44 protein-coding genes and 2 pseudogenes are annotated in these 49045 nt (G+C 72.0%); 31 read left to right on the forward strand and 15 right to left on the reverse strand.

The genetic code is table 11. From position 1 onward, the window contains the following. Positions 1 to 294: 294 nt before the first annotated feature. Positions 295 to 975 (forward strand): CDP-alcohol phosphatidyltransferase family protein, encoded by a 681-nt coding sequence (locus M3Q23_12200; GenBank protein MDP9342827.1) that lies wholly within the window; start codon positions 295 to 297, stop codon positions 973 to 975. Here M3Q23_12200 and M3Q23_12205 read toward each other — a convergent pair. Together M3Q23_12205 and M3Q23_12210 are read right to left on the reverse strand one after the other, a co-directional pair. Then, positions 936 to 1730, reverse strand: a complete 795-nt coding sequence (locus tag M3Q23_12205; protein ID MDP9342828.1) for an Fpg/Nei family DNA glycosylase — start codon at positions 1728 to 1730, stop codon at positions 936 to 938. The genes M3Q23_12200 and M3Q23_12205 overlap by 40 nt on opposite strands. 7 nt (positions 1731 to 1737) lie before the next feature. Beyond that, the gene (locus tag M3Q23_12210; protein MDP9342829.1) at positions 1738 to 2520 is read right to left on the reverse strand and encodes a lysophospholipase; all 783 of its coding nucleotides are present in this window, start codon (positions 2518 to 2520) and stop codon (positions 1738 to 1740) included. Positions 2521 to 2578: 58 nt separating this feature from the next. On the opposite strand from M3Q23_12210, the gene M3Q23_12215 reads away from it, so the two are divergent. Genes M3Q23_12215 through M3Q23_12230 form a run of 4 tightly spaced genes read left to right on the forward strand, consistent with a single transcriptional unit; the run spans position 2579 to position 5556 of the window. Further along, positions 2579 to 2923, forward strand: coding sequence for a non-heme iron oxygenase ferredoxin subunit (locus tag M3Q23_12215; protein ID MDP9342830.1), 345 nt, complete (start codon positions 2579 to 2581; stop codon positions 2921 to 2923). A gap of 39 nt (positions 2924 to 2962) precedes the next feature. Next, positions 2963 to 3868: a decarboxylating 6-phosphogluconate dehydrogenase gene (gnd, locus tag M3Q23_12220; GenBank protein ID MDP9342831.1), complete on the forward strand. Its 906-nt coding sequence runs from the start codon at positions 2963 to 2965 to the stop codon at positions 3866 to 3868. Positions 3869 to 3871: 3 nt separating this feature from the next. Further along, the gene (gene zwf, locus M3Q23_12225; GenBank protein MDP9342832.1) at positions 3872 to 5326 is read left to right on the forward strand and encodes a glucose-6-phosphate dehydrogenase; all 1455 of its coding nucleotides are present in this window, start codon (positions 3872 to 3874) and stop codon (positions 5324 to 5326) included. A gap of 41 nt (positions 5327 to 5367) precedes the next feature. After that, entirely contained in the window at positions 5368 to 5556 is a 189-nt protein-coding gene (locus M3Q23_12230) for a hypothetical protein (protein ID MDP9342833.1), read from the forward strand. A gap of 5 nt (positions 5557 to 5561) precedes the next feature. Here M3Q23_12230 and M3Q23_12235 read toward each other — a convergent pair whose 3' ends face one another. After that, positions 5562 to 5933: a CBS domain-containing protein gene (locus M3Q23_12235; GenBank protein MDP9342834.1), complete on the reverse strand. Its 372-nt coding sequence runs from the start codon at positions 5931 to 5933 to the stop codon at positions 5562 to 5564. A gap of 86 nt (positions 5934 to 6019) precedes the next feature. Between M3Q23_12235 and M3Q23_12240 the strand changes: the two are divergent. After that, a pseudogene (locus M3Q23_12240) lies at positions 6020 to 6430 on the forward strand (A/G-specific adenine glycosylase). 487 nt (positions 6431 to 6917) lie between these two features. On the opposite strand, the gene M3Q23_12245 reads toward M3Q23_12240, so the two are convergent. Next, complete coding sequence (locus M3Q23_12245; GenBank protein MDP9342835.1) at positions 6918 to 7301, reverse strand: hypothetical protein; 384 nt, start codon at positions 7299 to 7301, stop codon at positions 6918 to 6920. A 90-nt stretch (positions 7302 to 7391) separates the two neighbouring features. Here M3Q23_12245 and M3Q23_12250 point away from each other — a divergent pair, with 90 nt between their 5' ends. Beyond that, positions 7392 to 8291: a DUF4349 domain-containing protein gene (locus M3Q23_12250; GenBank protein MDP9342836.1), complete on the forward strand. Its 900-nt coding sequence runs from the start codon at positions 7392 to 7394 to the stop codon at positions 8289 to 8291. Further along, positions 8288 to 8830 carry a DinB family protein gene (locus M3Q23_12255; protein MDP9342837.1) on the forward strand — a complete coding sequence of 181 codons (543 nt, stop codon included), beginning with the start codon at positions 8288 to 8290 and terminating at the stop codon, positions 8828 to 8830. The genes M3Q23_12250 and M3Q23_12255 overlap by 4 nt, the downstream gene beginning before the upstream one ends. A 24-nt stretch (positions 8831 to 8854) precedes the next feature. Here the strand turns inward: M3Q23_12255 and M3Q23_12260 are convergent, their stop codons facing one another. The 3 genes from M3Q23_12260 to M3Q23_12270 are packed head-to-tail and all read right to left on the reverse strand — an operon-like array spanning position 8855 to position 11843. Then, on the reverse strand, positions 8855 to 9892 hold the full coding sequence (locus M3Q23_12260; GenBank protein MDP9342838.1) for an LLM class flavin-dependent oxidoreductase: 1038 nt from the start codon (positions 9890 to 9892) through the stop codon (positions 8855 to 8857). 38 nt (positions 9893 to 9930) lie between these two features. After that, on the reverse strand, positions 9931 to 11160 hold the full coding sequence (locus tag M3Q23_12265) for a HAMP domain-containing histidine kinase (protein MDP9342839.1): 1230 nt from the start codon (positions 11158 to 11160) through the stop codon (positions 9931 to 9933). Further along, the gene (locus tag M3Q23_12270; protein ID MDP9342840.1) at positions 11157 to 11843 is read right to left on the reverse strand and encodes a response regulator transcription factor; all 687 of its coding nucleotides are present in this window, start codon (positions 11841 to 11843) and stop codon (positions 11157 to 11159) included. Before M3Q23_12270 ends, M3Q23_12265 begins: the two co-directional genes overlap by 4 nt. Positions 11844 to 11968: 125 nt before the next feature. Here M3Q23_12270 and M3Q23_12275 point away from each other — a divergent pair, with 125 nt between their 5' ends. Then, a complete protein-coding gene (locus M3Q23_12275) occupies positions 11969 to 12871 on the forward strand; it encodes a hypothetical protein (protein ID MDP9342841.1) in 903 nt (300 codons plus the stop codon). A gap of 48 nt (positions 12872 to 12919) precedes the next feature. On the opposite strand, the gene M3Q23_12280 is transcribed toward M3Q23_12275, so the two are convergent. Next, the gene (locus tag M3Q23_12280) at positions 12920 to 16423 is read right to left on the reverse strand and encodes an ABC transporter substrate-binding protein (protein ID MDP9342842.1); all 3504 of its coding nucleotides are present in this window, start codon (positions 16421 to 16423) and stop codon (positions 12920 to 12922) included. A gap of 56 nt (positions 16424 to 16479) precedes the next feature. On the opposite strand from M3Q23_12280, the gene M3Q23_12285 reads away from it, so the two are divergent. The 5 genes from M3Q23_12285 (at position 16480) to M3Q23_12305 (ending at position 25281) form a co-directional block, all read left to right on the forward strand. Then, complete coding sequence (locus M3Q23_12285; GenBank protein ID MDP9342843.1) at positions 16480 to 17979, forward strand: AMP-binding protein; 1500 nt, start codon at positions 16480 to 16482, stop codon at positions 17977 to 17979. A 50-nt stretch (positions 17980 to 18029) separates the two neighbouring features. Further along, positions 18030 to 19607: a calcium-binding protein gene (locus M3Q23_12290; protein MDP9342844.1), complete on the forward strand. Its 1578-nt coding sequence runs from the start codon at positions 18030 to 18032 to the stop codon at positions 19605 to 19607. Between the two features lie 2209 nt (positions 19608 to 21816). Then, positions 21817 to 23070 (forward strand): MFS transporter, encoded by a 1254-nt coding sequence (locus M3Q23_12295; protein ID MDP9342845.1) that lies wholly within the window; start codon positions 21817 to 21819, stop codon positions 23068 to 23070. 38 nt (positions 23071 to 23108) lie between these two features. After that, positions 23109 to 23894: an alpha/beta hydrolase gene (locus M3Q23_12300; GenBank protein MDP9342846.1), complete on the forward strand. Its 786-nt coding sequence runs from the start codon at positions 23109 to 23111 to the stop codon at positions 23892 to 23894. 13 nt (positions 23895 to 23907) lie between these two features. Next, on the forward strand, positions 23908 to 25281 hold the full coding sequence (locus M3Q23_12305; GenBank protein ID MDP9342847.1) for an amidase: 1374 nt from the start codon (positions 23908 to 23910) through the stop codon (positions 25279 to 25281). 10 nt (positions 25282 to 25291) lie between these two features. Here the strand turns inward: M3Q23_12305 and M3Q23_12310 are convergent, their stop codons facing one another. Continuing rightward, the gene (locus M3Q23_12310; GenBank protein MDP9342848.1) at positions 25292 to 25531 is read right to left on the reverse strand and encodes an NrdH-redoxin; all 240 of its coding nucleotides are present in this window, start codon (positions 25529 to 25531) and stop codon (positions 25292 to 25294) included. A 76-nt stretch (positions 25532 to 25607) separates the two neighbouring features. On the opposite strand from M3Q23_12310, the gene M3Q23_12315 reads away from it, so the two are divergent. The 6 genes from M3Q23_12315 to M3Q23_12340 all read left to right on the forward strand — a co-directional run bounded on the left by M3Q23_12315 (position 25608) and on the right by M3Q23_12340 (position 31095). Then, complete coding sequence (locus tag M3Q23_12315) at positions 25608 to 26540, forward strand: DMT family transporter (GenBank protein ID MDP9342849.1); 933 nt, start codon at positions 25608 to 25610, stop codon at positions 26538 to 26540. Between the two features lie 31 nt (positions 26541 to 26571). Continuing rightward, on the forward strand, positions 26572 to 26730 hold the full coding sequence (locus M3Q23_12320) for a hypothetical protein (protein ID MDP9342850.1): 159 nt from the start codon (positions 26572 to 26574) through the stop codon (positions 26728 to 26730). A gap of 69 nt (positions 26731 to 26799) precedes the next feature. Then, entirely contained in the window at positions 26800 to 28194 is a 1395-nt protein-coding gene (locus tag M3Q23_12325) for a wax ester/triacylglycerol synthase family O-acyltransferase (GenBank protein MDP9342851.1), read from the forward strand. Between the two features lie 79 nt (positions 28195 to 28273). After that, positions 28274 to 28876 (forward strand): RNA polymerase sigma factor, encoded by a 603-nt coding sequence (locus M3Q23_12330; protein MDP9342852.1) that lies wholly within the window; start codon positions 28274 to 28276, stop codon positions 28874 to 28876. Continuing rightward, on the forward strand, positions 28873 to 29553 hold the full coding sequence (locus tag M3Q23_12335; GenBank protein MDP9342853.1) for a hypothetical protein: 681 nt from the start codon (positions 28873 to 28875) through the stop codon (positions 29551 to 29553). The genes M3Q23_12330 and M3Q23_12335 overlap by 4 nt, the downstream gene beginning before the upstream one ends. Before the next feature lie 201 nt (positions 29554 to 29754). Beyond that, the gene (locus M3Q23_12340; GenBank protein MDP9342854.1) at positions 29755 to 31095 is read left to right on the forward strand and encodes a MoaD/ThiS family protein; all 1341 of its coding nucleotides are present in this window, start codon (positions 29755 to 29757) and stop codon (positions 31093 to 31095) included. A 29-nt stretch (positions 31096 to 31124) separates the two neighbouring features. On the opposite strand, the gene M3Q23_12345 is transcribed toward M3Q23_12340, so the two are convergent. Both M3Q23_12345 and M3Q23_12350 read right to left on the reverse strand, forming a co-directional pair. Next, positions 31125 to 32798 carry a thiamine pyrophosphate-binding protein gene (locus M3Q23_12345; protein ID MDP9342855.1) on the reverse strand — a complete coding sequence of 558 codons (1674 nt, stop codon included), beginning with the start codon at positions 32796 to 32798 and terminating at the stop codon, positions 31125 to 31127. A gap of 35 nt (positions 32799 to 32833) precedes the next feature. Next, positions 32834 to 33277 carry a GNAT family N-acetyltransferase gene (locus M3Q23_12350; protein ID MDP9342856.1) on the reverse strand — a complete coding sequence of 148 codons (444 nt, stop codon included), beginning with the start codon at positions 33275 to 33277 and terminating at the stop codon, positions 32834 to 32836. 43 nt (positions 33278 to 33320) lie between these two features. Here M3Q23_12350 and M3Q23_12355 point away from each other — a divergent pair, with 43 nt between their 5' ends. The 5 genes from M3Q23_12355 (at position 33321) to M3Q23_12375 (ending at position 39167) form a co-directional block, all read left to right on the forward strand. Continuing rightward, complete coding sequence (locus M3Q23_12355; protein MDP9342857.1) at positions 33321 to 34313, forward strand: alcohol dehydrogenase catalytic domain-containing protein; 993 nt, start codon at positions 33321 to 33323, stop codon at positions 34311 to 34313. Between the two features lie 13 nt (positions 34314 to 34326). Then, positions 34327 to 35562, forward strand: coding sequence for an MFS transporter (locus tag M3Q23_12360; protein ID MDP9342858.1), 1236 nt, complete (start codon positions 34327 to 34329; stop codon positions 35560 to 35562). 69 nt (positions 35563 to 35631) lie between these two features. Then, positions 35632 to 36492 (forward strand): DUF2236 domain-containing protein, encoded by an 861-nt coding sequence (locus M3Q23_12365; protein ID MDP9342859.1) that lies wholly within the window; start codon positions 35632 to 35634, stop codon positions 36490 to 36492. Between the two features lie 179 nt (positions 36493 to 36671). Beyond that, the gene (locus M3Q23_12370) at positions 36672 to 37604 is read left to right on the forward strand and encodes a sigma-70 family RNA polymerase sigma factor (protein ID MDP9342860.1); all 933 of its coding nucleotides are present in this window, start codon (positions 36672 to 36674) and stop codon (positions 37602 to 37604) included. A 75-nt stretch (positions 37605 to 37679) separates the two neighbouring features. Further along, the gene (locus M3Q23_12375; GenBank protein MDP9342861.1) at positions 37680 to 39167 is read left to right on the forward strand and encodes an oligosaccharide flippase family protein; all 1488 of its coding nucleotides are present in this window, start codon (positions 37680 to 37682) and stop codon (positions 39165 to 39167) included. A 6-nt stretch (positions 39168 to 39173) separates the two neighbouring features. Here the strand turns inward: M3Q23_12375 and M3Q23_12380 are convergent, their stop codons facing one another. Continuing rightward, positions 39174 to 40406, reverse strand: a complete 1233-nt coding sequence (locus M3Q23_12380) for an ATP-grasp domain-containing protein (GenBank protein MDP9342862.1) — start codon at positions 40404 to 40406, stop codon at positions 39174 to 39176. A 207-nt stretch (positions 40407 to 40613) separates the two neighbouring features. Here M3Q23_12380 and M3Q23_12385 point away from each other — a divergent pair, with 207 nt between their 5' ends. Further along, positions 40614 to 42422 carry a DNRLRE domain-containing protein gene (locus tag M3Q23_12385; protein ID MDP9342863.1) on the forward strand — a complete coding sequence of 603 codons (1809 nt, stop codon included), beginning with the start codon at positions 40614 to 40616 and terminating at the stop codon, positions 42420 to 42422. Here M3Q23_12385 and M3Q23_12390 read toward each other — a convergent pair. Further along, the gene (locus tag M3Q23_12390) at positions 42419 to 43660 is read right to left on the reverse strand and encodes an HAD-IIA family hydrolase (protein ID MDP9342864.1); all 1242 of its coding nucleotides are present in this window, start codon (positions 43658 to 43660) and stop codon (positions 42419 to 42421) included. The two genes, M3Q23_12385 and M3Q23_12390, sit on opposite strands and share 4 nt — an antisense overlap. Before the next feature lie 111 nt (positions 43661 to 43771). Then, on the reverse strand, positions 43772 to 45079 hold the full coding sequence (locus tag M3Q23_12395) for an aminotransferase class I/II-fold pyridoxal phosphate-dependent enzyme (GenBank protein MDP9342865.1): 1308 nt from the start codon (positions 45077 to 45079) through the stop codon (positions 43772 to 43774). Positions 45080 to 45170: 91 nt separating this feature from the next. Between M3Q23_12395 and M3Q23_12400 the strand changes: the two genes are divergently transcribed. Further along, on the forward strand, positions 45171 to 45530 hold the full coding sequence (locus M3Q23_12400) for an MmcQ/YjbR family DNA-binding protein (protein MDP9342866.1): 360 nt from the start codon (positions 45171 to 45173) through the stop codon (positions 45528 to 45530). A gap of 152 nt (positions 45531 to 45682) precedes the next feature. Next, on the forward strand, positions 45683 to 46570 hold the full coding sequence (locus M3Q23_12405) for a hypothetical protein (protein MDP9342867.1): 888 nt from the start codon (positions 45683 to 45685) through the stop codon (positions 46568 to 46570). On the opposite strand, the pseudogene M3Q23_12410 reads toward M3Q23_12405, so the two are convergent. Further along, positions 46516 to 46975: pseudogene (locus M3Q23_12410) on the reverse strand (hypothetical protein). The gene M3Q23_12405 and the pseudogene M3Q23_12410 overlap by 55 nt on opposite strands. 106 nt (positions 46976 to 47081) lie before the next feature. On the opposite strand from M3Q23_12410, the gene M3Q23_12415 reads away from it, so the two are divergent. From M3Q23_12415 to M3Q23_12425, 3 genes are all read left to right on the forward strand, one after another. Continuing rightward, the gene (locus M3Q23_12415) at positions 47082 to 47615 is read left to right on the forward strand and encodes a SigE family RNA polymerase sigma factor (GenBank protein ID MDP9342868.1); all 534 of its coding nucleotides are present in this window, start codon (positions 47082 to 47084) and stop codon (positions 47613 to 47615) included. Then, the gene (locus tag M3Q23_12420) at positions 47608 to 48351 is read left to right on the forward strand and encodes a DUF4232 domain-containing protein (GenBank protein ID MDP9342869.1); all 744 of its coding nucleotides are present in this window, start codon (positions 47608 to 47610) and stop codon (positions 48349 to 48351) included. Before M3Q23_12415 ends, M3Q23_12420 begins: the two co-directional genes overlap by 8 nt. Positions 48352 to 48538: 187 nt before the next feature. Then, complete coding sequence (locus M3Q23_12425) at positions 48539 to 49003, forward strand: hypothetical protein (protein MDP9342870.1); 465 nt, start codon at positions 48539 to 48541, stop codon at positions 49001 to 49003. Positions 49004 to 49045: the final 42 nt, after the last annotated feature.

Consider the following 49045-nt stretch of genomic DNA (forward strand, 5'->3'; position numbering starts at 1 on the left):
CTTCGGGTTCAAGAAGCCTGAGCATCTCGTCGCCCTCGCACTGCTCGACCGAGGCGGCTACTGCCCGCCCCTACCCGGACGGGGAGCTGCCCGATGAACCCACGGATGCGTCAGGAGAGCCAGAAAACGGTTACGAGAAGCTGAGGATCCGGCCAGCGACCGGCCGGTGCCGCCACCAGAGCCTGTTCGGCCCCCGGAGGATCCACGGCGCGTGGCTTCGCCCCCGCCGGGAAGCTAGCCTTCCTCTCGCCGATGACGGATCAGGATCGAGAAGGGAAGCAGCCGGCGCCGCGGGTGCGCGACCTGCCGGCGCCGCGGCGGAACCGGAGCATCATCGGGCCGCTGTTCCAGCGGATCTTCACGTGGCCCTACCGGATCACGCTGGCCGCGCTGTTCCGGTCCGGCGTCCGGCCGTGGCAGCTGACGCTCGGTTCCCTGGCCGTGAACGTGGTGGTGGGATGGCTGCTGCTGACCGGCCGGCGGTTCCTCCCGGGGATGCTGCTGATCCCGGCCGGCGTCCTGGACGTGTTCGACGGCGGCGTCGCGCGCATGCGGGGAGAGGACAGCCGCCTGGGGGCGTTCCTGGACTCCACCCTCGACCGGGTGTCCGACGGCATCCTGTTCGGGTGCCTGTTCTGGTCGCTGGCCGGCCAGGGCCACCACACCGCGGCGGCACTCGCCATGTCGACGCTCGCCATCTCGCTGGTGGTCAGCCAGATCCGGGCGGAGGGCGAGGCGCTCGGGATCACGCTGTCCGAGGGCGTGTTCCAGCGGCTGGAGCGGTACGTGGCCCTGATGGTCGGGCTGACGGCGCCGGGAGCGCTGCTTCCAGTGCTGGCCGTCCTCACCGGCCTGGGCGGATTGACCGTGGCCCAGCGAGGGTGGTCGGCGTGGCGGCGTCTGTCGCGGCCGGCGGAACCGGAACCCGCCGGGCCTCAGCCCGGGGGCGACGGCTGGCAGGACGGGCAGAAGTAGGTCGTCCTTCCGGCGGCGGTGATGCGGGACAGCGGCGTCCCGCACCGAGGGCACACGGCACCGACGCGGCCCCGGACGTGGTTCAGCCACCCTCGCTTGCGGGGCACGTAGTCGAACTTCGCCACCATCTCCTTCAGGACGGCGTGCATGGTGCGGTACAGGCGCACGCGTTCCTCGTCGTCGAGCGACTCGACCCTGCGCCGCGGGTGCAGCCTGGCCTGCCACAGGACCTCGTCGGCCACCAGGTTCCCCACGCCGGCCACGAACCGCTGGTCCATCAGCAGGGCCTTGACCCCGCCGCGGCGCCGGCCCAGCCGCTCCAGGAACTCCCGGCGCGAGACCGTGAGCGCGTCCGGCCCCAGCTCGCCCATGACCGCCCGGGCCTCGTCCCGGTCGTGCGCCAGCCACGCCCCGCCCAGCTTTCGCATGTTCCGGTACCGAAGCTCGCCCCGGTCCAGGACCAGGATCACCCGGTCGTGGCGGTGGCGCTCGGGCTCGTCACTGGACCAGATCAGGTCCCCGGTCATGCCGAAGTGCAGCAGCAGCCCCGGCCCGGCCTCGGTCCAGGCCAGCAGCCACTTCCCCAGGCGATCGGGGTCGGCGAACCGGTGGCCCCGCAGGGCGCCGTCCAGCGCTTCCGGCGTCGCGTTCCGGACGATGGTGGGGTCGGGGACGATGACCTCGCGAACCGTGCGACCGGTCGCGTGTTCCCGGAAGAACCGCCGGTACGCCTCGACGTCGGGGAGCTCGGGCACCGTCCCCTCAGGCCGTGTGGCGGTCCAGCCAGCCGACCACGTCGTCCAGGACCCGGTCCCGCTCCGGCTCGTTCATGACCTCGTGGTACAGGCCGTCGTAGACGATCAGCTGCTTGTCGGGCGACGCGATCGAGTCGAACAGGTCCCGCGCGCCCTCGACGTCGGCGATGGCGTCGTCGCTCCCGTGGACCATCAACACGGGCAGGGCCAGGCGGTCGCCGGACTGGTTGACCTCGATGGCCGACTCCAGGGCGGCCGCGTTCGCCTCCGGCGAGACCCTGTCCGCGAACACCAGTGGGTCGTCCACGTAGGCCTGTACGACCTCGGGGTCCCGGCTGATCGAGGAGGGCGGAATGCCCTGGCCCTCGGGGTCGGCCATCGCCGTCAGCAGGGCCGTCCCGGCCAGCACGGCGATTCCGGAAAGGACCAATCCCTCGACCGCGTCCGGATGCCGCATGACGTAGGAGGCGCCGATCAGGGCCCCCAGGCTGTGGCCGAAGAGGAACACCGGACGGCCCGCAGCCGCCTCGCGGGCCCGGGCCACGATGGCGGCCGCGTCCTCAAGCCAGTCGGTGAGGCCCGACACGTTCCCGGGCCACCCCTCGGACCGGCCGTGGCCCCGGAGGTCGGCCGTGTACACGGAGTACCCCGCGCCTGCCAGGCGGGCCCCCACGTGCTCGTAGCGCCCGGAATGCTCCGCCAGCCCGTGCGCCAGGGCGATGGCGGCTCTGGGGTCGGGAGCCTCCCACTCCCGGGTGAACGGCGTGGCCATGGGCCGGGATCGTTCCACGCCCACCGCGTTCGGGCAAGCCGCGCCGCCGGTCGCGCCGATGTGTGAGGATTTCGCCGTGGAGCCTCTGTTCGTGCGCGTGGGGAGCCTGGCGGAGGTCCCGGACGGCGAGGTCCGCGGCTACGAGCTCGACGGCATCCGGGTGGCCGTGGCGCACCTGGACGGCCAGGTCCACGCCCTGGGCGACGAGTGCACCCACCGGTCGTGCTCGCTGTCGGAGGGGGAGCTCGAGCCGGGTGGTTCGGTGGTCTGCCCCTGCCACGGGAGCCGGTTCGACCTGGAGTCGGGCGAGCCGCTGGACGGGCCCGCCGCCGAGCCGGTTCCCGTGTACCCGGCTCGGGTGGAGGACGGATGGGTGGAGGTGGCCGTCACGGCCTGGGACCACAATGGACGGGAGGCCTGAGGACGTGTCACCGTCGACGCTCGGAGGAGGAGGCTCGACATGAAGCTCGGCATGGTGGGGCTCGGACGGATGGGCGGGAACATGACCGTCCGACTGGTTCGGGATGGTCACGAGGTGGTCGCGTACGGGCGAAGCCCGCAGACGGTGGAGCGCGTGGTGGAGTCCGGAGCCATCGGGGCGTCCTCGCTGGAGGACCTCGTCGGCAAGCTCGAGGCTCCCAGGACGGTCTGGCTCATGATCCCCGCTGGTGCCCCCACCGAGCAGACGATCGAATCCCTTCGGAAGATGCTCCAGGCCGGGGACACCATCATCGACGGCGGCAACTCCTTCTGGCGGGACTCGGTACGGCGAGCCGACGAGCTGGCCGGGGACGGCATCCACTTCCTTGATTGCGGCACCTCCGGCGGGATCTGGGGCCTGGCCAACGGGTACTGCCTGATGGTGGGAGGCGCGAAGGAGGCGTTCGACCGCAACGAGCCGATCTTCGCGACCCTCGCGCCGGAAGGCGGGTACGCGTACATGGGGCGCCCCGGCTCGGGCCACTTCGTGAAGATGGTCCACAACGGGATCGAGTACGGGATGCTCGCGGCCTACGGCGAGGGCTTCGAGATCCTGCGTGCGTCCGACTTCGAGCTGGACCTTCCGGCGATCGCGGGAATCTGGCGCTACGGGAGCGTCGTCCGTTCCTGGCTCCTGGAGCTGCTGGTGGAGGCGTTCAGCAAGGACCCCGGCCTGGACGGCATCAAGGGCTACGTGGAGGACTCCGGCGAGGGCCGGTGGACGGTGTTCGCGGCCATGGACGAGAACGTGCCCGCGCCCATAACGGCGCTCTCGCTGTTCCTGCGGTTCGCCTCCCGGCAGGACGAGTCCTACGCGGCCAAGGTCATCGCGGCGCTTCGCAACGAGTTCGGCGGGCACGCGGTGAAGGCGGAGGGGAGCTCGTAGCCGATGACGTTGAAGCCTCCCGACCCGCAGGCCATCGTCATCTTCGGCGCGTCGGGCGACCTGACCCGCCGCAAGCTGCTCCCGGCGTTCTGGCACCTGTTCTCGGAGGGGCTCCTGCCCCAGGGCGTGGCCATCATCGGGTACGCCCGGACGGAGATGTCGGACGAGGAGTTCCAGGAGCAGGCTCGCCACTCCGTCGAGCAGTACGCCCGGAGCAAACCCAGCACCGACGTGTGGGGCGAGTTCCGCAAGCGCCTGACCTACGTGCCCGGCGAATTCGACAGCGAGCAGGCCATGGAGCACCTCCGGGAGCACCTGGAATGGACGGACAAGACGCAGGGCACCGAGGGCGGGCGGTTCTACTACTGCGCGACGCCGCCGGCCGCGTACCCGCTGATCGTCCAGCGCCTGGCCGAGAGCAACATGCACCCCGGCTCGAAGATCGTGATCGAGAAGCCGTTCGGGCGCGACCTCAGCAGCGCGCGCGAGCTGAACGACGCGCTCCACACCGTGTTCGACGAGTCGCAGATCTTCCGAATCGACCACTACCTGGGGAAGGAGACCATCCAGAACGTCCTGGCCTTCCGGTTCGCCAACGGGATGTTCGAGCCCATCTGGAATCGCCGGTACGTGGACAACGTGCAGATCACCGTGGCGGAGGACATCGGGATCGAGGGCCGGGGCTCGTTCTACGAGGAGACCGGCACGATCCGGGACATGGTGCAGACGCATCTGTTCCAGGTCATGACCATCCTGGCCATGGAGCCGCCGGTGTCGTTCGATCCCAACCGGCTGCGCGACGAGAAGGTGCGGGTGCTGCGGTCGATGGACATCGTGGACCCGAAGAAGGTCGTCCGCGGGCAGTACGTCGGCTACCGGAACGAGCCCGACGTGCACGCGCGTTCCCAGGCGGAGACGTTCGCCGCGCTCCAGGTCCAGATCGACAACTGGCGGTGGGCGGACGTCCCCTTCAACCTCCGGACCGGGAAGATGCTGGCGCGCAAGGTGACCGAGGCGTCGCTGTCGTTCCGGCACGTGCCGTACAACGTGTTCCGGGGGACCGACACCACGCCGCTCGGCCGGGACGCGCTGGCCATCCGGATCCAGCCCGACGAGGGGATCTCGCTGCACCTCAACATCAAGAAGCCCGGGCTCGGCTTCGAGCTGGACCGGGCCCAGCTCGACTTCGACTACGAGCGGACCTTCAACACGCCGCTCATCGAGGCCTACGAGACGCTGATCCTCGAGGCGATGGAGGGCGACCACACGCTGTTCACCCGGGAGGACGAGGTGGAGGAGGCCTGGCGGGTCCTGATGCCGGTGCTGGACTACCCGCCGCCGGTGGAGTTCTACGAGCCCGGCTCGTGGGGGCCGCCGGAGGCCGACGCGCTGGTCCTCCCGCGCCACTGGCACGTCACGCCGCCGCCGGAGGAACGACCCACGGCGCAGGGCCGGTAGGCTTGCACGCTCGACCGGGATCCGGGACCAGGAGGAGAGCCGTGGCACGCGAGATCGACTGGGCGTTGTTCGAGAAGGCCGTGGAGCTGACGGGCTCCGCGGTGCGGGGGGCGATGGGCGGGGAGAACAGCCAGCCGCCCAAGTACGTGGGCGACGTGTTCCGCGAGGTGTGGACGGCGCTGAAGGAGGCGCTGGCCGACCTGCCGGAGAAACCCCGGGCCGGCTTCTGAGGAGCTCAGCCCTCGGAGGCGCCGGCGACGTCGCGCATCGAGAGCATCCCGACCACCTGGTCGTTCTCGATCACCGGGAGGTGACGGAAGCCGCCCGCCAGCATCCGGCTGAGGGCCTCCTCCACGGAGGCGTCCGGGCTGATGCTCGTGGGGTTGCGGGTCATCCAGTTCGACACCGGGTGGCCGGCGGCGTCGAAGTGCTCGCCGAGCGCGCGCACGATGTCGCGCTCCGTGAAGATGCCGGCGATGCGGTCGCCGTCCATGATCAGCGCGGAGCCGACGCGCTTGCCGCCCATCACGGTGGCCGCTTCCGCCACGGTCGCATCGGGCTCGACCGTGATGACGCTGCCGCTCATGACCTCGCGAACGGTGGCCATGTCCTCCGTAGCCTAGCGCGGCGGGTCCCGCCAGTCGAAGCGTAGGCTGGGCGGCCGTGGGGACCCGTCCCGCCGCCGACGCCGCGCTGGCAGACTGGTTCGAGCCACGCCGCTCGCTGTATCCGTGGCGGGGCGAGCGCGACGCGTACCGCGTGCTGGTGAGCGAGGTGATGCTCCAGCAGACGCAGGCGGCTCGGGTGGCGGCGGCCTATCCACCGTTCCTGGAACGGTTCCCCGACGTCGCCGCGGTGGCGAGCGCGTCGCGGGCCGACGTCCTCCGGGCCTGGGCGGGGCTCGGCTACAACCGCCGGGCGGTGGCGCTGTGGGAAGCGGCCCGGGACGTGCTCCGCCTGCACGGCGGGGCGGTGCCCTCGGAGCCGGCCGAGCTGGAGCGGCTGCCGGGGATCGGCCCGTACACCGCGGCGGCGGTGGCCTCGATCGCGTTCGGCCGGCCGGTGCCGGCCATCGACACGAACGTGCGCCGGGTGGTGGCCCGGGCCCGCCTGGGGGCGGAGCCGCACGAGGTGGGCGCTCGGCGGATCCGCGACGCCGCGGGCTCGTGGCTGGATCGAACGGACCCGGGAGGATGGAACCAGGCGGTGATGGACGTGGGCCGTGAGGCCTGCCGCCCGGTGCCCTGGTGCGACGCCTGTCCGCTGTCGTCGGGCTGCCGGTTCCGGGCGGCGGGGCGGCCTCCATCGTCGCCCGCTCGCGGCGGTGCTCCGTTCGAGGGCTCGACGCGGCAGGCGCGCGGACGTGTGGTCGCGCACCTGCGGACGCGGCGGGCGGCCACGCTCCAATCGCTCGCCGGGGCGGCCGGGCTGCCGCTCGACCACACGGCCAGGCTGGTGCGGGGTCTGGTGGCAGACGGCCTGGTGGCCGCGGGTCCGGCAGCGACGGCCGGGCGCGGGAACGGCCGGGTCCGGCTCCCCTAGCCCTGGGGCCAGGCCGGGACCGGTTCGGGCTCCTGCCGAGCCTCTGCGGTCACCGCTCCGGCAGGCGCCGGATGGACTCCAGGGTGCGCAGCCACGCCTTCGATTCCTGAAGGTCCTCGGGAAGCAGATCGGGCGGGACGTCGACCTCCCTGCGGCGGCGAGCGCGACGCCGAGCCAGCGGGCCGCCCCGCCGCTCGCCCAGGTAGCTCCCGCTCCAGCCGGACTCCCAGCCGTTGCGGTCGTAGAGCTTCCGGGCCAGGTTGCTGGCGGACTGTGCGCCGACGCCTCCGGGGGACAGCACGGTGACGAGGACGCCGATGCCTCCGATGACCACGGCCAGGAGCACCACCAGGCCCAGCGGAGCGCCCAGGAGCCCGGCCATGAGCAACACCAGGGCAACGACCACGAACCCCGCCACCCGGGCGCCGTCCATGCCTCCATGGTAGGCCCCAAGTGGCGATCCCGCAGCGGCCCCGGATCCGTACACCAGGGTAGGTCCACACGGACGGGACGGGAGGCCGGGATGAGAGGGCGCCTGATCGCGGTGGTGGGCATCCTCGCGGTCTCCGGCTTGTTCGCGGCCGTGGCAACCTCGTGCGGCAACCACGCCAGCTCCACCGCCGCGGCCGGGGCCCCGGGGGCAGGGCCGGGTGCCACGGGCGCCACCGGGCCTCGCATCCCCGCCGGTCCGACGGGTGCGACGGCCGGCTCCGCAGGCGTCGAGCCGCTGGCCGATCTCCCTCAGGTCGGGCCCAACATCATCAAGACGGGGCACCTCTCCATCGAGGTCGAGCGGGGTGGCTTCGACGACGCGTTCGACCGGGCATCCGTCGTCGCCGGCACGTACGGCGGGTTCGTCGAGTCGTCGTCCTCCCAGGGCGTCAAGCACCGGTCGGGAAGCCTCACCATCCGGGTCCCGGCGGCCAGCTTCGAGGACGCCCTGCACGACCTCCGCGCCATCGGTACCGTGCAGCGGCAGTCCATCACCGGCCGCGACGTCACCTCGCAGTTCGTGGACATCGACGCGCGCCTGCGCAACTTCGAGACGCAGGAGAAGGTCCTGCTTCGCCTGCTGTCGAAGGCCACCACCATCGAGGGGACCCTGCGAGTCCAGCGGACCCTGTCCGACGTGCAGCTGCACATCGAGGAGCTGACCGGAGAGCGGCGCGTGCTTTCCAACCGGGCCGAGCTGTCGACGATCCAGGTCGAGCTGTTCGAAGCGGGGGCTCCACCGGTCGTGCACACGCAGACGGTTGCCATCGAGAAGCCGAAGCTCGGCGAGGCGCTGACCCGGGCGGAGGCGGTGTTCCTGGGGCTCGTCTACGGCATCGTGGTGGCCCTGGCCGTGCTGATCCCGCTCTCCCTGCTGGCGCTTTTGGTGTGGCTCCTGGTGCGGCGATACCGCGCTAGAGTCCCCGCATGACCGAATCACTGGCACAGGACCTCGATCCCGTGGCCCGTCCGTCGGAGTACGTGGCGTTCATGCTCTCGCTCCTCGGGGACGACGACCCGGCCGAGGTGCAGGCGGCGACGCCGGCGGCACTCCAGGACCTCGCGGCCCGGGCGGGCGCGAGCATCCGGACCAGGCCCGCCGAGGGCGAATGGTCCGTCGTGGAGCTCATCGGGCACTTCACCGACGCGGAGCTGGTCGGCGCAGCCCGGTACCGATGGGTCCTGTCCCACGACGCCCCCGAGCTCATCGCCTACGACCAGGACCTGTGGGTGGACCGGCTCGGCCATCGCGACCGGCCGGCGGAGGAGCTGCTGGAGTTCCACGGCGTGCTGCGCGGGGAGAACCTCCGGCTGTGGGAGCGGACGCCGGTCCAGGAGCGCGAACGCTACGGCATCCACGCCGAGCGGGGCCGCGAGAGCTTCGAGCAGCTGTTCCGCACCATCGCCGGCCACGACCGATTCCACCTGGAACAGATCCGCCGGACCCTGGAGGCGGTCCTGGGGACCTGAGCGCCCGATGCCCGGAGCTGAGCGCTACACGCCCTTCAGGGAGGGGATGACCCTCTCCCCGAACAGCTCCACGGTCCGGGACGCGATGTCGTAGTCCATGCCCGGGTAGTGCAGGCGGACGATCAGGTGGAACTCCCGGCGGCCCCCAAACGCCTCCACCATGGGCCGGAGCCGGTGCGCCACCTCGTGCGCCGTCCCCGTCACCACCGTCTGGCGGAGCACCTCGTCGGGGGGCGGCGTCACCCAGAACCCCTTGCCGGGCGTGTCGGCCCCCTCGGCCCACGCGGCGTAGATGCCGAGGTGGTGGCCGGCACCCTTGCGGACGACCTCCAGCGCGTCGCCGTCCTCCCAGGCGAACGCGCTCTGGAGCTGCGCGAACGGCATCGCGGCGGGGTCCTTGCCCGCTTCGGCGGCCCCTTCCTCGGCCAGGGCCAGGCTCTCGCGCATCTCGTCGATCCACCCCCCCCGGCTCCGGATGTAGCCGTCGCCGATGCGCCCGGCCCGGCGGACCGCCGCCTCCGCGTGTCCGCCCAGCCAGATGGGGACGCCGCCCTCCCGGGCCGGAGGGGGCGTGATCAGCACGTCGTTGTAGCGGTAGTGCCTCCCTTCGAAGGAGAAGCGCTTGCCCGTCCACGCCTTGCGCAGGACCTCGATCGTCTCGACCGTGCGGCGAAGTCGCTCCGCGGGCCGCTGCCCCCACATCCGGAACTCCTCCTCCCGCCACCCCAGCCCGAGCCCCAGGATCAGCCGGCCGTTCGACAGCTGGTCGACCACGGCGGCGTCCTCGGCCAGCCGGAGGGGATCGTGGAAGGGCGTCAGCAGGACCCCGGTGCCGAGCTTCATCCGCTCGGTGGCGGCGGCGAACGCCGCCAGCATGGGCAGCAACGACGGGAGATACCCATCCCCGGAGCCGTGGTGCTCGCTCACCCACGCCGAGTCGAACCCGAGCGTCTCGGCCAGCCGGACCAGGTCGATGATCTCACGGTACTCTTGGGCGAACGTGCGCCCGGAGTCCGGCGGGACCTGCCCCGTGAACAGCCCGAGCCCGATCTGGACGGTCATGACGTGCGCAGGCTACCGGAGCCAGACCGGTCCCGTTGCTACCCGGCTGGCCGGAGGTCGGGTGAGTCGGGAAGCGTTACGGCGAACCGGGCCCCCATTGGAGGTTCGCTGCCGGCGGTGATGTCGCCCCCCAGCGCCTGGACGATGCGCTTGGCCACGGCCAGCCCAAGCCCGGAGCCGGGCTCGGAACGGGCCGGGTCCGCCCGGTAGAAGGGATCGAACACGCGAGTGAGCGCGTCGGGCGGGATGCCTTCGCCGGTGTCCTCCACCACCAGCCGCAATCGCCCGCCCAGTCTCCGGGCCTGGATGGTGACCGTGCCGTCCGGCGGGGTGTGGCGGATCGAGTTCTGGACCAGGTTCTGGAGCACCCGGACCAGCCTTAGTGAGCAGGCCGCGTCGCCCGCGCCGTCGAGGTCCGTCCGCACCGAGACCCCCTTGCTCAGGGCGTCCCCCTTGCACGTGCCGATCGCGGAGCTGACCACGTCTCGAACCCGAGTTCGTGCGGTCTCCGCCTCGATGGCTCCGGCATCGAGCTGGACCAGCTCGAACAGGTCGTCTACGAGCGCGACCAGGGTGTCGACCGAGCGCCGCATCTCCCCGGCGTACCGGCGGAGGGTCGGAACGTCATCGACCACGCCCTCGTCGATGGCCTCCACCATGACCCGGAGGCGGGCCAGGGGCGTCCGGAGGTCGTGGGAGACCGCCGTGATGAGGTCGCGGCGCCGGGCCTCGACGTCCTGGACCCGGGCCATGGCCTGTCCGAGGCGCTCGGCCATTTGATCGAGCGTTGAGGCCAGGGCGTCGTACTCTGGCCCCCCGCCGACATCGCCCGCTCGTGCGGACAGGTCGCCCTCCGCCAGTGCCCGTGCTGCGGCGGAAAGCCGGCCGACGGCGCGGGCCGGACCGCGGGCCAGCACCAGCGCCGCTCCGGCCCCGGCACCCACTGCGTACGCCAGCACGACGACCACCGCCCTCATGTCGGGCCCGCTGACGAACATCAACCGGGCCACCACGGCCAGGTTCGCCAGTCCCACCAGGAGGGCCACGACCGCGATGGCGGTGAGGCGGGAGCGGAGCGAGATGCGGGCAAACAGGGACTGGGCCGCGGCCGCGGCGGCGACCGTGGCGAGCGCCGCCGGCAGGAGCAGCAACGCGAGGTGGCCGAGCTCGTGGCCGTGCATCCCGGCCCCCGCGCCCGCCAGGACGGTGACCCCCCCGCCGGCCGCCGCCGCGGCCGCCACCACGAGGAGCCCGCGCGCGCCCTTCATGGATCGAACCGGTATCCCACGCCCCACACCGTTACCAGGTGCCGGGGCGTGGACGGGTCGTACTCGATCTTCTCCCGGAGACGGCGGACATGGACGGTGACCGTGGAAGGATCACCCTCGAACGCGAAGTCCCACAGCTCCTCCAGGATGTCGAGACGCGTGCACACCTGGCCCGGACTCGAGGCCAGGAAGTGGAGCAGGTCGAACTCCTTCGGGGTCAGGCGGACGGGCGTCCCGGACAGGCGGACCTCGCGGCTGCGGCCGTCGATGTCGAGGTCGCCGAAGGACAGTGCCTCGCGGGCCTGCCCCCGATGCTCGGCCCGGCGGAGCACCGCACGGACCCTGGCCACGATCTCCCGTGGCGAGAAGGGCTTGGTCACGTAGTCGTCGGCCCCCAGCTCGAGCCCGACGACCCGGTCGGTCTCCTCGCCACGTGCCGTCAACATGATGACCGGGACGGTGTTCGCCTCTCGGATCCGGCGGAAAACCTCCAGGCCGTCGAGGCGTGGGAGCATCAGGTCGAGGAGGACCAGGTCGGGGCGGAACGAGCGAATGGACTCCACCGCTTCCTGGCCGTCCTGCGCCGTCGCCACCTCGAAGCCCTCACGGGTCAAGTAGCGGGTCAGCACGTCCACGACGATGGGCTCGTCGTCCACGACCAGCACTCGATGCGCTTGGTCCATCGGGTCGATTGTAGGAGGGGCAGCCCTTTCGGAATCCTTACGGAGACGGAAAGCGGTACGTAATGGGGCCGCGTCTACGGTCGAGACGTGCGGCAGGTAAGGACCTGTCGGAAAGGAGGCACGACATGAGACGCGGACTGTTCGCCATCGCGGGTCTGGCCCTCGTCGCCGCCCTGGCGGTTCCCACTGCGGTGCAGGCACGGGCCGGCGCGCGTGCGGCCCGAGCGTTCCCGATCCATCTGCACGCGCATCAGCTGGCCCCGCTCGACGGCGCGTTCTACGAGCTCTGGACCGTGTTCGGCTCACAGAAGCTCTCCGCGGGCGCATTCAACGTGGACGAGGATGGCAACCTGGTGGACGGCTTCGGCCACCCCGCGCGGTTCTTCTCGACCCGAAACCCCGCCCACGCCGACGCGTTGGTGGTGACGGTGGAACCCTCGCCCGACCCCGACCTGGGGCCGAGCGGGATCGCCATCCTGGTCGGCTCGCCGCACCGCCATCGGGCTCCGTTGTCGTTCCCGGCGAACGTGTCCAACGTCGCGGGGAGCTTCATCCTTGCAACGCCCACCGATCAGAGCATGTCGGACGAGACGTCGGGCCTGTGGTTCCTCGACCCGACCGCCGGCCCGGGTCCGTCTCTCTCGCTCCCGACCCTGCCCTCTGGCTGGGTCTGGGAGGGATGGGGGGTCACGCAGGGCGTACCGCTGTCGAGCGGCCGCTTCACGCAAGCGAGCGGAGCCGACCGAAGCGCCCAGTTCTCGGGCCCGCTGGCCGGCCCGCCGTTCCCGGGTGAGGACTTCCTGACCGGTCTCCCCGCCGGGGTGACCTCGCCGGTGAACCTGGCCGACGGCTCGTCGATGGCGGTCGTCACCATCGAGCCCGACCTGAACGGGAACGACCCCACGGGGCCAGGACCCTTCTCGATCAAGCCGCTGGCAGCGGCCATCTCTCCCGGCGCGGCCGACCACACGTCGATCATGCTCCACCGGGACCTCTCGACCGTGCCGAGCGGCGCCGCGACATTCTGATCACGAAGACGAGCGAGAGCCCGGGCCAGACCCAGCCCGGGCCCTCCGCTATTTCACCCAGAGCTGGTCGATCAGGAGCCCCCACTGCGGGTTGTGCTCGTAGTTCCCCACCCGGCCCGAGACGAAGTCGACCCCCGCCGGGTTCAGCACGGGCACCCAAGGAGCCGCGAGGGTGACCTTGCGATCGACCGTGGCCCACACCTCGTCCGCCGCCGGCGGATCGGTCACCTGCAAGGCCAGCGCGCGGTCGATGAGCGACTGGATCGCCGGATCGCAGAACTCCGCGGCGTTGATGTTGCCGGTCGAGTTCGGGACGAACGCCTTGCAGCTCACCAGCTGGATGAAGTTCGAGGGGGCGGGGTAGTCGGCGAACCAGCCGGACCCGCCCAGCTGCATGCGAGTCCCGGAGTCCTGGATCTGGCCGAAGTAGTCGCCGTGGGTGACGACGTGAAGGCTGGCACGATACTTCAGGCTCTCCAGGAGCCCGACGAAGCTCCGGGCTATGGCGTCGAGGCCGGGGAACTCCGTGGTCGTCCACACCGTCACCTTCATCCCCGCTGTATGCGAAGCTTGGACGAGCCGCTCGGCCCGGGCCATGTCGGGCGCCGTCCACGTACCGCTGGCGGTGGGGTCGAGCGTGTAGGGGCAGAACGGCCGGTAGCCGGGGAAGTTGGCAGGGATGAGCTGGCAGGTGGGGAGGGCCACCCCGAAGCCCTTCACGAGGGCCGCCCGGTCCACGGCGTAGTTGAGGGCCTGCCGCACGCGAGGGTCGTCGAACGGCGGCTGGGTGGTGTTCATCACCATGCCGTACGTCGCCGACTGCGGATACAGGTGAACCCGCTCGGTGAACCGCGTGGTCAGCTCGTCCAGCTGGCCGGGGGGCGGCCCGTCGAAGTCGTAGTCGGCGCCGCCCTGCTCGACCTGGGTCACCGCGGCCTGCTCGCCGAGGCCGATCCGCCACACGATGCTATCGGGGTACCCGTCGGGCTGGGCGGCGGGCGACCACTCGTGGAACTGGGGGTTCCGGACGAGCACCAGGCTCCCGACCTGGCCGTCCTGTGCCCCGGGCGTGTAGCTCTGGATCATGTACGGCCCGGTCGCGGGAACGAACCGGCTGGGGTCGGGGGCCGGGCTTCCTGCGGGCACGACGTCCGCGAACGGGAGCGCCAGCTTGTACAGAAACTCCGAGTCGGGCGCCGTCAGGTGGAAGGTGACGGTCCCGGCGCTGTCGTCCGTGACGATCCCCGCGGACAGGTCACACGTGGCCGGTTCCTTCGCGCAGGCGGAGCCGCCCAGGATGACCTGGTAGTAGCCGGCGTCGACGACGGGCGAGTGCGATCGGAACAGCCGCTCGATGGCGATGCGGACGTCCTCAGGCTTCACGGTCTGGCCGTCGGAGTAGTGGATGCCCGGACGGAGCTGGAACGTGTAGGTGGTTCCGCCGTCGGTGGGGGCAGGGATCGACGTCGCGAGGTCCGGGACGATGGACGAGCCGCCGGGGCCCCCCACGCCCTTGAACGCCACCAGGCCGTCGTTGGTGGTGATGAGGACCTGCCACGACGCCGGGTAGTACGAGACCCCCGGATCGATCGCCTTCGGGAACGGGAGCGAGCTCGACACCAGCTGGAGGGTCCCCCCGCGATGGGCGCTGCCCGATCCCTGGGCCGCCACCCACAGGGACCCATCGAGGACCACCGCAGCCTGTGGCGCGCTCCCGACGCTCACCGTGGACGTGCGCTTGGTGGCCGGGTCGAGCCTGGTCACGGTCCCGTCGAACTCGTTCGTGACCCACACGGCGCCGCCGCCCAGGGCCACCCCCAGGGGCCCGTCCCCGACCGGGTCGGCCTCCGCGACGGTGGCGGTTCCCGGGTCGATCCGAGAGACCGTCCCGTCGAGGTTGTTCGCCACCCACACGGCGTCCGGGGCCACCGCAATCCCGGCCGGACCGTTGCCCACGCGCACGAAGGCCGTCACCGTGTTGGTGGCCGGGTCGATCCGCGACACGGTCCCGTCTGCGTTGTTGGTGACCCAGACCGCGGCCCCCACCGCCACCCCCATGGGACGGGACCCCACCTGGATCACCGTGGCGACCTTGCCCGTGTCGGGGTCGATGCGGGACACCGCGTCGTCCGCCGTGTCGGCCACCCACACCGCGCCCGAGCCGACGGCGATGCCGGAAGGGCCGTTGCCCACCGTGGTGGCCTTCACGACCGTGTTCGTCGCGGGATTGATGCGAAGGACTCGCCGGCCGTCGCTGTCCGTCACCCAGACGGCCCCCGATCCCACCGCGATCCCGGCGGGGCTTCCTCCCACCGTGACGGTCTGCACGACCGACCTGGTCTTCGGGTCGATCCGGGAGACGGTGCCGGCCGTCGCGTTCGCCACCCACACCGCCCCGAACCCCTGGGCGATGGCGGAGGGCCTCGAGCCCACGGGGATGGCGGCCGTCAGCCGGTTCGTGCGGAGGTCGATGAGCCCGACGGAGTCGGCCTCGATGCCGGTGAGCCGAGGCTTTCCGGACGGCGAGGAGTGGCCGCCGCCGCGGAGCACGAACGGGAGGGTCGCCGCCAGCAGGGCGGCCACGGCAAGGGCGGCCACGGCCGGCAGGAGCCATCTCCTCGACCGCATGGACGGCCGCCGCTCGATGAGTGGCGGTGCCGTCACTGCGAGGGATGCCCCTCCCACCAGGGCGTCCCTGGCGGCTTCGGCCAGCGCACCGGCGGTCTCGTACCGGTCCTCGGGCTGCTTGGCCATCGCCTTCGCCACCACGTCGTCGATGGCAGCCGGGACCTCGGGCCGCCGGGCGGTGACCTTCGGCGGCGGCTCCTCCAGATGGGCGTAGAGGATGGTGACTTCCAGGTCGCTCTGGAACGGGGGCCGTCCGGCCAGGCACTCGTACAGGACGCAGCCCAACGAATAGACGTCCGTGCGGCCGTCCACAGCCTGTCCGCGGACCTGCTCGGGGGCGACGTAGTCGAGGGTCCCCATGAGCTGGCCGGTGCGGGTGAGCGCGGTGGGATGGGCCATGCGCCGGATCAGGCCGAAGTCGGTGAGGTACACGTGCTCACCTCTCGACTGGTCTCGCAGCGAGACCAGGATGTTCGCCGGCTTCACGTCCCGATGGACCAGCCCGCGCCCGTGTGCCGCATCCAGCGCGCTCGCCACCTGCATGACGATCGATGCAGTCCGCGCCGGGTCGAGCGGCCCGAGCTCACGGATCAGGGTTCCGAGGTCCGTTCCCTCCACGTAGCGCATCGCGATGAACAGCTGGCCGTCGGCCTCTCCGGCCTCGTGGATGGGCACGACGTTGGGGTCCTCCAGGGAGGCCGCGAGCTCGGATTCCCGGACGAACCGGTCCCGGAAGCTCTGGTCCTCCGCCAGCTCGGGGGCGAGGACCTTCAGGGCGATCCGCCGCTTCAGCCGGAGGTCGGTGGCCAGGTACACCACGCCCATCCCGCCCCGGCCGAGCACCCGTTCGATGCGATAGCCGGCCAGCTCGGTTCCGGTTGCGATGTCCGTGGCGATCCCCCCGCGCCTGTATACACCGGGCATGGGCGCTTGGGGAGGGTCCGCTTGCGCGAGCCGAGGGCCGGGGCCAGGATCGAGTCGTGCCGACCCTTCCGGAGCTGGCCGACCTGCACGACGCCACCCATGGTGACTACGAACGGCTGCACTTCCAGGGGCGCACGCATTCGTCGCTGGAGCTCTCGGGCATGGCGAAGCGGTTCGCGGCCGGGCTCCTCGATGTCGGCCTGGAGCCGGATGACCGGGTCCTGGTCATGCTGCCGAACGGGCCGGAGGTCGGGACCGTGTACCAGGCGGCATGGCGGGCCGGCGGGGCGGTCACGCCGGTGCTGTTCCTGCTCTCACCGCACGAGGTCGCCCGGATCGCCCGGGAAGCCGAGCCGACGGTGGCCGTGACCAGCCCGGCGTTCCTTCCGGTGGTACGGGAAGCCCTGGCCGGCGCGCCGCCGGTCCGGTGCGTGGTGACCACCGGCCCCGCCGAGGCCGGAACGGTCTCGTTCGACGAGCTGCTCTCGCGAGGGTCGCTCGAGGCCCCGGTGCCGCGGCGGGACGACGACCTGGCCGCGCTGCTGTTCACGGGCGGGACCACCGGGGCGTCGAAGGGGGTGATGCTGACCCACCGCAACATCGCCTTCGACGCCCAGGCGGGCGCCGCGTCGGCCGAGATCGGCGACGCGGAGGTCGGCCTCACCGCGCTGCCCCTGGCCCACGCGTACGGGATCCTGGTGGCCGCCACGGGGCTGTTCGTGAAGGCGTTCGGGGTGCTGCTGCCGTGGTTCGAGCCGGAGGCGTTCCTGGACGCCATCGAGCGGTTCCGGGTGACCCGCACGGCCGTGGTGCCGACGATGCTCCAGTTCCTCCTCCAGATGCCGCTGGAGGACCACGACCTGTCCTCGCTGCGCGTGGTGACCTCGGGCGCGGCGCCGCTGCCGGTGGAGGTGATCCGGCAGTGGGAGGAACGGACGGGCTCGGCGATCGTGGAGGGCTACGGGTGCACCGAGGCCACCGCCGCCATCAGCGTGGAGCGGCCCAGCCTGCCCAGGAAGCCCGGGTCGGTGGGCCTGCCGCTTCCCGGGATCGAGGTGAGGATCGTGGACGAGGAGGAACGGGAGGTCCCGCCCGGCGACTCGGGCGAGATCTGCTGCCGCGGCCCCAGCGTCATGGCGGGCTACTGGCGCCAGCGCGATGAGACGGCCGCCGTGCTGCGAGGCGGCTGGCTCCACACCGGGGACGTCGGGCGCTTCGACGAGGAGGGCTATCTGTACGTCGTGGAGCGGAAGAAGGACATCATCATCCGAGGCGGGATCAACGTGTTCCCCCGGGACGTGGAGGACGTGCTCTCGGAGCACCCAGACGTGGCTATGGCCGGCGTGGTGGGGCGGCCGGACGAGGTGTACGGCGAGGAGGTCGTGGCCTTCGTGGTCCCGCGGTCGGGCTCGGGTGTGACCGAGGCGGAGGTGCTGGCGTTCGCCTCCGAGCGGCTGGGCAAGCACAAGCGACCCCAGGAGGTCCGGTTCACGCCTTCCCTGCCGCTCACCCCGGTGGGGAAGGTCGCGCGCAAGGAACTCCGCACGCTCCTGTAGCGAACCTCCGTTGACATTTCCGGTACCGCTGTCGTTCCGTGGCTCGCTGCATGGAACTTTCCCTCCGGCCCGGCCGGCTCGCTCCCGCTCGACGCCTCGCAACGCTGTCCGTCGGCGTGTTGCTCGTGCTGGTGGCGTGCGTCTCACCGCACGTCCGGGTCCGCCGGACCGAGCCCGATCCCTCGGTGCCCACGCCCCCCGGGGGCGGCGCGTACTCGTGCCACGGGAAGCCCGCGACGATCGTGGGCACCTCCGGTGACGACCGCATCCGGGGCACGCAGGGGAACGACGTGATCGTGGCGCTCGGCGGCAACGACGTGGTCCACGGGCTGGCCGGCGACGACATCGAGTGCGGCGGCCCGGGGAACGACGTGCTGTTCGGCGGCCACGGGAACGACGTCGTGATCGGGGGCTCGGGCGACGACAGCCTGTTCGGTTCCCAGGACGACGACCTCCTGGTGGGCGGCCCGGGCGACGACGGGTTGTTCGGCGAGTTCGGCGACGACTCTCTGATCGGCGGCTCCGGGAACGACATGCTGACCGGCGGGGGTGGTGACCCGGGGCGGGACCGCATCCTGGGCGGACCGGGGGACGACGCGATCTCGGGCGGACCGGGCGACGACACGCTGATCGGCGGCACCGGGAACGACGTCCTGCACGGCTGGACGGGGAACGACCGGCTGGTCGGCCAGTCCGGCGACGACGTCCTGGTGGGGGACGACGACGACGACGTGCTCTCGGGCGGAGGCGGGAGCGACCGGCTGTACGGAGGCGACGGGCAGGACCGGCTGAAGGGCGGGCCCGACGACGACGTCCTGGACGCGGGGCCGGGGACGGACACGGTGGACGGGGGCACCGGCGCCAACGTGTGCCTCGGCCAGGAAGCGGGCGCGTCCCGGTGCCTTCCGGTGGTCCACCGAGTGTCCCGCCGTGTCGCTGCGTCGAAGCTCACCTGCGACGGGCAGCCCGCCACCATCGTGGGCTCGCCCGGGGACGATGCCCTGATCGGCACGGAGGGCAACGACGTCATCGTGGGCCTTGGCGGCAACGACGTCATCGACGGCATGGGGGGCGACGACGTCATCTGCGGCGGGCCGGGGGACGACAGCCTGATCGGCGACACCGGGAACAACTGGCTGTCGGGAGGCTCCGGCGACGACGGGGTGTTCGGCTCGTTCGGGAGCGACCGCCTGTCCGGTGGCTCGGGCGACGACGTCCTCGAGGGCGGGGCCGGGACCGGTCGGGACGACCTGTTCGGTGGATCGGGGAATGACGTCCTGGTGGCGGGGGACAAGAGCCGGCACCGGCTGGTGGGTGGCCCCGGAGACGACGTGCTGCTTTCCGGCAACGGCGGCGACACCATCGAGGGCGACGGGGGCGCCGACGTGGTGTACGGAGGAGACGGCGGGGACCGCATCACCGGCGGACCCGGGAACGACCGCCTGTACGGCGGGAACCAGCCGGACGTCGTGGAGGGCGATGACGGCGACGACATCGTGGACGGCGGCCTCGGCCCGGACCGCCTGGTGGGAGGGCCGAACGCCGACATCTGCCTGGGTGGCGAGAAGAACCTGGAGTGCGAGCAGGTGACGCCGACCATGGGGCACAACCCGCCACCATCGCCGTGACGGCTCACGTCACCCCGCCGGCGAACGGGCCTGGGAGAGCCGGAACGAAATGGGTACCATTGGCCGGCTCATCCGCCGTACGCTTCCCCGGGACCGTCATGAAGGAACACGTACAAACATGGCCCTGACCAAGGTCGCTCCGGAAGACGCCCAGCAGGAGGCACCCCAACCAGGCAGGCGTTTCCTGGCCAGTCCCTGGGTGGTGCTGGGGTCGGCGGCGCTGCTCCTGCTGACGTTCGCCGGGGTGTTCCTGGTCCACCCGACGCTCTCGCCCCCCACCCGCGACCCCGCCTGGTACACGTGGCGGGCCGAGCTGCTGGCCCACGCCCAGCCCGCCACGATCGTGCGGGAGTGGGGGCCGTTCGGGATGTTCTCGGGCGGCTACCGGGTCACCACGCCGCTGATCGGCGCGTGGCTGATGGGCGTGGCGGGGGTCTCCCGGTTCACCTTCTCCATCCTGCTGATGGTGGCGGTGCCCACGCTTGCCTCCCTGGCCCTGGCCGCGTTCGCCTACCGGCACCGCCGGGACCCGCTCTTGTTCCTGCTGACCTTCTTCGCCTCGGGCGTGCTGTTCCTGTCGATCCCGTACGTCGGCTACATGGACAACATCTTGTGCCTGTACATCCTGGCGCTGACCCTGCCGTTCATGGCGCCGGCCCGGACGTCGTGGGGTGCCCGCTCGGCGCTCGGGCTGCTGATGTTCCTGGCCACGCTGACCCACCCCACCACCACGGCGATCTTCGTGCTCGTCCTGGCGGCGGGGGCCGGTTTCCACCTGCTGACCAGCCGGTTCTCGTTCCGCAAGACCCTGGAAGCCGACGGGCCCATGCTGATCGCGTCCGCCGTCGGCGTGGTGATCGGGCTGGCCGTGTGGAAGGTCGGGCTGTGGGGGGTGCAGGCGCCGTTCGCCGACGCCGCGCTTCCACCTCCGTACCCCTCCAGCGTGTTCAAGTCCCAGCTGGGCGACTGGATCCTCAGCCTGAAGCCGCTGATCACGGGCCCGCTCATCGCCATCGCTCTCGGGTCCATCGCGGTGACCGCCGTGCGTGACCGCAGACGCGACGGCGGGAAGCCCATGGACGAGTACCCGTGGATGTCGCTGCTGTGGCTGTTCCCGTACCTCGGCGTGTTCGGGTTCATCGCCGGGCTCACCTACCCCTACTACCGATTCATGAACACCACGCTCGCGGTGCTGCTGCTGACGGGGCTGGGGGCATGGCTGGCGGTGCGATTCGTGCTTCGCCGCAACGTGGTGGCGGGGGCGCTGGTGGGGCTGCTGATCCTGGGCGGGTTCGGCTCCATCCTGGCCTCGGGCCTGTCCCGGTGGAGCTCGGAGGCGCCCTCCTCGCGGTTCATGGACCCGGGAACGCGCGTGGCGCTAGCCTCGGTGGACGCCTACACGCACGTCGACCGGACCAACCCCATCGTGTTCGTCATCAACTACCGCCAGGACCGCAAGGCCTGGGGGTGGGCCAAGACCTACTCGAACACCGCCCGCGCCGGCCTGACCGGCAACTCCGCGCTCCGCTCGACCATCTACTTCGGCGACGTCCAGGACTTCCTGGCGGGACGGCCCAGCGTGGGGACCGATCCCGTGTACACGCGGGTGTCCCGGGGGTTCTTCCACGAGGAGCAGCGGGTCCTGCGCGCCTTCGACCAGCCGCCCGTGGTGTTCCTGGTGGACCGGTTCAACGGCGGGACCTCGAACCTCGACGTGCTGCGGTCCTCGCCCACCAGGCTGGGGCCGGACGTGTCGCTGCTGTCGGGCCCGGGGCTGGCCGCCCCGTCGCCCGCTGCGGTTCAGGCCGGCGTGGCGGCGGGCCGCCAGACGGAGGCGGCCCTGGCGAACCCGCCGGGCCGCTTCTCCCACCTCGGCCATCTGCTCCGCGTGGTGCTGGTGCTGGTGCTGCTGCTGGTGGTGCCGGGGCTGATCGCCGCGCGGTGGTTCCAGCTGGACGACGCGCACAGCCGGATCGCCCTGGTGCCCGGGATGTCGCTCGGGCTGACCCTGGCCGCCGGCGTCGTGGTGGCCGGCGTCCACCGGGCGCCCTTCGGCGTGGGCGACGGCATCGCGGCCTCGGCCCTGGCCATCGCCGTCGCGATGTTCCTGGCCTTCCTGGCCCGCCGGCGCGAGGCGGGCAAGGCCGTGGTGGTCCCGTTCGTGAAGCGCTCGTTGTCGCTGTTCTCGAACCGGGCGTTCGGGTTCCTGATGGGCGCCGTGTTCCTGGCCGTCCTGGGCGACGGGATCGTCCAGGCCGCGCTGGCCAAGGCCATCGCGTTCGGCGGCAAGGCGGGGTTCTCGCTGGAGGAGGCCCGCTCGCCCCGCCACATCCTGGTGCTGGTGCTGCTGACCTATCTTCCGTACACGTTCATCAGCCCGTTCATGGGCGTGATCATCGACCGGTTCGACCGGCGGAAGCTCCTGATGATCGCGAACGGGTTCCGGGCCGTGGTGATCGCGCTGGTGGGGCTGGCCGGCGTGGGCCGTTTCGGCGACCCCGTGCTGATCGGTGCGCTGGTGCTGACCCTGGCCTCGACGCGCCTGGTGCTGGCCATCAAGTCGGCAGGCATCCCCACGGTGCTGGGAGAACGCAACCTCATGCAGGGCAACGCGATCTCGCAGGCGGGGACGGCCGTGTTCCAGATCTTCGGCGCCGGGGTCGCGCTGGTGGGAACCAAGGTCACGTCGGCCAGCGTGGTCATCGTGGGCGGAGCCATCGTGTACGGGGTCGGGGCGCTGTTCGCCGCCCGGACCAGCAACCTGGCCCAGGGCTCTCGCACCACCCGGTTCTTCCGGGAGGCCCGCCGCATCCTCCGGGGGATCGCCGAGGGGCTCCGCGAGGTGCGCAAGCACCCGGCGGCGAAGCTCGGCCTGGCGTCGTTCCTGTCCATCCGGATGCTGGCCTCCTTCGTGGGGCTGATCTTCGCGCTGGAGGTCCGGCAGATCCTGGGCGCCGGGTCCAACAAGACGGCCGTGCTGATCGCTGGGCTCGCCGCGGCGGGAGGGGCCGCACTCGGCTTCGTGGCCGCGCAGTCCCTGAAGGACCGGGTCCCGCCGGCCCGCCTGATCGTGGGCGCCTTCGTGGTGGCCGGCACCGGGACCATTGCGTTCGGCGGCGTGACCAAGATCCTGGGCCTGTCGGTGGTGGCGTTCGTCGCCGCCCTGGGCTACTTCCTGGGGAAGATCTCCGCCGACACCATCATGCAGCAGGCCCTGGCCGACCAGTACCGTGGCCGGGGGTTCTCGTTCTTCGACATCGCGTACAACCTGGCGTGGATCCTGCCGGCCCTCGTGCTGTACGCGCTGTGGGCGCCGGGCCGGGTGCGACTGCTCCAGATCGGGGCGGGCCTGGTGTTCCTGGCCTCCGGAGCGGTGGTGGCGGTGTGGTCCAGGCGGATCGCCTCCGACCTCGAGCCGCCGGGCGAATCGCGGCGCAAGGAGCCGGCCGTCCCCCAGTCCTGAAGGGCAACGCCACCCCAGCCCTGGAGCGAGAGGAAAACGTGGCGGAGGTCGAGACCGACGACGCCGTGCTGCACGTCGAGGTGGACGGGGAAGGGGAACCCGTCACCGTGCTGGCGCATGGCCTGACCAACACGTGCCGGGAGCTGGCCCAGCTGACCCCGCTGGTGGCGGGGACGAAGGTGCGGTTCTGCTTCCGGGCCCACGGGCACTCCGGACCGGCGGCGTCCGGCCGCTACGGCTTCGTCGACTTCGCCCGCGACCTCGACGCTGTGGCGTCGACGTACGGGGCCACGCGGGCCCTGGGCACGTCGCTCGGCGCGGGCGCCATCTGCCGCATCCTCGAAACGCGGCCGGACCGGTTCGAACGGATGGTCTTCCTGCTCCCGGCCGGCCTGGATCGTCCCTTCCAGCACAAGGCCCGGTTTCAGCGGACCGCCGAGATCCTGGAGACGCTTCCCAGGGACGAGGCCGTGGCGGCGCTACTGGCCGATCCCGAGCGCCAGGACGTGTACGCGCGGGCGCCGTGGCTCCGCGAGTTCGACCGGCTGCGGTGGGCGGACGTTCGGGACCCCGCGGCGCTCGGCCCGGCCATCCGCCAGGTCATCGAGGACACGCCGGTGCACGACCGGGAGGTCCTGCGGGCCGTGGCGGCGCCCGTCCTGATCCTGTGCCGCGAGGGCGACCCCATCCATCCCGCAGGGGTTGGCCGGGCCATGGCCAACCTGCTCCCGCACGCCGAGCTTCTGACCTTCCCGGACGAGGTGGCGATGTTCGAGGCCATGCCGGACCTGGTCCAGAAGGTCAACACCTTCCTGGCGCCGTGACGGTCGAGCCGCCGTGACGGAGCTTCCCGAGTCGGCCGCGGAGATGGCCGCCGGCGTCGCCGCGGGACGCGTCTCGCCGGTCGAGCTGGTGCAGCGGGTCCTCCAGCGGATGAACGACTGGCAGGCCGTCACGAACGCCTTCTCGCAGCTCATGTTCCGGGCCGCGCTGGAGGAGGCGCTCGCCCTGGAACGCGCCGTCGCGGCCGGCGAAGCCGTCGGCCCCCTGGCCGGTGTGCCGGTGGCGGTGAAGGACCTGTTCGACGTGGCCGGGTGCCGCACCACGGGGTGCTCCCGGGCCTACCGCGACAACTGGGCCGAGGCGGACGCCGAGGTCGTGCGGCGCCTCCGGGCGGCCGGCGCTATCGTGGTGGGCAAGACCAACATGCACGAGCTGGCGGCGGGTGCGACGAACCTGGTCTCGGCGTGCGGTCCCACCGCGAACCCATGGGACCCCTTGCGCATCACCGGCGGGTCCAGCGGCGGGTCGGCCGCCGCGCTGGCCGCAGGCGTGGTGCCGATCGCGCTCGGGACCGACACCGGCGGGTCCATCCGCATCCCGTCGTCGTTCTGCGGCGTCGCCGGCCTGAAGCCGACCACCGGCGCGCTCCCGCTGGATGGCGTCCTGCGGCTGGCGCCCTCGCTGGACTGCCCCGGGCCCATGGCCGGGTCGGTGGGCGACCTCCAGTTGGCCTGGCAGGTCGTCTCCGGGCAGGTTCTCGCGGCCCCCCCGGACCTGGCCAGAGGAGCGGGCGTGCTGGGGGGCTACTTCGCGGACCGCATCCACCCGGAGGTCGTTGGCGGCGTCCGGGCCGTCGCCGACGCGCTCGCCTCGACCGGCGTGGAGATCGTCATGGTGGACGGGCGGGGCATCGACGACGCCCCACAAGTATGGCTAGACATCGGGTGGACCGAGTTCCATGACGTGCACGGCCACCTGCTCGAGCATCCGGAGCTGCTCGAGCCGCTGACCGTCTCCTACCTGGAGTACGGCCGCGACGTCCCGCCGGCCCGGCGCATGGAGGCACGCCGGCGGGCCGAGGAGATCCGGTCGTGGTTCGCGGTGCGGCTGCGCGACGTGGACGTCCTCGTCGCACCCTCGACTCCGTTCCCAGCTCCGCCCGCGGACGCGACGGACGTGGAGGTCCGTGCGGGCGAGCGCCTGGGGATCCACGGCGGCGCGACCTCGGTCCTGACCCGCCCGGTGAACCTGGCCGGGCTGCCCGCCCTTGCTCTTCCTTCTGGATGGTCGAGGGATGGGCTTCCGCTCGGCGCCCAACTCATCGGCCGCCGGGGCAGCGAGGCGATGCTCCTGGCGACGGCGGCCCTGCTGGAGGAGCTCGACGAACGGTTCCGGGTCCGGCGGGCTCCCGGGCCGCCCCCGCCGTGAGCGGGGGATGTCAGCCGGCGAGCTTGGCGGCGAGTTCCGGGTCCGTCGGCTCGATCAGGACGGACCCGTCCGGGAACAGGATGGTGGGGATGCTTCGGAGGCCCCGGTTGATCCGGATCACCTCGCGCGCGGCCTCGGGGTCGTCGTCCACGTCGATGTATCGGTAGGGGGCGCCGTGCCGGTCCAGCACCCGCTGGGCCCGCCGGCAGTCGCCGCACCACGGCGCGCCGTACACCACGATCTCGTCCATCCCTCCCTTCATACCCGATCGGCCCCCCCGGTGACAGCCATCGGCCAAACCTCGGTGACGGCTACCATCCCCGGTCATGCGGACCAGGACCAGGGACAGGCACGGGAACGGGCACAGGAACGCCGAAGCCGTGGGCGGCGGCTTCGTGGCCCTGGCGGCGCTTCAGTTCGGCGTGGTGGTGGTCCTCGGCAAGCTGGTCGAGCGGACGGGACTGCCGGTCGCCTCCATGCTCGCGGTCCGGTTCGGGATCGCCGCGCTGGGACTGGCCGTCCTCCTGTGGGCGCGCCGGCAGCCGCTGCTCCCGGCCCGGGGTGAACGCGTCCCGCTGGCGCTGCTCGGGGCCATCGGATACGCGGCCGAGTCGTCGCTGTTCTTCCTGGCCCTGAACCACGGCCAGGCCGCGGCGGTGACCCTCCTGTTCTTCACCTATCCGGTGTTCGTGGCCCTCGCTTCCATCGCACTGGGCCGGGGAGCTCCCGGATGGCTGCTCGGCGGGAGCCTGGTGTGCGCCGTCGGCGGCGCGTCCATCGTGGTGGCGTCCACGGGCGGGCTGGCCATCCGCCCGCTCGGCGTGGCGCTGGCGGTGGCCGCCGCGCTCACGTTCACCGGCTACCTTCTCGGGGTCGACCACGTGATGAAGCGGACGAACGCCCTGGCCGGCTCGATGTGGGTCAGCGGGTTCGCGGCGATCGGGCTGGCCGCGTTCGCCCTGGCGTCCGGGAACGCAGACGTGCCGGCGGGCGGCGTGCAGTGGGCCCGCCTGGCCGGGATGGGCGCGGGGACGGCCGGCGCATTCGTGGCGCTGTTCGTGGGGCTCCGCCGGCTCGGACCCGTGCGCACCTCGATCGTGGCGGCGATGGAGCCGCTGGCCGCGACCGTCCTGGCCGCGCTGTTCCTGTCCGAGCCGGTCCGGCCGGGGGTCGCAGCCGGAGGCGTCCTGATCCTGGCCGGTGCAGTCGCGGCCAGCATGGCCCGTGGGGCGCCCTCGAAGGAGCCGCCGGTCCCATGAGCCCGCGACGTGGAAGGCGTACGCTATCTCCATGGCGCGGGGGTTGATGCACTACGTCGAGGGCTTCTTCCTGAACTGGAAGGAGAGCGACAAGCCCCTGGCGGAGCGGGCCAGGCTCACGTTGGAGAACCGGGTGAAGGCTGCGGCCAAAGGGGGGTGCTGCGGCCACCCGGGTGAGCCGGGGTGCTGAGAGCGCAAGAAGGGGTCCGGTCGGGCCCACAAGCACTGACGGGGACACGATGGTGACGGGCCGCTCGTCATGACGCCCACGAGGCTCTCCGCCCTGGATGCGTCGTTCCTGTATCTGGAACGCCCCGCCATGCACATGCACGTGGCGGGCCTGTCGATCCTCGACCCCTCCACCCGTCCGGAAGGGAAGCTCCACGCCGAGGACCTGGCGGCCGTCATGACCTCCCGCCTGCACCTCGTCCCCCGGTTCCGCCAGAAGGTCGTGACCGTGCCCGGCAACCTGGCCCGGCCGGTGTGGGTGGACGACCACGACTTCGACATCGAGTTCCACCTGCGGCGGGCGGCCCTCCCGTCGCCGGGCGGCCGCCGCGAGCTGGCCGACTTCGTGCAGCGCGTCCACTCCCGGCCCCTGGACCGCAGCAAGCCGCTATGGGAGAGCTACTTCATCGAGGGACTCCAGGACGGCCTGGCCGCTGTGCTGACCAAGGTGCACCACGCCGTGATCGACGGCATCTCGGGGATCGACATCGCCACGGTGATGTTCGACTTCTCGCCCGAGCCCCAGGTGCTCGCTCCCGAGCCGTGGATCCCCGAACGCGAACCCTCTCGCGCGGACCTGCTTCGGGAGGCCCTGCGGGAGCGGGTCGTCCATCCGGTCTCGGCCCTGGCGGGCACGGCCCAGGCCGCCGTGCGGGCCCCGGCCCGGGCCATGGAGGGGCTGGGCGCGGCCCTGGCCGGCGTGCGCGACCTGGCGGGGATGGGCGTCCCGCCCAAGGGGCCGTTCGACGCGAAGGTCGGTCCGAACCGGCGCTTCGCCATGGCCGACGCGCCGGTGCAGCGGTTCAAGGACATCAAGAACGCCGCCGGCGGCACGGTCAACGACGTCGTGCTGGCGGTGGTGGCGGGCGCGCTCCAGAAGGTGCTGAAGGCCCGCCGCGAGCCCACCCGGGGGAGGTCGCTCCGGGCCATGGTCCCGGTCTCGGTCCGGAGCGAGGCCGAGAAGATGGCCCTCGGGAACCGGGTCAGCATGATCTTCGCCGACCTGCCGGTCGGACCCATCGACCCCGTCCGGCGCCTCCACCGGATCAGCGAGGCCACCCGCGACCTCAAGGAGTCGATGATGGCGGTGGGCGCCGACTCCATCATGAACCTGGGGACGTGGGCCCCTCCCACCCTGCACGCGCTGGCCGCCCGCCTGGTGTCGCGGGGCCGGTGGTTCAACCTGGTGATCTCGAACGTGCCCGGCCCGCAGGTCCCCATGTACATCGCCGGAGCTCGCCTGCTGGTGAACTACCCGGTCATGCCGCTGGCCGAGAACGTCGGCCTCTCCATCGCCGTCACCAGCCTGGCCGGTGCCATGGGGTTCGGGTTCACCGGGGACTGGGACGGGATGCCCGACATCGAGTTCCTGGCTTCCTCGGTGGAGGAGTCCCTCGACGAGCTGGCCAAGGCCGCCGGGGTCTGAGGCTAGCTCGAGCCAACATCCGGTTCGGACCGGGGATCGTGAAACGACCTTCCCTGTGCTGAACATGTGGTGAGGGAGCATGGAGGGCACAAGGGGATCACCGAGCCGCCTGGAGCGGTTTCGCGCCATCTACGAGGCGAACTACGGTCCACTCCTCGCGTACGTCCTTCGCCGCACCCGATCGGCCGAGGATGGAGCCGATGCCCTGGCCGAGACCTTCCTCGTTGCGTGGCGGCGCCTCGATCAGGTGCCCGATGGCTCGGAGACCCGGCTGTGGCTCTTCGGTGTGGCCCGTCGTGTCCTGGCGAACTCCCGCCGGGCTGGCACCCGCCGCGACCGCCTCCACGCGAGCCTCCTGATCGAGGCGGAGATCCTCTCCGTGGTCCGTCCCACGACCGACGCCGATCTCTCCGTGGACGTCGTCTCCGAGGCGCTCGGCCAGCTTCACGAGCGGGATCGGGAGCTCCTGAGGCTGGTCGCCTGGGAGGGCCTCTCATACGACGAGCTCGCGGTGGTCCTCGGATGCACGAGGGGCGCCGCCAGGATCCGGGTCCACCGCGCTCGCCGGCGACTGGCTGCCCATCTGGTTCGACTGGGGATCGACGTGCAACGGCGGCCGGGTCCGGGACACGGACGAGCCGACGGGCCGCGGCCCGTCGCCACGGCGAAGGAGGGACGATGACCACGACCGAAGGCGGATGGCTCGACGAGCTGGTTGGCGTGCTCGATCCGGTGCGCGGGGTCGCTCCGGCCTCCGGGTCGGAATCGAAGGCCGCCAGGGCCCTGTTCGAGGAGGTCGTGTCCATGTCCCCCGCGAGGGCCGAGGTACTGACCTCGCCATTCGACCTGCCCATTCGAGGACGCCGCCGGGCGCGCATCGTGGCCCTCCTGGCTGCCGCTCTGGTGGTGCTGGGCGCGGCCGGCGGCTACGCGGCGTCGGCATGGCTCAGCCCGGCGCAGCAGCTCTCCGCCATCGACCGCCTGGCCCAGGACATTCCGCTTCCTCCCGACGGGAACTTCGACGCAGTGCGCGGGAACATCGCCCAGCAGGGAGCGCAGCAGATCGAGGAGGCTGGCTTGAGCGGGGTTCTGGCGTTCGCCGCGACGTGCCAGTGGTACGGCTACTGGCTGGACGGCTTCAACCGCGGCGACCCGGTTCAGATGTCCACAGCCCAGAGAACGATCGATGCGATCCCCTCGTGGCCCCAGCTCGCGGCGGTGGGCTCCGGGTCCGGTGGCACGGTCGAGTACCTGAAGCAACTGGCCGGCTCCGCGGATTCGGGGAACGCGGAGCCCGTCCGCCAGTTCCTCACGGCGAACTGCGGCGCCGAGCCTTGGGGCAACTCCGCGAACGGCTGACCGTGACCCCCGACCCTCGAGGGACGTGGGCGCAGCGAACGTGGGACCGCCATTCGGGCCCTGGCTACTCCCGGTCGCGAACCAGGCCGTCGATTGTCGACAACCTGCGTCCGGTCGAGGTCGAGCAGTTCGGACACGGCGAAAACAGGCGTACGTGCGGTTCGCGATAATCAGGACCTACCGAATCCCATGGGAGGAGTCGTGGCCGTGGTGAACCTTCGCTCGCCGCTTCGTGACCTGGCAGGTGGCACCGGCACGCTCGAGGTGGAGGGATCCACCATCTCGGAGATCCTGGACCGGCTGGAGGGGGACTACCCGCGCCTGGCCGGGTGGGTCCGCGACGAGGGCGGCTCGCTCCGCGAGCATGTCACCGTGTTCGTGAACGGCGAACGGGCGCCACTGGACCAGGCGGTGTCCTCGCAGGACCGGGTCCACATCCTGCCGGCGATCTCGGGCGGCTCCGGAGACGGGAGTGGCCCGGCCGAGCTGCTGGTCGGGACGCACAAGGGCCTGTTCGTGCTGCGCGGCCCCCGGGGCGGAGCCATGGACATCGCGGCCCGTCAGTTCGAGGGCGTGACGGCCGAGTTCGCCATGCGAGACTCGCGGACGGGCACGTACCACGCGTCGGTCACCGACGGCCAGTACGGGCCGAAGCTGTATGTCAGCGACGACCCGACCGGGGAGTGGGAGCAGGCCCAGGGACCCGCCTTTCCCTCCGACACGGATGCCGCCGTGACGCGCATCTGGGTGATCCATCCTGGGGAGGAGGACGGCGTGGTGTGGGCCGGGGTGGCACCCGCTGCCCTGTTCAAAAGCGAGGACGGCGGGCGGACCTGGTCGCTGAACCGGGGCCTGTGGGACGTGCCGAGCCGTCCCGACTGGCAGCCCGGGGCGGGTGGGCTGTGCCTGCACTCCATCTGCCCGTGGCCGGGCGATCCGGGTCGGATGGCCATCGGCATCTCGGCGGCGGGCGTCTGGCTGACCGACGACGGCGGCGAGACCTGGCGGCGGGGCGTGAAGGGGATCGCGGCGCGCTATCTGCCGCCGGAGTCCCGCGAGGCAGCCGTGGACCTCTGCGTGCACAACATGCACCGCGCCCCGCTCCAGCCCGAGACCATCTACATGCAGTTCCACGGCGGGGTGTACCGGTCGGACGACGCCGGCGAGACGTGGCAGGACATCGGCTCCGAGGGCGGCCTCCCCGCGGACTTCGGGTTCCCGCTGGCGATCGACCCGGCGAATCCCGACCGGGCGTTCGTCATCCCGCTGGTGGCGGACCGTGACCGCGTGACACCGGAGGGCAAGGTCCGCGTGTACGAGACCTCGGACCGCGGCGAGACCTGGCGAGCCCTATCGAACGGTCTTCCCGACGGCTACCTCACCATCCTGCGGCAGGCCTTCGGTCAGGACGGCCGGGACCCGCTGGGGCTGTACTTCGGTGCGGAGTCCGGGGAGGTCTTCGGGTCCGCGGATGGGGGAGCGTCGTGGACGGTGGTGGCGGAGCACCTGCCGCCGGTGACCTCGGTCCGCGTCTCCGCCTGAGGGAAACGTTTCCGACGGCGGACGCGGCCTCACATCACGCCCATGCCCCCCAGGTTCTTCATGAGGTCGCTCATGACGTCGGGGTCGGTGTGGACGTTGACCACCGAGGGCCCGTCGAACTCCGCAGCGCGCTCCAGCGCGGGGCGGAGCTCTTCGGGTGACCTGACGGTCTCGCCGTGGCCGCCCACGGCCTCGGCCAGCAGGTCGTAGCGCATGGTCGACAGGATCGCGCCGACGTCGGCCTCGTGGCCGTAGAAAGCCCGCTGCTCGTGGCGCACGTCGCCCCACCCGCCGTTGTTCACGACCACGCAGATCACCGGCAGGTGGTGGCGGGCCGCGGTGTCCAGCTCCAGGGCCGACAGGCCGAACGCGCCGTCGCCGGTGAACAGGATGACCGGCTCGTCGGGCCGGGCCGCCCGCGCGCCCACTGCGAACGGCAGCCCGATCCCGAGCGTTCCGAAGGCCGAGCCGATGTACATCGAGGTTCCCGGACGGTGGGCCCGGAAGAACGCGATGCCCCACAGGGCGCTGTCACCGCCGTCGGACACCGTGGAACAGGCCCCGGTGTCCTCGGCGAACCGGGCGGTCTCCCGCGCCAGCCAGCCGGGGTGCACGCCCCGCGCGGGGCGTTCCGTCTCGCTCTCCCAGGACCGGAGGCTCATGGCCGTGCCCTGCCGGGCCTGCTCGCACCAGCCGTCGAACTGTTCCGCCGGCTTCGGCCATGTCTCGGTGAGGGCCTCCAGGACCGTCCGCACGTCACCGGCCAGCCCGACGTCGGGGAGCCGTTCCCCGCCCAGGTTCTCGGGCCGAACGTCCACCTGGATGACCTTGCCGGCCGGCGGGAACAGCGGCGCGCCGCCCCACAGCAGGTTCGCGTTGAACCGCGACCCCAGGACCAGCACGGCATCCGACGACGCCAGCGCGATGCCCCCGTGCACCAGCCCGCCCGCGCAGCGCGGATGGTCGTCGTCCACCAGGCCTCGGGCCGCGCTCGTGGTGATGACGGGGATCCCGGAGCGCTCGGCGAACTCGCGCAGCGCGTCGCCGGCCCCGGAGAAGAACGCACCCGACCCGGCCAGCACGGCCGGGCGGGCCGCCGTGGCCAGAAGGTCCGCCGCCCGCTCCAGGTCGCCCTGCGCCGCCGAGGGCCTCGCGTGGGGATGTCCCGAGGGCCAGGGCTTCTCCGCGGGCTGCGCGTGCGAGCCGAACACGTCCTGCGGGATCTCCAGGTATGCGACGCCCGGCGCACCCGACCGAGCCTGATGCACGGCCTCCCGGACGTACTGGGGGATCCGCTCGGGGGCCAGGCACTGTTCCCGCCACTTGGTGATGGGGGCCACCAGGGCGAGCTGGTCCACGTCCTGCACCGCCTCCCGTCCCCGCTGGTGCAGCCCGGTCCGACCGGCGATCACCACCACCGGCGCGCCGGCCTTGTTAGCTTCGGCGATGCCGGGGACGGCGTTGGCCAGCCCGGGGCCGGCGGTGACGCTGGCCACGCCGGGGCGCCCGGTGGCGAGGGCCCAGCCCTCCGCCATCATCACGGCGTTCTCCTCGTGCCGGGTGTCGATCAGGCGGATGCCGGCCACCCGGGCCCCTTCGAACAGCGGAAGGTTGTGCCCTCCGGGGAGGGCGAACATGGTGTCGATCCCCTCGGCCGCCAGGGCCCGCGCGGCCAGGATCCCTCCGTGCTCGGCTTCGGTCACGGAGGGACTCTATCGAATGCCGTGTCCGCACTTCCTCACAGCAGCAGCTCGTACGCGAACCAGGCCGAACGCACCGCCCCCATCCGCTCGTACAGGCGCTGGGCGACCTCGTTGCCGGTGGCGGTGAACCACTCCAGGTGCACGCACCCGCGGTCGCGCGCGGCCGCGGCGGAGGCCTCGATCAGGAGCCTGCCCGCCCCGGTCCCGCGACGCTCCGGCACCACGAACAGGTCGTTCATCAGCGCGACGTCCGCGGCCCGCGTCGAGCTGTGCGTCCAGTAGATGGTGGCGAACCCGATCAGCTCGTCCCCTTCCCACGCCCCCAGCAGCAGCCCCTGGTCGCTGGGCGCGATGAACCGCCGGAAGAACGCGCGGTTGCGCTCGTCGTCGGGTTCGGCCCCGTAGAAGCGCTGGTAGCCTGCGACCAGGGGCAGGACTGCCTCCAGGTCTTCCCGCCGAAGTGCCCGCACGCTCGTCATGACGCAGGCGTCAGCCTATCCGGAGCCGCTAGGATTGCCGCCGATGCGGGCGGCGTTCTTCGAGGGCATGAAGCAGATGGTGGTCCGCGACGCCGATCCTCCGGCACTTCGCGACGGCGACGCCCGCGTGCGCGTCCTCCACTGCGGGATCTGCGGATCGGACCTCTCGCTGTACAAGACGGGCATCCTGGCCGGGCCCGACCAGGTCCTCGGCCACGAGTTCTCGGGTGTCGTGGAGGAAGACCGCTCCGGCACGTTCCAGGAGGGCGCGCGGGTGGTGGCCTGGCCGGCCCGCGGGTGCGGCGAGTGCCTGTGGTGCCGGGAGGGCCACCCCCGGTACTGCCTCGACCCGCCCTCCGCCTGGGGCGCCTACGCCGAGCAGGTCGCCGTGCCGGCGCAGCACCTCATCCCCGTCCCGGACTCCCTGGACGACCGGACGGCGTCCCTGGCCGAGCCGCTGGGGGTGGGGGTCCGCGCCGTGGACATGGCCGGAGTGAAGGAGGGCGACCTGGTATTCGTGTCCGGCCTCGGCTCGATCGGCCTGCTGGCCATCGCCGCGCTGCTCGACCGGGGAGCCCGCGTCATCGGCGCCGACATCCGGGAAGAACGCCGGGAGCTCGGGAAGGAGTTCGGCTGCGAGGTGGTGTTCGACCCCGTGGCCGAGGACCCCTTCTGGAAGACCCTCGCCGTGGACCAGCACGGCCCCGCCTTCGCGTTCGAGTGCTCGGGGTCGGGCACAGCGGTGCAGATGGCCTTCAACGTGTGCGGCCACATGGGAACGGTGGTCCTGCTGGGGATCCCGTTCGAGCCCGCCGTGTTCATCCCCGCGGTGATGTCGGTGAAGGAGCAGCGCGCGCTGTCCATCTCCGGCCCGTCCCGCGAGTCCATGGAGGAATCCCTGGCCTTGCTGGAGCGCCGGCCGGACACGGCCCGGGTGATCACCGGCGACGTCCCGCTCGAGGAGATCGACCGGGCCATGCTGGACCTGGTCGAGGGCCGCGGCGGCGTGAAGGTCCTCGTCGACCCGCGCGTCTAGGCTCGGGTCCCCGGTGACCCGTCGGCCGGGGCCGCAGCCTTCGCGAACCTCGACCGGCCGCCGCCCCCGTCCGACGCTCCTGCTCGCGCCGGCCACCTTCTTCGAGGGCTACGACACCTTCGTCCTGGCCCTCGCGCTGCCGCTGATCCGCAAGGACTTCCACCTCACGGTGGGCCAGTCGGGCCTGGTGGCCTCGGTCGTGTTCGCCGGCTCGTTCGGCGTGTTCGCCCTGCTGCCGCTGGCCGACCGGCTCGGGCGCCGGCCCGTTCTGGCCGTGACCATCGCGGGCTACACCGTGGCCACGTTCGCCACGGCGTTCTCGCGGGGCGTGGTCGACTTCGTGGCCTACCAGTTCGTGGCCCGCTTCTTCCTGTCGGCCGAGTACACCCTGGCCACCATCGTGATGGTGGAGACCGCCCAGCCCGAGCGCCGGGGCCGCGCCCTGGGCCTGCTGACGTCGACCTCCGCGCTGGGGCAGGCCGGGGCCGGAGCCGGGTTCCTGATCGTCCTGGCGGCGCACGCCAGCTGGCGCCTGCTGTACCTGGTCGGCATCGTCCCGCTCGTCCTGGTGGCGCGGGCTCGCCGGGACCTCCCGGAGACCGCGCCGCCGGCGGCCGACCGGCACGCGGCCCTTCGCGCCATCCGCCGCAAGTGGGCGGTGGGAGCCACGGCGCTTGCGTTCCTGTTCGCGCTGTTCCCGACCGCGGTCACCACGCTGGCCTCGACGCTGGTGCTGGAGCGGTGGCACCTGTCGGTCTCGGACCTGCGGCCGTGGCACTTCCTGGTGTGGCTGGTGGCGGTCAGCGGGTTCTTCGTCTCCGGCCGCCTGCTGGACCGGTGGGGCCGCCGTCCCACCTCCGTGCTGTTCCTGGCCGCGGCGACCGGGGCGGGGGCGTTCGCGTTCACCGCGTCGTCCACCACCGCCCGGGTCTTGGGCCTGGCGCTGGTGATCTTCACCCTGACCGGGTCCACGCCCTGCGTCGCCGCCTACTCGACCGAGCTGTTCCCCCCGGGCGCCCGGGGCCGGGTGGGGGCGTGGCTGCGGGGCATGAGCATCACGGGCCAGGCCGCCGCGCCCGCCCTGACCACCGTGCTGGCCGGCCCGCTGGGAGGGCTCGGTGTGGCGCTCGCCGTGGTCGGGTCCTCCTACGCGGTGGGGGCCGCGGTGGTGTTCTTCCTGCTGCCGGAGACCCGGGGCTGGGGGCGCGGACCGCCGCCACCGACGGTGGGACCGGTGGGGCCCGGATGAACCGTTCCGGGCCGTCGGGAGCGTCCCGGGGAACCACCACTTCGGGGACCGGAGCCGTACCATCGGTTCGTGGGCCTGTCGGTCCTGCGTGGGTTCCCGAGGCCGCTTCCGCCGGGTCGTCCCGGCGACCCGGGGCTGTTCGGGCCGGGGACTGTGGCCTGGCGGGTGAACGGGGAGGGTGTCCTGCTGCTCGGCGGCCCGCGGGCACTCCTCATGCAGATCGCGCACCCCTCCGTCGCAGCGGGCGTGGCCGATCACAGCGGCTTCCCGGCGGAACCGTACCGGCGGCTGTGGCGAACCATGGACGCGATGCTCCGGGTCTCCTTCGGCGACTCCGAGCAGTCCCGGCAGGCCGCCGAGCAGGTGACCGGCGTCCACCGCCGGGTGACGGGGGAACGCGCTCGTGACGGCGTGGCCTACCGGGCCATGGACCCGGTCCTGCTCCTGTGGGTGTACGCGACCCTCGTTGACACCGCCCTCGTGGTGTATCGCCGCTTCTTCCGGGCGCTGTCGCCGCAGGACGAGGAGCGCTACCACGAGGAGATGAAGCGGCTGGCCACGGCCATGCACGTGCCGCCTGAGATCCTGCCGGCCGGCCTTGGCGAGTTCCGGACTTACGTGGCGGAAACGGTGGATCGCCTCGAGGTGACCGAGGACGCCCGCCGCCTCGCTCCGCCGATCCTCCGCCCGCCGCTCCCGATTCCGCTTCGACCCCTCGGGGCCCTCCAGGAGCTGGTCACGCTCGGGATCCTCCCGCCCCGGCTGCGCGCGGCGTACGCGCTGTCCTGGACGCCGGCTCGCGAGCGCGCCCTGGCCGCCTCGGCCGGTGCCGTCCGGGCGATGGTCCCCCTGCTCCCCGAGGCCCTCCGGCGGTGGCCCCACGCCCGCTCCGCCCAGCGCCGGGCCAGTGAGGCCGCGCCCGGCCCCTAGGTCGAGTCGGAGATCGCCAATCGACAGGAAGAGGCGCTACTGGTATCCTCTGCTCAGGTGGCCGCTGAGGCCCATTTCATTATGCCCTCTTGCCGTATCCCGGCCAGCGGGAACATACGCTCGGCCGAGGCTGTTGTATGTGATCGAAGGATCGCGTGGAGGGAAATCGAAGGAAGAAGATGGCCGAACCCGCTCGCCCGCTGGGCACCGACGACGCCGACGACCTTCGCCTGTATCTGGAGGCCGCGGCACGCGAGCCCCTCCTCACCAAGGAGGAGGAGGTCGAGCTTGCCATGACCATCGAGAAGGGCAAGGAGGCCGAGGAGCGCCTCCGGGCCGGCCGGCTGAAGGCGGAGCGAAGCGTGCTCAAGGCGCACCAGGAGATCCGCACCGCCGAGGCCGCCCGGAAGCGGTTCATCATGGCCAACCTCCGCCTGGTCGTGTCCGTGGCCCGCAAGTACCAGGGCCAGGGGCTGCCGCTGCTGGACCTCATCCAGGAGGGCAACATCGGCCTGATGCGCGCGGTCGAGCTGTTCGACTGGCGCCGCGGCTTCAAGTTCTCCACCTACGCGACGTGGTGGATCCGCCAGGGCATCACCCGGGCCATCGCCGACCGCTCGCGGTCCATCCGCCTGCCGGTCCACATCCACGACCGCCTGCGGAAGCTGAACCGGACCCGGTTCCAGTTCGCGCAGCAGCACGGGCGCGAGCCCTCCCGCGAAGACCTGGCCAAGGCCCTCGACACCACGGTCGACGAGATCGACGACCTCACGGAGATGGGTCGCCGGGAGCCGTTGTCGCTCCAGGCCCCCGTCGGTGAGGAGACCGAGCTCGGCGACCTGATCGAGGAGACCGATTCCGAGGGCCAGTTCAGCGAGGTCGAGGACTCGCTGCTCCGCGAGGAGATCGGCGCCGCCGTCGAGCGGGTGCTGGACGACCGGGAACGCCAGGTCGTCGCGCTTCGCTACGGCCTGCACACGGGCCGGCCGCTTTCGCTGCGGGAGACCGGGAAGGTGCTCGGCCTGTCCGGCGAGCGCGTCCGCCTGATCGAGCGGGAGGCCCTGCGGAAGCTCCGGGACTCCAAGGAGATCGGCGCCGCGGTCGCGCTGTAGCCGCCCTCGGCGCAGCCAGATCCAGGAATCCCGAAGTCGCTGGAGGAGCCCCCTGTGGGGGACGATAACTCCAGCATGGCCTCCGATCAGCTCACGGCCTCTGCCGCCGCCACCCCGGCGGTGACCGAAGGCACCCGGATCGCCGCCCGGAACGCCGCGGTGGTCGCGGCGGCCGAGATCGCGGGCAAGGTGGCCACGCTGGCCTTCATGGTGGCGGCCGCCCGTATCCTGGGCCGCTCCGGCTTCGGGGCGTTCTCCTTCGCCCTGTCGTTCTCCCTGCTGGCGGCGACCCTGCCCTCGTTCGGGTTCGCCGCCCTTCTGACGCAACGTGCCAGCGCCGAGCCGGCCCGCCTCCCCCAGCTGCTGTCCGAGATACTGGTGTGGCGGACCGCCATCGCGGTGCCCGTGTTCGCGGGGGCGGCCGTGGCCGGACTGGCCCTGATGCCCGGCGGTGGCTCCACCACCGCGTTCCTCCTGGTGCTGCTGGCCTCGTTCGTGGATATCTACACCGACGCCGGGCGGGCTGCCGCGGGGGCCAGGCAGGACCTGCGGGGGGTGAGCGTCGCGCTGGTGGTCCAGCGCTTCGTGACGGCGGGACTGGCGCTGTTCGCCCTGCTGGCCGGGTTCGGCCTGGTGGGGCTGGCCGCGACCTACCTGGCCGGCACGGCCGTCGGCACGCTGGGGGTGGCGGTGAGCCTCCGGCGGCTGGGGGTCACGGTGGACATGAGGTCGATCCGGCGCGACACCATGCTGGCCACCGGGCGGATGTCCATCGCCATCGGCATCGACACCGTCGTGGCGATGGCCCTGTTCCGGATCGACCAGGTCATGCTGGGCGCGCTGAAGGGCCAGGCCGCCGTGGGTGTGTACGCGGCGGCCTACCGGCTGCTCGAGACCGTGCTGTTCCTGTCGTGGTCGCTGGCCCGGGCGGTCTATCCGATGATGAGCGCGGACGCCGAGCGATCCCGGGTCCGCCGGGGCCTCGAGCAGGCCGTGGCGGCAGTCGCGTTGATCTATGTCCCCTTCGGGGTGGCCCTGTGGATCGACGCCGGGCCCATCCTGCGGGTGCTGTACGGCGCCTCGTACGCGGCGGGCGGCACGTCGGTGGTCCGGTGGCTGGCCGCGGCGCCGCTGGTGTTCGGCGTGGGGTTCCTGGGGAACTTCGCCCTGCTGGCCCGGCGGCGTCGGTGGGAGGTGGCCGCCGCCAGCTCGGTCGCCGCCGCCTACAACGTCGGCATGAACTTCGTCCTCATCCCGCACCTGTCCGGCACGGGAGCGGCCATCGTCACCACCACGTCCTACGCGCTGGAGGCCGTGGTCATCCTCGGCCTGCTGGTGCGGGACATCGGCTGGCCCCGGCTCGACCGTGCGGTCGCCCTGCCGGTGGCGGCCGCCGCGCTGATGGGCGCGTTCCTGGTGGTGTCGCCGTTCGGACCGCTGGTGGAGCTTCCAACGGGGGCGGTCCTGTACGGGGGGGCCTGGTTCCTGCTGGCACGGTGGCGGGCGCCGGAGCACCTCGCGGTGATCGCGTCGGTGGTGCCGGGTCGCCGGCGCGAGACGTAGAGGCCGCTAGCCGGCCTGGGCCCTCGCCCCCGGCGCATTTCCGGGCGACGGGCCCGTGCCCGCCGGGGCCGCCCTGCCGCCGTCGCGGCCTCTTCGTGCGAGCTTCCGAACCGCCAGCCCGGCCAGGAATCGCATGTGGTCCCAGAACGGCCCCCGGTCACCGGCCGACCAGATGCTGTGGGTGGCGAAGGGCGCGCCGGCCACGCAGCCCAGCATGTCGCGCCCCAGCCCGCCCCGCCGTTCCACCCGGGCCCGGAGGAGGTCGCCCTCCAGCCACTGGAACCGGACCCCCACGCGCGGCGGCGCCGTTCGCGGCAGGCTGCGGCCGGTGGCCAGCCGGGCCCACAGGTCCGGGAAGTTCGGGCCGGCCGCGAGGGCAAGGGCCATGGAGCCGTAGAAGCGGCCGTTCAGGTCGATCAGGCGGGGCACACCGTCGTCGGGGACCAGGAACTGGACGTGCGCCAGCCCCTCCCACTCCAGCTCCGACAGCAGGGCCCGGACCCGGGCGGAGAGCTCGGCGTCGGCCCTCACCGTGCGGGCGCGGGCGCTCCCGCCGGCCGGTGTCGGCCACACGCGCTGGGCGACCTGGTGGACCTCGGCCGGCGTCGCGCCGTGCGCGTCCACCAGCGTCGTCACCGAGAGGAGCTTCCCGTGGAGCATCTCCTGGACGATCGGTTCTCCTCCCGCGGCGCGGATCTCCTCGGCCCGACGGGTCACCTCCTCGGGGTCGCCCGAGATCAGGGTGGCCTGGCGCGCCGGCGCGCCCTTCGAGCTCGGCGACCAGTGCAGTCTGGCCTTTACCACGACCGGACCCGGGAACGTCACCAGGTGTTCCTGGGTGGCCGGAGCCGTCCGGGGGGTGGCGATCCCGGCCCGGCGGGCGGCCTGGTCCAGCTCCAGCTTGTCCAGGGCCCGAACCACCGATCGGTGTGGCCCGTACCCCACGCTCGCTCCCAGGAGGTCCCTGCCGCCCGACAGCGCCAGGATCTCCGCGTCGCCGCAGCCGAACACCACCTCGGCCTCGCTGGCGGCTGACGCCGTTGCCGCGGCCGCCACGAACGCGTCGAGGTCGTCCTCCGGGCGCGGCACGAAGAGCCATCGTCTGGCCCACCGGGACGCCGCCGCCAGGTCGGAGCGCTCCGGAGACGCCACGTGCACCTGCCAGCCGGCCCGTCCCAGGGCGCGAACGGCGGCAAGGGCGGCCCGGCTCCGCCCCTCGGAGATGATCAGCGCGCGCATGCATGGCATGCATCGGCGGCCGGCGGTTCCCGCCTGAGCGGGACCGGCCCTGGGTCCGGTCACGGTCCGGCCCGGCATCGGTCCATCACCTCGCCGGCGCCCGGCGAGCCGAAAGTTCTACGTCGTTCGCCCGTTGTGCCATCGCCCGGCCTGTGACTACGCTCATCACCCATCCGGGGGGGTGGAGTGAGGAGGATCGGAACAGTCGTGCGTGCAGGCTATCTCGGGCATCCCCGGAGGCGCCGCGTCTTCAGGACGACGGCGCTCGCTTCGGCACTGCTGGCCATGGCCTCCATCGTGGCCACCGGTGCGACGGCCGCAGCGGCCGGGACCCAGACCACGGTGACGGCGGTCGCCGATTCCTACGTGGACTCCAAGCACAGGACCTCGAACTACGGGACCTCCACCGAGATCCTTGTCAGCAAGGACCGTTCCGGCTACGTCCGGTTCAACGTCCAGGGCGTCACCGGCGCCGTCTCGACCGCGACCCTGCGCCTGCACGCCAACAACGACTTCGGCCCCGGGTTCGCCGTGCGGTTCGTCTCCAGCACCACCTGGGGCGAAACCACCATCACGTACTCCGACGCCCCGGCGATGTCCTCGACCATCATCGCGTCGAGCGGGGCCGTGAAATCGGGGTGGATCTCCCTGGACGTGACGTCCCTGGTGTCCGGGAACGGGCTCATCAGCGTGGGTGTAACCACCCAGGCGGGCGGAACGCTGACGCTGGCCAGCCGCGAGACCGGCGGGAATTCCCCCCAGCTCGTCGTCACCACCGCCGCCCCGGCCGACACCATGGCGCCCTCCGTGCCGGCCGGCCTGACGGCCAACGCCGTGAGCTCGGGCGAGGTCGACCTGTCCTGGGCCGCGTCGACCGACGACGTCGGCGTGACCGGCTACACCGTGTACCGGAACGGATCGGCCGTGGCCACGGCGACCGGGACGAGCTACGCGGACCAGGCGGTGGCCGGCGGCACCTCGTACTCCTATGGGCTCGACGCCTTCGACGCCGCCGGCAACCATTCGGCCCAGTCCACGGCCGCCTCGGCCACCACGCCCACACCGGCCGCCACCGGCGATCCCATCATCGGCGCCGCCGGCGACATCGCGTGCGATCCCGCGAACCCGTCCTTCAATGGCGGGAGCGGCACCGCCGACAGCTGCGCCGAGAAGGCCACGGCCGCGCTGCTCGCCTCCGCCCCCCTGACCGCGGTCCTCACGCTGGGCGACGACCAGTACGACGACGGGGCGCTGGCCAAATGGGGCCAGTCCTACGGCCCCACCTGGGGGGCCTTCAAGTCGATCACCTACCCGGGGGTCGGCAACCACGAGTACCTCACCGGCGGTGCGGCCGGGTACTTCGGCTACTACGGCGCGGCCGCCGGCGACCCGTCCAAGGGGTACTACAGCGTCGACGTCGGCACCTGGCACCTCATCGCGCTGAACGGCGAGTGCTCCTACGTGGGTGGGTGCGCGAGCGGCTCGGCGCAGGAGACGTGGCTGCGGGCCGACCTGGCGGCCCACCCCAACGCCTGCACGCTGGCGTGGTGGCACGAGCCCCGGTTCACGTCGGGATGGAGCGGCAACCACACCATGTTCGACGCGTTCTGGAAGGACCTGTACGCGGCGGGCGCGGAGATCGTGCTGAACGGCCACGACCACATCTACGAGCGCTTCGCGCCCCAGACGCCCGGCGCCGTGGCCGACTCCATGTACGGCATCCGCGAGTTCATCGTGGGAACGGGCGGGCGCAACCACAGCAGCATCGCGTCGATCCAGCCGAACAGCGAGCTCCGCAACGTCACCGCGTTCGGCGTCCTCGAGCTCACGCTGCACCCCAACGGCTACGACTGGTCGTTCCTGCCGGTGGCCGGCAGCACGTTCACCGACTCGGGGTCCCAGGCCTGCCACAGCGTCCCGCCGGCCAGTGTCTCCGCGCACTACGCGACCCGCAGCTCATGGCCGGCCACCGACGGCATGTCCGTGCGCAGGGTGTCCGACCGCCCGGACGACTAGCCGCGCAAGCCGGGCAGCGCCGCGATGCTCGGCAGCACGAGGTCGGGCTGGATCGTGGCTTCCTCCAGATCGTCGCGGCTCGAGGTGCCGGTGAGGACCAGGATGGCGTCCAGCCCCGCCCCTTTGGCGCCGGCGACGTCGGAGATCAGGTGGTCACCGACCACGGCCACGCGCCGGCACCCCGCCAGCGCGTCGCGGGCGATCTGGAACATCAACGGACCGGGCTTTCCCACCACGGTGGCCGTGGCGCCAGTCGCCGCCTCGACCGCGGCAAGGATGGCCCCGGTCGCGGGGCGAGGCCCGTCATGGGCTGGGAAGACGGCGTCCCGTGCGGTCGCGTACAGGGCGGCACCGTTGAGGATCGCGGTGGTGGCCGAACGCAGCTCGTCGTAGTCGAACCGGTCGTGCCCGCCCACCACCACCACCTCGGCTCTCCCGGCGTCGGGCGCGGAGACGAGGCGGAGGCCCGCCTGCTCGATCTCACGGCGAAGCGCCGGGGACCCGATCACGAACGCGTGACGGCCGGCGAGATTCCCCCGCGACTCCAGGAAGCGGGCCGTCGCCGTCGCCGCGGTCAGCACGTCGGCCGCCGTGGCCGGGATGCCGATCGCCGCCAAGCGAGCCGCCTGCTCCTCTCCGGAGCTCTGGGGGTCGTTCGTCACGAACACCACCCGCGTTCCGTTCGCGCGGAGGGCGGCGATCGCGCCGGCCGCCCCCTCGATGGGCTCGCCTCCGAGCCAGACGACGCCATCCAGGTCCACGATCAGGCCGTCGTAGTCGAGACTCCCGGGTGTTCCCTCTTCGCCACCGGTCCCGCGCCGGCTGACCTTGCGACCGCTCTTCGCCCCCCGGTCGTACGTGTCGAGCCAGGCCGGTCGCCCGATGCCCGGCCGCAGGAGCGGGTCGTCCCGCGGCTCCAGCGCGACCAGCCGCATCGGGAGCTCGCCGGCCCAGACGGGTAGGACCAGATCCTCCTCGTCGTCCTTCGGCGGCCCGGACCGGACCTTGGCCGACGCGTCGTCGAGGCCGATTCCCAGCACCGTGGTCTGCCGGAGCTCGGAGGGACTGGGGCCCCGGACCTCTTCCCACCGGGACGGAGCCACGTGCTCGACGATCGCCTTGAGAGCTCGCACCTTCTCGGCTTCGTCCTCGACCTCGAAGGCCCTTCCCAGGATCACCACCGATCGGTAGTTCACGGAGTGGTCGAACGCCGACCGGGCCAGCACGAGCCCGTCCACGATCGAGGCGGCAGATGAGGGCCTCGTCGAGGATGTCCTCCACCACCGTTCGGTCGTAGCGGGCGCGCTCGGGGTGCCGCTTGACCTGAACCCGATCCGAAGGTGCGGTGCTCATGCGCTGAACGTGCGCCTCCCTCCCCTGACGGCGCGGGCCAGTGCCGCCGACACCGCAGGGGCTTCGCCCGGCTCCAACGTGGCCGTCGTGAGGCGAACCCCCGGCCCGCTGGCCAGGCGAAAGCGCTCGCCGGGGGCGACCGCATAGCCGGCGGCGAGCATCGACGCGACGGCGACCGTCTCCTCGGGCACCGGAACCCAGACGTTGAGCCCGGAACGGCCCCAGGCTCCGATTCCATGTGCCGCCAGCGCCTCGACCAGGGCCTGCCGGCGCTCGCCGTAGACGCGCTCGGTGCGGGCGAGCCGCTTCCTGGTCCGATGGTCCGCCAGCATCGCCGCCACCGTCCGCTGGAGGCTGCGGCTGACCCAGCCGATCCCGAGGAGCTGCCGGCCCTCCACACGGGCCACCGTCACCTCGTCGCCCGCCAGCGCGGCGACGCGAAGGTCCGGCCCCAAGCCCTTGGCGAAGGAACGGACCACCGCCCATCGCTCGCGACCCCCGCAAACGGAGGCAGCCGGTGCCCCCGCGATGCCTGCCGCGTGGTCGTCCTCGATCACCAGCACCTCGGGATGCGCCGCCAGGACCCCGCGCAGCTGGGCGGCCCGTTCCGGGTCGAGGGCCGCGGCGCCGGGGTTCTGTGCCCGCGGCGTCAGGATCACGCCATCGACGCCCCGGCCGAGCGCGCGCTCCAGGGCCTCCGGCCGAATCCCCGCCTCGTCGATCCTCACTCCCTCGACCCGCAGGCCCAGCGCGGCCAGAAGGTCGAGGACCCGAGGGAACGCTGGATCCTCCACCGCCACCCGGTCGCCGGGACGGAGCGCGGCGCCGAGCACGCGCTCGATGCCGTCGAGCGCGCCGCTCACGATCGTGATGTGGTCGGCGTCGATGCCGTCCGCCCGGAACGCGGCTCCGACCAGTGCGACCAGGCGCTCGTCCTTGGGCTCGACCCCGTAGAGGACCTGTTCGGGCTCGAGGTGGGGCAGCGGGGGGAGCAGTGCCGGGTCGGGGTTGCCGCTGGTGAGGTCGCGAACCCCGGCCGGCACGGCCACCTCGTACTGGACGGGAAGCGGCGGGCGGGCGGCCACTCGCGTCCCGGCGCGGCCGGCACCCACGACCAAGCCGCGCTCGCGGAGGCGGCGGTAGGCGGTGGCGACGGTGACGTGGCTGGCGGCGAGGTCGGCGGCCAGGGCCCGGATCGGCGGCAGGTGCTCTCCCGGCCGCAGCTGCCCCCGGCGTACGGCGCGCTCCACGCTCGCCGCGATCTCGATGGCGGTCCGTCCGGCGATCGTATTTTGCCCAGGCACGAATTGATTTTTAGCCTATAACGTAATCGGAAGTCAATCGCGGCGGCTCCCGGCCGCCTGGGCCGGACGGATTTGGTAAGACTGAGCGGCCATGGCGACGATCGACGGCGTTCGCGAGGTGGCCCTGAGCCTGCCCCGGACGTACGAGGCGCTGGTGCGGGACCGGGTCAAGTTCCGCGTAGGGCGGATCGTCTACCTGTCCTTCTCGCGCGACGAGACGCTGATGGGGTTCGCGTTTCCCAAGGAGGAGCGTGAAGGCCTGGTCGCGTCCGACCCCGACAAGTTCCTGATGCCCGAGCCGTCGGACCTCCGGTACAACTGGGTGGTCGTCCGCCTGGGCGCCATCGACGACGTCGAGATGCGCGAGATCGTCGTCGACGCATGGCGCATGGTCGTGCCCAAGAGCGTCGCCGGCGCACACCTGGACCGTGATCCCGCAGCCGGGCCCTGAAGACCGAGAGGAGAAGCGGCAACACTTTTCGCCATCGAGCAGGTCGGCCAGCTCGGGCGCGTACCGCGCCCGGACATTCGTGCAAGCCATGGCGTCCGGCGGCTCGTAGACCTGTGGGGAGCTGGCAGGGGGACAACCGAGAAGGAGGAGACATGCGTCGAAGGATCGCCTTCACGGCCGCGCTCGTCGTGGCGCTCGCCGGCATGGGGTCCGGCGTGGCCCGGGCCACCCAGACCACCCCCCGCGGGGCGTTCACCCCGCCCAAGGTCCAGAAGGCGTTCTACGACGACCATCTGGATGCGTTCGTCAGCACGGACACCTCCAGCAAGTTCTTCGCCAAGGCCATGGGCATCAACTTCTCGCCCGTCCTGGCCTCGCTCAAGCCCAAGGCCTTCCCCGAGATCTACGTGGTCAAGGGCCGCGCCGCGCAGGGCCAGCTCACGGTGCTCGGCTCCGAGCCGGGCGAGTCGAACTACTCCCCGATCTGGAACCGGGTCACGGTCACGTGGAAGCAGTCGGCCACCCCGGTCCTCCTCACCAGCGACACGCAGATCGACGATCGCGAGTCGGCCGGCGACCTCACCACGACGCGCACCAAGCTCCTGTTCGACTGTCCGGTGATCGCAGAGGACATCGACGCGGGCGCACACGTCGCGCCGCCCACGGTGTTCAAGACCTTCTACGACGCCCACCGGGACGGCATGCTCGCGACGGACGTGGGCTCCAAGACCCAGGCCAAGGCCAAGCACATCAATTTCTCGCCGGTCCTGGCCAATCTGGGCTCGAAGGCCTTCCCGGAGATCTACATCTTCCAGGGACGGATGGCCAAGGGTCAGCTCATGGTGCTCGGTTCGGAGCCCGGCGAGCCCGATTACTCCCCGGTGTGGGGAGAGACGTTCGCGCACTGGAAGGCCGGGGTGACCCCCCACGTGGTCAAGAGCGACACGGCGGTGGACCACCTCGCGGCGACGGGCAAGATCGTCCTTCAGGACACGACCTTGCTCCTGAACTGCCCGGTCACCGGGGAGGCGGGCCAGTAAGTCCCGGCGCGGCCGGCGTCCTCACAGCGTCGGAGGCGAAGCTCTGCCCGGTCACGCCCCCGGCTTGCTCCGGCGCTCCTGCAACACCCCGGCAGCCATCTGCCGTCCTCGAGATGCCGGATCTCGCCGACCTCCACCCCGCGTTCGACGAGTCCGTCCCGCGCGGCCTCGATGTCGGAGACGACCAGGTGCGTGCCCCGGACCGAGCCCGGGATCGCGTCGGTGATCCCGATCCCGATGGCGATCGAGCACGCCGAGCCCGGCGGCGTCAGCTGGACGACCCGCATCTCGTCGCCGACGCGGGTGTCGACCTCCAGGTTGAAGCCGGGCGCGTTCGAGGTAGAAGGACTTGGCGCGGTCCACGTCCGAGACGGGGATCAGCACGAGCTCGAGCTTGAAGTCCACGATGCAGCCTCCTTCGTTCGTCGCCTGTCACCTGGGGACGAGCCCGAGGATCGCAGATATGGAACCGATCCCGGGACGTATGCGTCCTGGAAGCCGTGATGGAGAGATGCTGAGCGCCAAGGTGGAGCGAGCCCCGGCGGTGGAGAACGGCAGAATCGGCGAGCTGTACCTGCGGCATGCCGACGATGCCGTGCGGCTAGCCTACCTGCTGACCGGGGACCTCGCGCTTGCGGAGGACCTAGTCCAGGACGCCTTCGTCCGATTGGCCGGGCGACTGGTCCACCTGCGGGACCCCGGCGCGTTCCATGCCTACCTGCGAAGGACGGTGGTGAACCTCTCGCGCTCGCACTTCCGGCGGCGGAGGGTGGAGCGGGACTACCTGGAGCGCGCGCGAGGCGACGTCGGGCGCGACGCGACGCGATGGTCCGCTCCATCCGTGGAGGACCGGCAGGTGCTGTGGCAGGCGCTGGGGCAGCTCTCCCAGCGCCAGCGCGCCGCCATCGTCCTGCGGTTCTACGAGGACCTGTCCGAGGCCCAGGTGGCCGAGATTCTGAAATGCCGGCCGGGAACGGTGAAGTCGCTCGTGTCGCGAGGGCTCGAGACGCTCAGGAACGAGATCAGGGGTGATGACGGTGAGTGACACGAATGACGATCTCCGCCAGGTTCTTCGCAGGAGAGCCGACGACGTGCCGTTGCATCGCACGGTTCCGCCGCCTCTGCTGCGCCGGACCCGCCGCCGGATCGCGCTGAACGCTCTGGCCGTGGGGGCCGCGGTCGTCGTGGTGGCGGGCGGTGGCTTCGCCGGCCTGCGCGCCATGAGCGCCCCCGGCTCGTCGCGGCCCACCGTCGGACCGGCGTCCAATGCGTCGGGCCACTCGACGCCGTCGTCCTCCGCCCACTCGACACCCCCGCCCTCGGCCCTTTCGGCCTGTACTTCTGGGGAGCTTCGCGCCGTGGGCTCGATGGAGGGAGCCGCCGGCTCGCGGGAGGGGGCCGTCACCATCACGAACTTCTCGGACCAGGCCTGCACGCTCCAGGGGACGCCAACGATCACCCTTCTCGATGGGAACCTGGACCCGATCACCTCTGGCGTGGCGTTCAGCTCCTCGCCGGCCGGATGGGTCGCCAATGCATCTCCCCAGCCGCCGGGGTGGCCCGTCGTGACGCTGGCGCCCGGTGACTCCGCCTCCGTCCGCATCCGCTGGGGCAACTGGTGTCCCGAGGGCCGAGCCGCGCCACTGTGGCAGGTCCGGATCCCCGGCAGCGGGACCGTCGACGTCAACGGGTTCGAGGCGCTGGGCCCGCCCCCGTGCAACGGGCCCGGACAGCCCTCGACGGTGGAGGTGGGGCCGTTCGAGCCGAACTCGGGTGCCTGACCCTCACCGCGTGGACCGATCTCCCACCGAGATCCCGCAGCCTCTGTAGCTGGGCACTGTTCGGAAGTCGAGCACTCCGGGGGCACTCTGTCCGGGTTCACAGCTTCCGCGCATCGGGCTCAAAGGGGCGACCCGCACCATCGGGGTCGAACGGCGCATCGGGCGCCGCAACGGAAAGGAGACGGACATGAGCGACAACGGGGCGCCGGCGGCACGGGCCAGCCGCCGCAGGCGCTGGTTAGGAGCGGGCGGGCTGCTCGGGGCCGGAGTGCTCGCCGGGGCCATCCTGGCGGGCTCCCAGGTGGCGGGCGCGGCGAGTTCCAACTCGAGCAACTCGGCTTCGCCGTCGAGCTCGTCGACCGGGGTCGCGGCGCGCCACGCGGGCAATCCGGCCCAGGTCGCCCACGGGCCGGGGGAGACCCTCCTGAGCGGCGCGAACCTCTCGACGGCCACGGTGGCGGCCAAGGCTGCCGTTCCCGGCGCCACGATCATCCGGGTGGAGACCGACTCCAACGGCGGTGCGGTCTACGAGGCCCACATGCAGAAGGCCGATGGAGGCTTCGTCACCGTCCAGTTCGACAAGAACCTCAAGGTGACCGGCACGGTGGACGGCTTCGGCCCGGGCGGGCCGGTCCCCGGATCCTCCGCCTGATCCAAGCGACAGACGCACGGCGTGAGAGGCCCGGCGATGAGC

Source organism: Actinomycetota bacterium (assembly GCA_030774015.1).
Lineage (GTDB): Bacteria > Actinomycetota > UBA4738 > UBA4738 > JACQTL01 > JALYLZ01.

Excerpts from the sequence above, each read along its gene's own strand:
- M3Q23_12315 (MDP9342849.1), top strand. The coding sequence starts at position 25,608 with ATGCGGACCAGGACCAGGGACAGGCACGGGAACGGGCACAGGAACGCC.
- M3Q23_12370 (MDP9342860.1), top strand. The coding sequence starts at position 36,672 with ATGGCCGAACCCGCTCGCCCGCTGGGCACCGACGACGCCGACGACCTT.
- M3Q23_12335 (MDP9342853.1), top strand. The coding sequence starts at position 28,873 with ATGACCACGACCGAAGGCGGATGGCTCGACGAGCTGGTTGGCGTGCTC.
- M3Q23_12425 (MDP9342870.1), top strand. The coding sequence starts at position 48,539 with ATGAGCGACAACGGGGCGCCGGCGGCACGGGCCAGCCGCCGCAGGCGC.
- M3Q23_12325 (MDP9342851.1), top strand. The coding sequence starts at position 26,800 with ATGACGCCCACGAGGCTCTCCGCCCTGGATGCGTCGTTCCTGTATCTG.
- M3Q23_12380 (MDP9342862.1), bottom strand. The coding sequence starts at position 40,406 with ATGCGCGCGCTGATCATCTCCGAGGGGCGGAGCCGGGCCGCCCTTGCC.
- M3Q23_12280 (MDP9342842.1), bottom strand. The coding sequence starts at position 16,423 with ATGCCCGGTGTATACAGGCGCGGGGGGATCGCCACGGACATCGCAACC.
- M3Q23_12290 (MDP9342844.1), top strand. The coding sequence starts at position 18,030 with ATGGAACTTTCCCTCCGGCCCGGCCGGCTCGCTCCCGCTCGACGCCTC.
- M3Q23_12355 (MDP9342857.1), top strand. The coding sequence starts at position 33,321 with ATGCGGGCGGCGTTCTTCGAGGGCATGAAGCAGATGGTGGTCCGCGAC.
- M3Q23_12375 (MDP9342861.1), top strand. The coding sequence starts at position 37,680 with ATGGCCTCCGATCAGCTCACGGCCTCTGCCGCCGCCACCCCGGCGGTG.
- M3Q23_12250 (MDP9342836.1), top strand. The coding sequence starts at position 7,392 with ATGAGAGGGCGCCTGATCGCGGTGGTGGGCATCCTCGCGGTCTCCGGC.
- M3Q23_12275 (MDP9342841.1), top strand. The coding sequence starts at position 11,969 with ATGAGACGCGGACTGTTCGCCATCGCGGGTCTGGCCCTCGTCGCCGCC.
- M3Q23_12265 (MDP9342839.1), bottom strand. The coding sequence starts at position 11,160 with ATGAAGGGCGCGCGCGGGCTCCTCGTGGTGGCGGCCGCGGCGGCGGCC.
- M3Q23_12405 (MDP9342867.1), top strand. The coding sequence starts at position 45,683 with ATGCGTCGAAGGATCGCCTTCACGGCCGCGCTCGTCGTGGCGCTCGCC.
- zwf (MDP9342832.1), top strand. The coding sequence starts at position 3,872 with ATGACGTTGAAGCCTCCCGACCCGCAGGCCATCGTCATCTTCGGCGCG.
- M3Q23_12245 (MDP9342835.1), bottom strand. The coding sequence starts at position 7,301 with ATGGACGGCGCCCGGGTGGCGGGGTTCGTGGTCGTTGCCCTGGTGTTG.
- M3Q23_12310 (MDP9342848.1), bottom strand. The coding sequence starts at position 25,531 with ATGGACGAGATCGTGGTGTACGGCGCGCCGTGGTGCGGCGACTGCCGG.
- M3Q23_12255 (MDP9342837.1), top strand. The coding sequence starts at position 8,288 with ATGACCGAATCACTGGCACAGGACCTCGATCCCGTGGCCCGTCCGTCG.
- M3Q23_12320 (MDP9342850.1), top strand. The coding sequence starts at position 26,572 with ATGGCGCGGGGGTTGATGCACTACGTCGAGGGCTTCTTCCTGAACTGG.
- gnd (MDP9342831.1), top strand. The coding sequence starts at position 2,963 with ATGAAGCTCGGCATGGTGGGGCTCGGACGGATGGGCGGGAACATGACC.
- M3Q23_12415 (MDP9342868.1), top strand. The coding sequence starts at position 47,082 with ATGCTGAGCGCCAAGGTGGAGCGAGCCCCGGCGGTGGAGAACGGCAGA.
- M3Q23_12295 (MDP9342845.1), top strand. The coding sequence starts at position 21,817 with ATGGGCGCCGTGTTCCTGGCCGTCCTGGGCGACGGGATCGTCCAGGCC.
- M3Q23_12350 (MDP9342856.1), bottom strand. The coding sequence starts at position 33,277 with ATGACGAGCGTGCGGGCACTTCGGCGGGAAGACCTGGAGGCAGTCCTG.
- M3Q23_12235 (MDP9342834.1), bottom strand. The coding sequence starts at position 5,933 with ATGGCCACCGTTCGCGAGGTCATGAGCGGCAGCGTCATCACGGTCGAG.
- M3Q23_12400 (MDP9342866.1), top strand. The coding sequence starts at position 45,171 with ATGGCGACGATCGACGGCGTTCGCGAGGTGGCCCTGAGCCTGCCCCGG.
- M3Q23_12260 (MDP9342838.1), bottom strand. The coding sequence starts at position 9,892 with ATGACCGTCCAGATCGGGCTCGGGCTGTTCACGGGGCAGGTCCCGCCG.
- M3Q23_12270 (MDP9342840.1), bottom strand. The coding sequence starts at position 11,843 with ATGGACCAAGCGCATCGAGTGCTGGTCGTGGACGACGAGCCCATCGTC.
- M3Q23_12330 (MDP9342852.1), top strand. The coding sequence starts at position 28,274 with ATGGAGGGCACAAGGGGATCACCGAGCCGCCTGGAGCGGTTTCGCGCC.